This window comes from Bacillus smithii, assembly GCF_001050115.1.
Taxonomy (GTDB): Bacteria; Bacillota; Bacilli; order Bacillales; family DSM-4216; genus Bacillus_O; species Bacillus_O smithii.
In genome coordinates this window covers 3,175,343-3,233,013 of sequence record NZ_CP012024.1, presented here as the reverse complement: position 1 = coordinate 3,233,013, position 57,671 = coordinate 3,175,343, and the positions used below count along the sequence as shown (strand labels likewise).

Genomic DNA, 57,671 nt, shown 5'->3' with positions numbered 1-57,671 from the left:
AAGTGCAAGTTCTAAGACTTATCAAAAAGCATTTTCCACAAGTGAAAAGAAAACTTTGGAAAGAGTATTTTTGGTCAAGAAGCTTTTGCTTACTTACAACAGGTGGTGCGCCCATTGAAGTGATAAAGCAGTATATAGAAAATCAAGGGAGGAAGTGAGGTGATTTGATATGGCAAACAAAGCATATAAATTTCGTCTGTACCCAACACAAGAACAAGAGCAACTTCTTACAAAAACCTTCGGCTGCGTTCGTTTCGTCTACAACAAAATGTTGGCTGAACGAATGGAAACATATGAACCATTCAAGGACGACAAAGAAGCCTTGAAAAAGCAAAAAAAATTCCCGACTCCTGCAAAGTACAAAAAGGAATTTCCATGGCTCAAAGAAGTAGACAGCCTTGCGTTGGCAAACGCTCAACTGAATTTGCAGAAGGCATACCAAAACTTCTTCTCTGGTCGTGCTGAATTTCCAAAGTTCAAAAGCCGAAAGGCGAGACAGTCCTACACAACCAACGTGGTCAACGGAAACATTATGCTTTTGGATGGTTATATCAAATTACCGAAACTGAAACTTGTAAAAATCAAACAACATCGAGAAATTCCGTCACATCATATCATCAAGTCTTGTACGGTTTCTCGAACAAAAACAGGAAAATACTATGTTTCTATTCTCACTGAATACGAACATCAACCTGTACAAAAAGAAGTACAAGCTGTTGTTGGCTTAGATTTTTCCATGAACGGTTTATTTGTCGATAGTGAAGAAGGTAAGACAGCCAATTACCCTCGTTTCTATCGCCAAGCCTTGGGAAAATTAGCGAAAGAACAGCGTGTTCTATCACGCAGAAAGAAAGGTTCTAATCGTTGGCACAAGCAACGACTAAAAGTGGCGAAGCTACATGAAAGAATTGCGAACCAACGAAAAGACTTTCTACATAAGGAATCGTACAAATTAGCGAAACTATATGATTGCGTGGTTATCGAAGACCTCAACATGAAGGGAATGTCCCAAGCACTAAATTTCGGCAAAAGCGTTGCTGATCATGCATGGGGCATGTTCACGAAATTTCTCCAATACAAGTTAGAGGAGCAGGGGAAAAAGCTTCTCAAAATAGATAAGTGGTTTCCATCATCCAAAACTTGTTCATGTTGCGGTCAAGTAAAGGAGTCTCTATCTCTTTCTGAGCGCATATTCCATTGTGATTGTGGTTTTGTAGCAGATAGAGATTGGAATGCTTCTATCAATATCAAGCGTGAAGGATTGCGACTGTTGGCATTAACATCATCATAAATAGAGCATGGAACAGGCTCGATAGCTAAGTAAATTTCGTACCGTTAGGTGCGATTACCTTAGAAGCCCCCAACTCTAAGCGAAGCGAAGGTGGCGGGTAGTTCACAGTACATAAAATGGATTTTAAAAACGTTGGAACAAGGAAAGAGCTAAAAGATTTGGCAGGTTTCTGTGTATTCTTTCCGATAAAAAACTGCGTATTGTAAAAAACCAAATCAATTTCGTCTGTCCAAGACATAAACATAAATTGTGAATATCTGTCTTTTTTACAAACCACCCTTTCATTTGGAACGAAAGGGTGTTAAAAGAAGAAGAGGAAAGGATGAAATCAATTTTGTCGTACGGATGGAAAGGCCGGTCGGTTTCTGATCATTCATAAGACATTTCAATATTTTGCTCATCTCTTCGAAAGACGGGACCAAGCACGTCAAGTGATGATCAAAAGAGGGGTCCCTCTCTTTTGCTGAAGCTGCAGTAGGGAGTAGTATATGAAGAATATTCGCGCTATAATAATACAGCGAAAGATAACTTGGGGCGTGGAGCGATGAAAATTTTGCGAAGATGGGTCGCAATCGGTTCCTTTGTAGCTGTCTCCTCCTTTCTTTATGAAAAACAATTGGGAGCTGTTCCTTTTTTGTTTTTATCTATTTTTTTCCTGACGGCTGCTTATCGAGTGAAGACAAAAGATCGGAAGAAAATGAATGTGAGCATCTGGGGAACTTCTTATAAGAGTGAAAAAATGAGTGAATAAGCGGATTATATATGGCATAAACAAAGCATTATTGTTTATAATGGAAAATATGTATTCTAGTGTTCAATAATGTACAGAGCGTAATTTCAGCATAAGAAAAGGCCGGGTTTTAATCCGTGTTCTTTATGTGCTCTTGAGCAGGAAGCACCCGAATGGATCAACACTTTGTTTTTTTCGCTCCTTAAAGAGTGTGGAAATAGAGAAAGGAAGTGCGAACAGTGAATCTTGAACAGTTGTCGAAAGATGAGTTAAATGAAATGTCTTTTATTGAGCTGGCCTTTGCCATTCTAGAAAACAAAAAACAAGCCATTCCATTCCAACAATTACTGAACGAAATTCAAAAAATATTAGAGTTGTCCGATGAAGAAATTCAGGATAAAATGGTTCAGTTTTATACGGATTTAAATATTGACGGTCGTTTTCTTGCCTTAGGTGAAAACCAATGGGGGTTAAGAGCGTGGTATCCAATTGATCAAATTGAAGAAGAAACCGCTCCGACGGTTAAAGTACGAAAGAAAAAGGCGAAAAAAGCGGTGGAAGATGAACTCGAAGATTACGATGATACGGTGGAGGATGGTGATTTCGAAGATCTGGATGATTTTGATGACAGCCTCGACGAAGTAGAAGATCTGGATGACGAAGAGGATTTTGACGATTTGGATGAAGAAGAAGATTTTGATGACGATCTTCTGGATGAAGACTATGATTTGGACGAAGACGAATTGGACGAGGATTTAGACACTATTGACAAAGAAAAGGAATTATAATTCTGCGCTTGACTTCTTTTAATGAGAATTGTAGTATGTTATCTGGGCTCTATAAAAACTTTTTTGTATATAAAGAAGAAAGAACGCTCCCTTACTGTTCATAGGTAAGAGGGGCGTTTTTGTATTTTACCCAAAAAACTAAGGAACATTATATACAACAGTTGTTTCAGATATCAGCGAACATTATGAAGGGGGAACTAAATTGACAAAATATATATTTGTAACTGGCGGTGTGGTTTCTTCTTTGGGAAAAGGAATTACGGCTGCATCTTTAGGCAGGCTTTTAAAAAACCGAGGATTAAATGTGACGATTCAAAAATTTGATCCGTATATCAATGTGGACCCAGGTACAATGAGTCCATATCAGCATGGAGAAGTGTTTGTTACGGATGATGGAGCGGAAACGGATCTTGACCTTGGGCATTATGAACGTTTTATTGATATTAATTTAAATAAATACAGCAACGTTACAACCGGGAAAGTGTATTCGGCTGTATTAAGAAAAGAAAGACGCGGTGAATACTTAGGCGGAACGGTGCAAGTTATCCCCCATGTAACGAATGAAATTAAAGATCGGGTATTTCGGGCAGGAAAAACGACGAACGCGGATGTGGTGATCACAGAAATCGGCGGAACAGTCGGCGATATCGAGTCGCTGCCATTTTTAGAGGCAATCCGTCAAATTAAAAATGATGTTGGGCGTGACAATGTGATGTACATCCATTGTACGTTGATTCCTTATATAAAAGCAGCTGGTGAAATGAAAACGAAGCCGACCCAACATAGCGTAAAAGAATTGCGCAGCCTCGGCATTCAGCCAAATGTGATTGTCGTGCGTACAGAAATGCCGATATCGCAAGAAATGAAAGATAAAATTGCTTTGTTTTGCGATATAGATCCAAAAGCTGTCATTGAGTCAAGAGATGCCGATACATTGTATGCCGTTCCGCTCGCTCTTCAAGAACAAAAACTAGATGAAATTGTTTGCCAACATTTGAAATTGCAATGTCATGAAGCGGATATGACGGAATGGAAAGAACTTGTCGACCGCGTGAGAAACTTATCGCGAAAAACAAAGATAGCTTTGGTCGGAAAATATGTGGAACTTCAAGACGCTTATATTTCCGTTGTTGAGGCCTTAAGACATGCCGGGTACGCTTTTGATTCAGAAATTGAAATTCAATGGGTCAATTCGGAACATGTGAACTCGGAAAATGTATCCGATTTGCTCAAAGAGGCAGATGGAATTTTAGTTCCGGGCGGATTTGGCGATCGGGGAATTGAAGGAAAGATCGTTGCCATCCAATATGCCCGAGAGAATCGGGTTCCATTCTTGGGCATCTGCCTTGGCATGCAGCTGGCGTCGGTGGAATTTGCTAGAAATGTACTGGGATTGGAAGGAGCTCATTCTTCTGAAATTCGTCCTGATACAAAATATCCGATTATTGATTTGCTTCCGGAACAAAAGGATGTAGTGGATCTTGGCGGAACTTTGCGGCTTGGATTGTATCCTTGCAAGCTTTCGGAAGGGACAAAAGCGTATGAAGCTTATAAAGAAGAAGTCATTTATGAGCGTCATCGCCATCGATATGAATTTAATAACGAATATCGGGAACAAATGGAAAAACATGGTTTTGTTTTTTCCGGTACAAGTCCGGATGGGCGTTTGGTTGAAATCATCGAATTAAAAGATCATCCTTGGTTTGTCGCCAGCCAATTCCATCCTGAATTTACTTCAAGACCTACTCGTCCGCAGCCGTTGTTCCGTGACTTTGTAAAAGCCGCTATAGAAAATCAAGCATAAGAAAGTATCTTATTCAGATATAGATCAAATGAATGTGTGGAAAAACACATCTATCATTTGACATGAAATCGTTGAAAGAGGACAAGGCTTTTTAAAAAGATCAATAGAATGATGGTCAATCGAACTTCTGTGCAGAAATTGGTTAGCCGCTTCTGCACAGAAGTTTTGTTTTTTTGGATCGCTTTCAAACAGTCAATCAGCACGATTATGGATTATTTTTCCTTTTTGAGTGAATGGGCCATTCATCCTTTCAGAAAGGTCGCAGACAAACGGATGGAATGAATGGAAAATGAAACGTGAAAAAGGGCCTTAATTTTGTGGAGGATATTTTTTGTTTAAAATCTACTTTTATAATACAATATGGCAAAATTATGGTTTTAAACATCTCCAGAAAGAAGGAATTTAATCGTAAAAAAGAGAAGTATAGTTTTGATTTAGAGAGATAGATGTGGTTCAGGATAGGAGGAGGTACCTCTTTCGCTGTTCATGTTTCATTGTTTATTTAGTTGGGATGGGGCATCAATATACATACCGGTACGAATTCAAACCATTGTAAGGGGTGGGATCCATATGGCAGAGAAAATATTAATCGTCGACGATCAATTTGGGATTAGAATTTTGTTGAACGAAGTCTTGCAAAAAGAAGGGTATGAAACGTACCAAGCCTCCAATGGCGCACAAGCTCTTGAAATTGTCGACCGGTATTCTCCTGATTTAGTGTTGTTGGATATGAAAATTCCCGGAATGGATGGCATTGAAATACTCAAAAGAATGAAACAAAAAGACCCGGATATCAGGGTGATTATTATGACCGCTTATGGAGAACTGGATATGATTCAAGAGGCAAAAGAATTGGGAGTTCTCACACATTTCGCAAAGCCGTTTGACATTGATGATATACGCAATGCCGTTAAGCAATATATTTCTTAATTTCGGGTATATTTGAACAAGTGAAGAATTTTTTTTGTGAAAACGTACCCATGTTGGTAAAAAAGATATGAATTTGGTATCATAAACAATGTAAATTCCATCCGTTGGTTTAGGTAAGGGAGGGTCCTTTGCCGATTAAACTTCCAGGGAATGAGTTAAGGAGGAAAAATTATGCCTTTAGTTTCCATGACTGAAATGCTTAACAAAGCTAAAGATGAAGGATATGCTGTGGGTCAATTCAATATTAACAACTTAGAATTCACCCAAGCGATTCTACAAGCAGCTGAAGAAGAAAAATCTCCTGTTATTCTTGGAGTTTCTGAAGGCGCAGCTCGCTACATGGGCGGATTTAAATTGGTTGTAAACATGGTTAAAGCATTGATGGAAGAATATCAAATTACGGTGCCAGTGGCTATCCATCTTGACCATGGTTCCAGCTTTGAAACATGCGCAAAAGCGATTCATGCTGGTTTCACTTCCGTTATGTTTGACGGTTCCCACTACCCTCTTGAAGAAAACATTGCGCTGACGAAAAAAGTAGTGGAACTTGCCCATCTTTTTGGCGTCTCCGTTGAAGCGGAACTTGGCCGCATTGGTGGACAAGAAGATGACCTTGTTGTTGAAGAGGCAGAAGCAATGTACGCTATTCCTTCTGAATGCGATCGTCTTGTGAAAGAAACGGGTGTAGACTGCTTTGCTCCTGCACTGGGATCTGTTCATGGTCCGTACAAAGGAGAGCCGAAACTTGGTTTTGACCGTATGAAAGAAATAAGAGATTTAACAGGAGTTCCGCTCGTGCTTCATGGTGGTACAGGAATTCCAACAAAAGATATTCAAAAAGCCATTTCTCTTGGCACTGCCAAAATTAACGTAAATACAGAAAACCAAATAGCTTCTGCAAAAACTGTTCGCCAAGTTCTTGCAGAAAAACCGGATTTGTACGATCCACGTAAATACTTGGGACCGGCCCGCGATACCATTAAAGAAACGGTTATCGGCAAAATCCGCGAATTTGGTTCTTCAGGAAAAGCATTTTAAAATCATGAATAGTCAGTTTGAAACCGCCTTATCTTAATAGGGCGGTTTCCGTACATTACTCAATTGAAAATAATGGAAGAGGTGTGGTGGCGTCATGAAATTTTTTATTGATACAGCTAATATAGAAGAGATTAGAGAAGCCCATTCGTGGGGGATTCTATCAGGTGTGACAACCAATCCTTCTTTAGTAGCAAAAGAAAATGTTTCTTTTCAAGATCGCCTTCGTGAGATTACATCCCTTGTGGATGGATCTGTCAGTGCAGAAGTGATTGCGACGGATGCGGAAGGAATGATTCGGGAAGGACGGGAATTGGCTCAAATTTCTCCTAATATTACGATTAAAGTACCTATGACTCCCGATGGATTAAAAGCCGTTTCCACTTTTAAAAAAGAAGGCATTAAAACAAACGTAACCCTTATTTTTAACGCCAATCAAGCCCTTTTAGCCGCTCGTGCCGGAGCTTCCTATGTTTCTCCGTTTTTGGGACGACTGGACGATATTGGGCATGATGGTTTGGAATTGGTCGAAAAAATTGCTAATATTTTTGCGATCCATGATATTGAAACCGAAATCATTGCTGCTTCTATTCGCCATCCTCAGCATGTCACCGAAGCTGCCTTAAAAGGCGCTCATATCGCCACTGTTCCGTTTAAAGTATTGAAGCAAATGTTCCATCATCCGCTTACTGACAAAGGTATTGCTGCTTTTCTTGCCGATTGGGGCGGAAGATCGCTGAAATAAAATAAATTTTTCATCAGCGGGGCGCTTCCCCTGCTGATGTATAAGTTTTTGGAAAGTCTGACTTTCCTTGATTTGCTTAGCCGGAGCACCTTCTAGCGGAATAGCGGTAATCCCAAAGAATGCATCAAAAGACAAAAATCTATGATTTGAAAAAAATTCCAATATTTATACATGAAAAATGATATTTTGTTTAAACTAAAAAAGAATCCATGAAATCCTCTGTTTGAATGGATAAATATAAGTTCTTAAAAGTAGTGAAATCGTTATCTTTTGTTTTAGCAGGAAGGCAGCAAACTGCGGCACCAGAACAGTTGTGTTGCAAGATGATAGAGCCATCCTATGAAATAAAAATCCCGATCAATCACACTTGTCATCAATGAATGATGAACAATAATGTGATGGAGTTTCGTTTAATTTTTTCAACAAGGTAATCGGAAGGGAGTCTACCATGGAAAAGCTAAAAATCGCAGGAGGATATCCACTAAAGGGAACGGTAAAAATTGACGGAGCAAAAAACAGCGCTGTGGCTCTTATACCGGCAACGATTTTAGCAGAGTCTCCGGTAACCATTGAAGGATTGCCTGATATTTCTGATGTCCAAATTTTAAAACATTTATTGATGGAAATTGGCGGTAAGGTTACCTTTGAAAAAAATGAGATGACAGTTGATCCAACAGAAATGGTTTCCATGCCGCTCCCCAACGGCAGGGTGAAAAAGCTGCGCGCTTCCTACTATTTAATGGGTGCGATGTTGGGCAGGTTTAAAAAAGCCGTTGTTGGACTCCCTGGAGGCTGTCATCTTGGACCACGCCCTATCGACCAACACATTAAAGGTTTTGAAGCGCTCGGTGCTGAGGTAACAAACGAGCAAGGAGCCATTTACTTACGTGCGAAAGAGTTGCGGGGGGCGAGGGTGTATTTGGATGTGGTCAGTGTAGGCGCCACGATCAATATCATGCTGGCAGCAGTGAAAGCGAAAGGGCGGACAGTGATCGAAAATGCGGCGAAAGAGCCGGAAATTATTGATGTAGCCACCTTGCTGAATAATATGGGAGCCAAAATCAAAGGAGCCGGGACAGACGTGATTCGAATTGATGGAGTGGAACATTTGCACGGGTGTCGGCATACCATTATTCCTGATCGAATTGAAGCAGGCACATACATGATTTTGGCTGCGGCGATTGGAGAAGGAATTCTCATCGACAATGTCATTCCCCCTCATTTAGAGTCCGTCACAGCCAAACTTCGGGAAATGAATGTACCCATTGATATCGGAGATGACCAAATATTTGTCGGGAAAAGCGGCGAAATCAAAGCAGTTGATATTAAAACTCTTGTTTATCCAGGATTCCCAACAGATCTGCAGCAGCCATTTACCACTCTTCTTACTCAAGCTAAGGGCACATCAATTGTGACAGATACCATCTATTCCGCACGCCTCAAACATATAGATGAACTGAGAAGAATGAACGCCAAAATTAAAGTTGAGGGCAGTTCCGCCATCATTGACGGTCCGGTTAAGCTTCAAGGGGCGAAAGTAAAAGCGAGCGATTTACGCGCCGGTGCTGCACTTGTGATCGCAGGCTTGCTCGCGGAAGGCATTACGGAAGTGACAGGTGTCGAACATATTGATAGAGGATACAGCCATATAGTGGAAAAATTAAACGGCCTCGGTGCGACAGTTTGGCGTGAAAAATTATCAGAAGAAGAATTAGAACAAATAAAAAGTTCCTGATTCACTCTATTTTCCTCCTAAATGTGTTACAATAAATCTGTAATTATGTTATACAAATTCTAGTTATGTGTAATACAGGAGGAACCCATTATGGAGAGAAGCTTATCGATGGAACTTGTCCGCGTGACGGAAGCGGCTGCTCTTGCTTCAGCGCGGTGGATGGGACGAGGAAAAAAGGACGAAGCGGATGACGCTGCTACAACGGCAATGAGAGATGTGTTTGACACGGTTCCAATGAAAGGCACCGTGGTTATTGGCGAAGGCGAAATGGACGAAGCACCGATGCTTTATATAGGAGAAAAATTAGGGACAGGCTATGGCCCTCGAGTGGATGTAGCAGTAGATCCGCTGGAAGGAACGAATATTGTCGCATCCGGCGGCTGGAACGCTTTAGCGGTCATTGCCGTTGCGGATCATGGCAACCTTTTGCACGCTCCCGATATGTATATGGATAAAATTGCGGTCGGTCCGGAAGCTGTTGGACAAATTGACATCAACGCTCCGATCATCGACAATTTAAAAGCAGTAGCAAAAGCAAAAAACAAAGACATTGAAGATATCGTGGCAACGGTTTTGAACCGCCCGCGTCACGAGCATATCATCGCCGAGCTTCGTGAAGCAGGAGCTCGCATTAAATTAATCAACGATGGAGATGTAGCAGCTGCCATCAATACAGCTTTTGACCATACAGGCGTTGATATTCTTTTCGGAATTGGAGGGGCGCCTGAGGGAGTAATTGCAGCCGTAGCCTTAAAGTGTTTAGGCGGAGAAATTCAAGGAAAACTTATGCCGCAAAATGATCAAGAATTGAATCGGTGCAAAAGCATGGGAGTCGATGTCAATCAAGTTCTCCGCATGGAAGATTTGGTGCGGGGCGATGACGCCATCTTTGCTGCTACCGGCGTCACGGATGGAGAATTATTACGAGGAGTTCAATTTAAAGGCACTTATGGTTCAACACACTCTGTGGTCATGAGAGCAAAATCAGGCACGGTTCGTTTTATTGAAGGACGCCATAGTTTAAACAAAAAGCCGAACCTCGTCATAAAACCTTAAGGAACCGCCCAGAGAATTGAACAGTTCTTCCTTTTGATCGTACAGGCTCCCGGCTTGTACGATTTATTCCTTTCTTTTTTGTTCTCTTATTGATACATCCCTATGAACCAGTTAAAATAGATATGGCTTTCGCGAATTTTCCGTTCTATCTCTTCCTCATATATTTGATTAAAACTATTGCCATTTGATGAAGAATAAAATGTTGTGAAAAACTGAATAATAAAAAGTGTGGTGTCAAAATGGAAGAACTAACAATCTCATGCTTAGAAAACATGAAACTGAAAGAATTATATGAGTTAGCCAAAACGTATAAAATTTCCTACTACAGCAAATTAACCAAAAAAGAATTAATTTTTGCCATACTGAAAGCAAGGGCAGAACAAGAGGGCTTTTTCTTCATGGAAGGCGTTCTTGAAATCATCCAGTCAGAAGGGTTTGGTTTTCTCCGTCCCATTAATTATTCGCCAAGCTCTGAAGATATTTATATATCGGCATCCCAAATTCGACGATTTGATCTCCGAAATGGTGATAAAGTTTCCGGAAAGGTTCGTCCTCCAAAGGAAAATGAACGTTATTACGGCTTGCTTCATGTAGAGGCCGTCAACGGGGATGATCCTGAATCAGCAAAAGAAAGGGTGCACTTTCCGGCTTTAACACCGCTCTATCCTGACCGACAAATAGAACTTGAAACTTCACCATCCAATCTATCCACCAGAATCATGGACATCATCACTCCAGTGGGATTTGGCCAACGCGGACTCATTGTGGCTCCGCCAAAGGCAGGTAAAACCATGCTTCTAAAAGAAATTGCCAACGCTATCACAACCAACCACCCTGAGGCAGAATTAATCGTTCTGTTGATAGATGAAAGACCTGAAGAAGTGACTGATATTGAACGGTCCGTTCAAGCAGAAGTCGTCAGTTCTACATTTGATGAAGTTCCGGAAAATCACATAAAAGTAGCTGAACTTGTTTTGGAAAGAGCCATGCGTCTTGTAGAGCATAAAAGAGACGTTGTGATTTTAATGGACAGCATCACCCGGCTTGCCAGAGCTTATAACTTAGTCATTCCGCCAAGCGGAAGAACGTTGTCCGGAGGAATTGATCCGGCTGCTTTCCATCGTCCGAAGAGATTTTTTGGAGCTGCCCGCAATATTGAAGAAGGCGGGAGCTTGACGATTTTGGCAACTGCTCTTGTGGATACGGGTTCACGCATGGACGACGTGATTTATGAAGAATTCAAAGGAACCGGCAACATGGAACTTCATCTCGATCGGAATCTTGCTGAGAGAAGAATTTTTCCGGCGATTGATATTCGTCGTTCCGGAACGCGTAAAGAAGAATTGTTGATTGATAAAGAACGGCTGGATGTTTTATGGGCGATTCGAAAAACGATGTCAGATTCTCCGGATTTGGCAGAGAAATTTTTGCGCAAGCTTAAACAAACCAAAACCAATAGTGAATTTTTTGAGCAAATTGCTGAGGAAATGAAAACGAATGGGATGTCTAAACGGATTTTGATGTAAAAGCATTGAAAATGAACACGTGATCTGGGGAAAGATTTGGTGGCTTTTTTCACCAGAAGAGGCAAACACTTTTGTTGCAATGAAATACATTTTCTGCTATAATCCTACTAGTGTTTTTTGAAAAAAGAAGTATGCGGTTGTTTCCGCACTTTCATAGAACTCTGTTTCAGATGACTCAGGGCATAAAAGGAGATGAAAAGAATGAAACCAGGTATTCATCCTGAATACAAAAAAGTAAAAGTAAAATGCGCTTGCGGAAATGAATTCGAAAGTGGTTCCGTGAAGGATGAGCTTCGCGTTGAAATTTGTTCTGAATGCCATCCTTTCTACACAGGACGTCAAAAATTCGCTTCTGCAGCCGGTCGTGTTGATAAATTTAATAAAAAATACGGTCTTAAATAAGAATCGAAAGAGTGACAGGCGAGTTTTATCAACTGCTTGCCTGTTTTTTGTTCCCGGCGGAAGCAGCTATAATAGTCTCTTGTTCGTGGAAACAATGGTATAGGGGCAATGAACGATATTGCCTCTATTTTTTTGCAGCTGCTTTGCCCGGAGAAGGATCTGCTTTCCGGGGCCGGGAAAATGGATGGGGCTGCATCCTGGACATGCATGACGGCAGTACGGGGTATAAAAGGATCATTGCCGTTTGCAATCGTTTTTTACTTATTTAGATCGGACTTCGTGTCTAAAACACAAAATCGTTTTTTACGGGAAATGATCCGTAAAAGCTTATGGAAATCTTGAGAAGGCAGTGCGGGATGCAGGCCCCGGCTGCTCATTGGTTTCTTAAATTCTTGAACGGAATTTCTTGGAAAGTGGGGCTCTTTCTATGTATGTCATGGAACATTCCGGTTGGGTGGAAGTCATATGCGGCAGCATGTTTTCCGGGAAATCGGAAGAGTTGATTCGTCGTGTTCGCAGAGCAGAATTTGCAAAACAAAACATCCTTGTATTTAAACCAAAATTGGACAATCGTTACAGCGAAGAAGCGGTTGTCTCTCATAACGGAATATCCTTTGAGGCAATCCCGGTAGAATCTTCTCAAGAGATTGTGGAATTGGTCACGGAAGACATTGATGTTGTAGCGATCGACGAGACCCAGTTTTTTGATGAAGGCATTGTTGAAGCCGTAAAACATTTAGCGGATCGAGGACACCGTGTGATCGTGGCGGGATTAGATCTCGATTTTCGCGGAGAGCCTTTTGGACCCATGCCTGCTTTAATGGCGACGGCAGAAATGGTCACAAAACTACAAGCTGTTTGCACGGTTTGCGGCTCGCCTGCAAGCCGGACACAACGGCTTATAAACGGTTCGCCGGCTAGTTATGATGATCCGATCATCTTGGTAGGAGCGTCCGAAAGTTACGAGCCGAGGTGCCGCCATCATCACATCGTTCCTGGATCAGAGAAAGAACTACAAAAGAAAAGCTTAGCTTCCTCTCAGGAAATATAAAGCAATAGTACCCTCCTTTTTATTGGTTATCCTAAGAAAAGGAGGTGTTTTTTTATGCGTTTTTTCCTAATGGCCGCTGTGGTGTTTTTGCTGTTGAACGGCTGTGGAATGATTGAAAGGGATTCGACCTATGGAGAACGGGAAGACCGTCATGGAGTTCAATTTGTAAGCCATCGAGATCGTCTCGGCAGCCAAGAGCGCAGGGAGCGTGACGACCCGACAAACACAAACCAAAATCCTAATTTTATTGATCGAGCGCCCGATCAGCCGAATTTAGGCACTGATATTGAGAAAGCAAAGCAAGTGATTCGCAATGATACAAATCGTTATGAGATTGATTCCGTTTGGATCAACGGACGGACGATGTGGGTAAAAGTCAATACCCACAGAAAACTGTCCGATGAAGACAAAGCGGAAGCAAGATTGCATAGAAAGCTCATCCAAGCCCTTCCGCGTTACCGGATCGAGGTGGATATCAAGCAGCGATAAGCTCCCTTGCGTTAGGGAGTCCTTTTTATATGTATAAGAAAAAGGTCCAACTGCCCTTAACTGCTCGATAAGTTCAACTAACAAAATCCCCGCTTATGAAAGTTTCACTTAATTTTTTGGTGTTGTGGCTGGCCATCCTGTATACTATAATAAGAACGTTTAAGACTGAACGTAGAGGTGACATGAATGTTTGATCGTTTGCAGGCAGTGGAAGACAGGTACGAGAAATTAAATGAACTGCTGAGTGATCCCGAAATTGTGAACGACCCGAAAAAGCTTCGGGATTATTCAAAAGAGCAGTCGGATATAGCCGAAACCGTGCAAACGTACCGTGAATATAAAAAGAAAAAGCAGCAATACCAAGAAGCGAAAGAAATGCTGGAGGAAAAGCTTGATCCGGAAATGCGCGAAATGGTAAAAGAAGAACTGCATGATCTCGAGGGTCAACTGGAGGATTTGGAAGAGCAATTAAAAATCCTGCTGCTTCCGAAAGATCCGAATGATGATAAAAACGTTATCATGGAAATCCGCGGAGCGGCAGGGGGAGAAGAGGCAGCCCTTTTTGCGGGAGATCTGTACCGCATGTACAGCCGCTATGCTGAGTCAAAAGGTTGGAAAACAGAAGTAATCGAAGCGAATCCAACAGGACTTGGAGGATATAAAGAAATCATTTTTATGATTCAAGGTAAAGGAGCTTTTTCACGGTTAAAATATGAAAACGGCGCGCACAGGGTTCAGCGTGTTCCGGAAACAGAATCGGGTGGCCGGATTCATACATCCACTGCGACGGTTGCTTGTCTGCCGGAAGCGGAAGAAGTAGAAGTGGAAATCAATGAAAAGGATATTCGCGTCGATACGTTTGCTTCCAGCGGTCCGGGCGGGCAAAGTGTAAACACAACCATGTCGGCAGTCCGTTTAACTCATATTCCAACCGGAATTGTTGTGTCTTGCCAAGATGAAAAGTCGCAAATCAAAAATAAAGAAAAAGCCATGAAAGTATTGCGCGCCCGCATTTATGACAAATATCAGCAGGAAGCGCAGGCAGAGTACGATGAAAAACGCAAATCCGCTGTCGGCACAGGAGATCGTTCTGAACGCATTCGCACGTATAACTTTCCGCAAAATCGCGTTACCGATCACCGAATCGGTTTGACGATCCAGAAGCTTGATCAAGTGCTGGAAGGAAAACTGGATGAGGTGATTGATGCTCTCATCTTGGAAGAGCAATCGAAAAAACTGGAAAATTTAGAGGACTAGACATGGCGGGATGGAAATTATACGAAGCCCTTAATTGGGCTTCTTCTTTTTTAAAAGAGCATAAACGCGATCAAAATGCGGGAGAAATTTTGCTTATGCATGTCATGAAAATGGATCGAGCCAAACTGTTGGCTAATTTGCGAACAGATTTAAGCCGAAAAGAACAAGAACAGTTTGTTGACTGGGTGCATCGTCATAGCGAGGGCGTCCCCGTCCAATATTTAGTAGGTTCTGAAGAATTTTTCGGCCGAACTTTTGCAGTGAATAAAAACGTGTTGATTCCGAGGCCGGAGACGGAAGAGTTGGTTTATTACGCTTTAAAAAGAATGTCTGTTTTATTTGACGGCAAAAAGGGATTGACGATTGCGGATATCGGTACCGGGAGCGGAGCCATCGCTGTTACCGTCAAATTGGAACGGCCGGACTGTATCGTTTATGGTGTGGATATTTCCCGGCCGTCGCTCGATGTGGCTATCCAAAACGGAAACCGTTTAGGAGCTGATGTTCAATGGGTGGAAGGAGATTTGTTAACGCCATTCATTGATAAAGGAATAAAATTGGACGTCATTCTTTCGAATCCTCCTTATATTCCGCTGGCCGAAAAGGATTTATTAGCCGATGTCGTGAAAGATCATGAGCCGGAATTGGCTTTATTTGGAGGGCAAGACGGATTGGATCTATATCGCCGGTTTTGCACCCAGCTTCCGCTTGTATTAAAAGAACAGGCTCTTGTCGGTTTCGAAGTCGGTGCCGGCCAAGGGCAAGTTGTAGCGGATATGCTGAAAAAAGTGTTTCCTAAAGGGGACATACAGGTTGTGTTTGATATAAACGGCAAAGACCGCATGGTATTTATGGAGATGAAGAATCATCAGTGAATGCAGCTGGCGAAAGGGTTCCTTGAATGGAAACAAACAGAGGCTCTGAAGTTGATAGAATAAAGAGATCCTATTTGAATTTCTCATCAAAAAAGAAACCCCCTTATGCGCCATGCTTTCTGATTTTTGTTAGTCCATTTAAGTGAATAAGCCTGTAGGAAGCCACTTGGGGAGGAAGATTGACGACCCGGGTGGCTTTTTCGTTTTGTCTGATAAGGCTTGTACTGAAAATAGGTTTCTATGAAATTTTATTTTCCGTGTTTAATTGCCGGTGATTATGTCCACACTGCTTTTTAGAGGGGAGAGGTGGATGAAATGAAAAAGTATACGGCAGTATTCTATTTATTGATTCTTTCAATGGGAACCATTTTCAGTTTATATATACCGAAGCAGGAAACAGCCGCGGAGGAAACAGTGGTTATCCCGGATCAGGCGATTCGATTAAGGATTTTGGCCAACAGCGATAAGCCGGAGGACCAAGCAGTGAAAAGAAAAATACGCGATGAAGTGAATGCCCATATTCAGTTATGGGTGAAAGATCTTACTTCTATCAGCCAAGCAAGGAAAGTGATCAAAAGCAAACTTCCGGAAATACAACGTATTGCTTCCCGCGTCATGGACGAGGAAGGAATTCATCAATCGGTGAAAGTTGAATATGGGAAGCACATCCAGTTTCCAACCAAACTGTACGGTCAATATTTATATCCGGCGGGAGACTATGAAGCGGTTTTAATTACATTAGGAGAAGGGAAAGGAGCCAACTGGTGGTGTGTTCTCTATCCTCCGCTTTGTTTTCTTGACTTTTCTAACAGTGTGGCCGTTCGCAATGAAGCGGAGGCAAATCCGGGTGTGAACGAGAAAAAAGAAAAGACCGAAAAAAGAGAAACGAATAAGAAAGAAGAGGTCGAGTCGGCACCATCGACAGTGGACAAAGAGGACGATTCAACGGTGACTGAAAAGAATCCAATCGAGGCCCCGAGAAAAAAAGATGAAACAGAAACAAGTTCAACGGGAGAAGGTATCGAACAGCCTTCTTTATCTGCCGCGGGCGCAGACGGCCAAATGGAAAATAAAAGCGAGTTGTCGAGAGACCATTCGGCAAACGTAAAGGAAACAAAAAAGAAAAAGGAAGAAGATCCCATCAAGAAAAACAGCGTCTCTAAGAAAAAAAGCAGCAAACCCCCTGTTTATGTCGGCGACGAAGAGAAAGTAAAGGTTCATTTTTTAATCGTGGATGTCATGAAAAAGCTCTTTTAATCGGAAGCACCTCGAATGGGTTGTCGAGGTGTTTTTTCATGTGCCATTTTGGGAGCATCGGCAGGGAAAAGAGAAAAAATTGGGAATTATAAAAAAACAAGAAACTTATTTTCAGCTTAAACGTAAATGTAATTTGGAGCAAGATTTTTTCGAGTCTGGGTCCTTTTCCCGAAGAAAGAGGTGCTGAAACCAGCTTCCGGCCTTTACTCAGTTAAGAGATTTTCACTCTTCTTCACTGGAGGAAGGATCTAAATAGACGGTTTGTTTTCAAAAGGAGTGATTTCATGTCTTTGAAACTGGAAAATGTGACAAAACGATTTGGTTCTTTGACAGCAGTAAATCAATTATCGTTAGAAATTCCGTCCAACGAAATTTTCGGATTTCTCGGAGCGAATGGTGCAGGAAAAACGACCACATTTCGAATGATTTTGGGGTTGTTGGATTTGTCGAATGGCTCCATTCTGTGGGACGGGAGGCCGATCAACTACGAAACCAGTCCTTACATTGGATATTTGCCCGAAGAGAGAGGGCTGTATCCGAAATTAAAGGTGAAAGACCAGGTGGTGTACTTGGCACGGTTAAGAGGCATGGACAAACAAAACGCCGAGAAGGAATTAAAAAAATGGCTGGACCGCTTTCAAGTGCCTCAATATGAAATGAAAAAAGTGGAAGAACTTTCGAAAGGAAATCAGCAAAAAATTCAATTTATCACAGCCGTTCTTCATAAACCGAAACTGTTAATTCTCGATGAACCGTTTAGCGGTCTTGATCCGGTCAATGTCGAACTATTAAAAGAGGCCGTTCTGGATTTAAAAAACAGCGGGACAACCATTGTGTTCTCCAGCCATCGTATGGAGCATGTGGAAGAACTATGCGAACATGTATGCATCATGCAAAAAGGCAGTCCGGTTTTATCAGGGTCTCTTCGTGAAATCAAGCGTTCATTCGGGAAAAAGAACATTTCCATTGCGGCCGATTTTTCGCTTGATTATTTAAAGGAGTTTCCGGGGGTATTGAAATGGAAAAAAACAAGTGAAGGAGCTCTTCTTCAAGTAGAAACGGAAGAAGTCGGACAGCCGATTTTGGAAAGTCTGATCGGAAAAGGATTTGTTCGCAAATTTTCAATAGACGAGCCTTCTTTGAATGATATTTTTATAGAGAAAGTGGGGCTTTCTTATGAATAAGTTTTGGATGATGCTCGTACATACTTATGGAACTAAATTAAAAACAAAATCGTTTATAGTGACAACGATCATTTTGGTGGCGGCCATTTTTTTGATGGCCAACATTAATAAAATCATTTCTTATTTTGACGGCCATGAAGTCAAACACATTGCTGTACTTGATGAAAGCAATGGCGTTATCTTTGCGCCTTTAAAAACGAGCTTGGCAGCCGTAGACAAAGACATAAAACTTGAAAAATCCGGCGATGACGAAACCGCTTTGAAAAAACAAGTAAGTGAAGGAAAATTAGATGGTTATTTGGTCTTGTCGCTTGATGAGCGACAATTGCCGAAAGCCGTTTACCGATCGGAATCCTCTGACTCCAATACGGCCGATCGGTTGAAAAATGCTTTGCAAACGGTGAAGGGGCAAATGGTCGCCGGAAAACTTCAGCTTACCTCTGATAAGCTGGCTCTTTTAAACTCCCCTGTTTCATTTGAAAAGGTGCCTCTTGATCGAAAGGCCCAATCAAAAGAACAGCAGGGAGCGGCGAGTGCGCTCGTATACGTTCTGTTAATAGCCATTTATATGTCTGTGCTTATGTATGCCAACATGATTGCCACAGAAGTGGCCGTTGAGAAATCCTCTCGAGTGATGGAAATTTTGATTTCCAGTGTGTCGCCGATCAAGCAGATGTTTGCCAAAATTTTGGGTGTAGGGCTGTTGGGGTTGACGCAAATCATAATCGCAATCGCAGCCGGTGTTCTGGCACTTCAAACAAATTCGGAAGTATTGTCATTTATTAAACATTTTCATATTTCCAGCATGGCTGCTTCCACGATTGGATACGCGATCGTGTTTTTCCTTCTTGGATATTTTCTTTATGCTACATTGGCTGCTTTGTTGGGATCGCTTGTCAGCAGGGTGGAAGATATTCAACAAATGGTGCTTCCAATGACGTTTTTAGTAGTGATCGGCTTTATGGTGTCCATGTATGGGATGAATCAGCCGGACGCTGCCTTCGTTACCGTTGCATCTTATATTCCGTTTTTCACCCCGATGATTATGTTTATGAGGTATGGACTATTGGGGATTCCCACTTGGGAAGTTTTAGTCGGCATTGCGATTATGATCGTTTCCATCATTATTCTGGCCGTCATGGGCGCTCGAATTTATCGAGGGGGAGTGCTGATGTACGGGACTTCTTCTTCTCTGAAAAATATAAAAACCGCCTTCCTGTTGACAAAAAAAGAACCAACGTCCGAAAGAAAGAAAAACATTCCTTTTTAATGCGGCTATGGATTGAAAAAGCGGCGAAAAAGTTTGAATATCCACTTTTCTCGTGGCATGCTTTGAATTCAATTGGAAGCCCAAACATCAAAATTATATCGTCATAAAGAACCGGACCCGCTCAAGGGTTCGGTTTTTTAATAGGAATAGGACAAATATTAAACTTTTGATGAGGATGAAATAGCAAAAAAAGCGTAAATTCTGAAATTTATCCACTTTATCCACATAGTTATCCACTGATTAAACATCATATTATCCACATATGTGGATAATAATGGGGAATTTGTGAATATGCGTTTTTATGATAAAATAAAGGAACGCCATAATATAATTAGGATAAAGAGCGGTTGAAAACGAAAAAGAACTTTGTGAAATTGTAAGGTGAATAAGGATGGAAACAAAATGTTGGATTGTGGATAAAGAAGTGGACAACGAAACTCGTTATCCACAAATTGAAGAAGCAGCACAAGCTCTTCGGTTAAATGAAGTGGTGGCCTTTCCGACCGAAACGGTCTATGGATTAGGGGCCAATGCTTTGAGCGATGAGGCGATTGCCAAAATTTATGAAGCGAAAGGGCGGCCAAGCGATAATCCGCTTATTGTTCATATCGCCGATACATCCCAATTGGAACCACTTATTGTGGACATTCCTGAAAAAGCGAAACGGCTGATGGAAGCTTTTTGGCCTGGTCCGTTAACCATTATTTTTAAGAAAATGCCAGGGCGCCTATCCGAGAAGGCTACAGCCGGTATGGATACGGTGGGCATTCGCATGCCTGACCATCCGGTTGCGCTTAAATTGATTTCGGCGTGCGGCCTCCCCATTGCTGCGCCAAGCGCCAATCGGTCCGGAAAGCCGAGTCCGACTTCTGCTAAACATGTTTGGGACGATTTAGCAGGGAAAATTGCGGGGGTCGTGGATGGCGGCGAAACGGGGGTCGGGGTGGAATCCACTGTGCTTGATTGCACTGTAGAGCCGCCCGTCATTTTACGTCCCGGCGGCCTTTCAAAGGAAGAAATAGAAGATGTCATTGGCCATGTAGAATTCGACCCTGCTCTAAAAAATAAAGACAGCAAGCCGAAAGCTCCGGGCATGAAATATACTCATTATGCTCCGAACGCACCTTTGTATTTAGTGGAAGGACCGATCGAAAAAATTCAGCAGCTGGCGGATGCTCAAAGAAGTGCGGGAAAAAAGGTCGGAATCTTAACGACAGAGGAGAACTCTTCCAGCTACGATGCCGATATTGTTCTCTCCTGTGGAAAAAGATCCGAATTGTCCACGGTCGCTCATGAACTTTATGGCGTGTTGCGCCAATTTAACGAGACGGAAGTGGACATTATCTATTCAGAAGTTTTTCCAAACAAGGGTATTGGTGCAGCGGTGATGAACCGTCTGGAAAAAGCGGCGGGTCATAAATGGATTCGATGACGGATGAATGTTGTCAACGTTTTGACGATCCTCCTTTGGTAAACGATTGGGCAAACATTCGGAATCTCAAAAAAGAAGGACGTAATGACGACCTGGCCATTCAATTAAATAAGAGATAAGGGGATTGGTCTATTTTCAGCCTCTTTTCTTACCAGTGGCTTATCATTCTAAAACCTTTCGGACATGCATAATCATGAATAGGGGATGTCCGAAGGGGGATGCAGAATGACAAGCTATATGGGGGAAATCATAACATTAGTATTAATGGCGTTTGCGCTCAGTATGGATGCGTTTTCTGTTGGTTTGGGAATGGGAATGTTTGCGCTCCGCTCTAAACAAATTTTTTACATAGGAATGATGGTTGGGATCTTCCATGTTTGGATGCCGCTGATGGGAATGATAGCGGGCCATTTTTTATCGCACACATTCGGAACGGTTGCCGGATATGCCGGAGGGATTCTATTGATTCTGTTAGGAATCTCCATGTTCCTATCTTGCTTTAAAAAAGAGGAATCGTTTGTGACGCCTGTTGGTTTTGGGTTGATTTTATTTGCTTTAAGCGTCAGCCTCGACAGCTTTTCTGTCGGTTTGACGCTAGGGATATTAGGCGCAAAAACGGTCGTTTCTCTTGTTTGTTTTGGGGTTACAGCGGCATTATTAACTTGGTTTGGTCTTTTGATTGGTAGTAAAGCGAAGAGTGTAATCGGCGTTTACAGTGAAGCGATCGGCGGGAGCATACTATTGGCGATAGGGCTTAAACTGATTCTCCCTTTTTAGGCAGGGAGCAGATAGGGTAAGCTTACGTGGAGAGATGGCAGAAGATGATCGGGATAAAGGGAGTAGGACTTTTGTTTGGTTCCGCTTCCTTTTTCTTTTAAAATAGAGGAAAATTAGGAAAATTTATGAATTGGATCTGTATGAAAAAAGTAGGATTCGATATAATAAGAGTAAGAGAGGGTGGCATGAAAAATGAGAGTTCTCTTTGTTTGCACAGGTAATACTTGCAGAAGTCCGATGGCCGAGGCCATTTTAAAAAAGATCAACGAACAGATTGAGGTGAAATCTGCGGGTATCTTTGCAGCAGATGGCGCCGGCATGTCCGTGAATGCCCAAACGGTTTTAAAAGAAAAGAATATTCCTTGCAGCCACCAAAGCCGGACGCTGACAAAAGAGGATATTGAATGGGCTGACTATATTTTCACGATGACAACCAGCCATAAAAATTATATTATGCAAATGTTTCCAAAAGCAGCGGATAAAACGTTTTCTATTAAAGAGTTTGTATTGGGCCGACATGAAGATGTTATCGATCCTTATGGAGGTCCCGTTGAATTATATAGGAAGACGTACAACGAATTGGAAAGCTTAATTCGTCAATTGGCTGCTAAACTATAAGGGTAGGGAGAGAAAACAATGAAAAAACGGTTTAAATTCGGGCTGAGAAAAAAGTTGGTTTTGTTTACCTATTTAGTAGCACTTATCACATATTCCTGTTCCGCCTTTTTCATTTACATAATACGGCCCATATTTTTCTCAAGTGCCGACGACAGGGTCTTCACGATTGTCACGCTTCTGTTGGGAATTATTTGGTCAGGCATCCTGGCGTTTTTTGCCGCTCGGATCATTGTGAAGCCTTTGCAGCTGTTGGAACAAGCGGCTCTTGAGGCGGCTGAGGGGAATATTGTCCATGATGTAAAAGTGCCAAAGAGTGATGATGAAATACGTTCACTGGCTTTGGCGTTTAACGGTATGCTGCAAAATTTACGGGAAATGGTACGGCAAATCGAGACTACCTTTACTTTAACGAACACGAAAGTGCTTGAAATTTTAACAGAAGTCGAAAGAGCGTCCAAACATGCGGAAGACATTGCCCAAACGATTGACGAAATTTCTGCGGGTGCAGAAAGTTCCGCCGGAGCGATCCAAGCCACGGCCGAATCGATGGAGGATGTCACCAAAATTGCCCATGAAGTTCAAACTCAGGCAAAATCTTCGGAACAAAAAGCAGAGGAAATGGTCAAAGAACTGCAAAACAGCAAGGAAGCGATGCAATCTCTTATCGACGGAATTCAACAGCTTGCATTGGATAATAGGCAGTCTTTGCAAGCGGTAAAGCGCTTGGAAGAAAATGCGGTAAAAGTGGGTCAAATCATACAGTTGGTCGGGGACATCGCCGCACAGACCAATCTGTTGGCTCTCAATGCTTCTATTGAAGCTGCACGGGCAGGGGAACACGGAAAAGGATTTGCGGTCGTTGCCGAAGAGGTTCGGAAGCTCGCGGATGGAAGCGCTAAAGCTGTTCAAGGAATTTCTGAATTGATAAAAGACATTCAAAAAGAAGTGGAGCATGTGGTCGGCCAAATTACAAGACAGGTGGAATCGGCTAATGAAGAAGCGGAAAAGGGCAGCCTCACCAACTCCGCGATAGAAGAAATGACATTGGTCATTAACGAAGTGGCGAATGCTGTTCATACGATTTCAACATTAGTGGATGGACAAATGGAAGGAATTCAAAAAACTTCCCAACAATCTCAGGAAGTAGCAGCGATAGCGGAAGAGACGTCGGCAGGAGCTCAGCAAGTGACAGAGTCGACAAAAGAGCAGGCGGCAGATATGGAAAAGGTTGAACAAGTTGCCAGGGAGTTGAAAGAACAGGCAAAACAGCTTCAATCTACGATTACAAGATTCCGTATTGAAGAGGAGCAGGGCTGATTTCAACAAAGCCGGCTGCTTTTCTCTTCTTTTTATTTTGTTCAAACGGCGTCACCTGCCATCTAAAGTGCGACATTCGGCAGATTTTGTGGAAAGAAAGGACACATCCGCACGTATACTGCCACTGTCGGTTTTCTGTCGTTTGAAAACAGCCGGCATCTGGGACGGAAGAGATCTCAGAGCGAATATACTTTATATTTTTTGCAGGGTGTGCCAAAATAAAGTTACAAGAAGAAATTTCTGCGAAAGTGGCTTCGGCTTTGGCCGAGAAGGAGGAACAAACATGAAAGTAGCGATTGCGTCCGATCACGGCGGAATTCATATAAGAGCAGAAATAAAAAAATTACTGGAAGAACTAGGAATAGATTATGAGGATTTTGGTTGCAATTGTGAAACGGAAACTTCTGTCGATTATCCGGATTATGCTTTGCCTGTTGCTGAAAAAGTGGCGAACGGAGAGTTTGACCGCGCCATTCTCATTTGCGGAACTGGAGTTGGGATGAGTATTTCGGCCAATAAAGTAAAGGGAATCCGCTGTGCTCTTGTACATGATGTTTATACGGCAAAATTAACCCGCAAACACAACGACAGCAATATTCTCGCCATGGGCGAACGCGTCATCGGACCGGGTCTTGCCAGGGAAATTGCCGAAGTGTGGCTGACCACGGAGTTTGAAGGCGGCCGCCATGAACGTCGAATTGGAAAAATTAAAGAATATGAAGAAAAACATTTGACAGATAAAAATGACCGCTCATAACAGCTTAGGAACAGGTTTTGGAAAAACGAATAGAAGGACGGTGGAAGGCTACGGAAGAGGAAAGATTTGAATGGGAAAAACAACTTTCGCTCATTTTGCGGGAGTTTCAAGAACAAGCGCAGTTGAAAAAAGGCCAAATTTTTGTAGTAGGCTGTTCCACTTCCGAAGTAGCGGGAAAGAAAATTGGCACATCAGGTACAATCTCCATAGCGGAAGCCATTTTTAACAAGCTTCAATCCTTTGCGAAACAGAACGGAATCTTTTTGGCATTTCAGTGCTGCGAACATTTAAATCGTGCGCTCGTCGTTGAAAAAGAGCTGGCCATTCGGGAGCGTTTGGAGGAAGTATCTGTTGTTCCCGTGCCGCAAGCGGGTGGTGCTATGGCAGCTTTTGCATACCGACATTTACAAGACCCTACGGTTGTAGAATTTATAAAGGCGGATGCAGGGATAGATATCGGCGATACGTTCATTGGAATGCATTTGAAACATGTGGCTGTACCGGTTCGGGTATCCGTCAAAACGTTGGGCGAAGCACATGTTACGCTTGCCAAGACACGTCCGAAGCTGATCGGCGGTCCGCGGGCCGTGTATGATACCGTTGAAACAAGCGAAAACGGCGCCTGCCGTTGAAAATTTCGCCGTATCGTGCCGTATCGTATCGGTTCAGAAGGGCATTTCACTTTGTTTTATACACGATGGATGGCAGTCCATCCATTGTTAAGAAAAAATTTTATTGGAAAAGGCTGTTCCAAAGGGCTCTTATTGGACTTTTGGAACAGCCTTTTCTTTAAAGAATTCGTTCTCTTTAGAGTTTGATAAAATGAGTAGGGCAAATGCGGAAACGTATGAAGACATTGTGCGCTGGATGATAAAATAAAGCGGAACGGAGATTTGGATTTTCAGGCACGATGCTGCGATTGGGTCGTTTCCTTGATACAGGCTCGATTTTATCAAAAAGTCCATTTTGCTTAACGCTCTCAAACGGGGGATGAAAGGAATAGGATGTCCCGTTTCATTTAAAGGAAAAATAACATCCGGCAAACCAGGATTTGGATAAAGCAAAAAATCAAAAACCGCCTTTAATAACCAGAAAAAATCATGTTAAAATAAAAAAGAATTTGAAAAATGAGAAAAGGCTTTGTGTTGCTATAACTTAAAGGAGGAACAAGAATGGGTAAACTTGCTGAACAAGATCAAGCTGTATATGAAGCTATCCAGAAAGAATTGAACAGGCAAAGAGCGAAAATTGAATTAATCGCTTCCGAAAACTTTGTCAGCCAAGCTGTGATGGAGGCACAAGGATCCGTATTAACGAATAAATATGCAGAAGGTTATCCGGGGAAACGTTATTATGGCGGCTGCGAATATGTCGATATTGTAGAAAACATCGCACGCGAACGGGCAAAGGAAATCTTTGGAGCAGAGCACGTTAATGTTCAACCGCATTCCGGGGCTCAAGCAAATATGGCGGTTTATTTCAGTGTTTTGGAACATGGCGATACGGTTCTAGGGATGAATTTATCCCACGGCGGCCATTTAACACATGGAAGTCCGGTAAACTTTAGCGGTGTGCAATATCAATTCGTGGAATATGGCGTGGACAAAGAAACGCATCGAATTGACTACGAAGATGTTCGGAACAAAGCATTGAAACACAAACCAAAGCTTATTGTGGCCGGTGCCAGCGCCTACCCGCGTATCATTGATTTTGCAAAATTCCGGGAAATTGCTGATGAAGTTGGCGCATATTTAATGGTGGACATGGCTCATATCGCTGGTCTTGTAGCAGCTGGTTTACACCCAAATCCGGTTCCGTATGCTCATTTTGTGACCACCACTACGCATAAAACGTTGCGGGGGCCGCGTGGTGGAATGATTTTGTGCAAAGAAGAGTTTGCCAAGAAGATCGATAAAGCCATTTTCCCTGGCATTCAAGGCGGTCCGCTCATGCATGTGATTGCAGCGAAAGCGGTGGCTCTTGGGGAAGTCATGCAAGATTCTTTCAAAGTGTATGCACAAAATATCATTGATAATGCAAAACGGCTGGCGGAAGGGCTGCAAAAAGAAGGATTGAAATTAGTTTCAGACGGTACGGATAATCATTTGCTTCTTGTTGATGTCCGTTCATTAGGGCTGACAGGAAAAGAAGCAGAAAAAGTGTTAGATGATATCGGCATTACTGTCAATAAAAATACGATTCCGTATGATCCGGAAAGCCCGTTTGTGACAAGCGGCATTCGAATTGGAACGGCTGCGGTCACTACTCGTGGATTTGGTTTGGCGGAAATGGATGAAGTGGCGTCCATTATTGGCTTCGCTCTGAAAAATCGCGATAACGAAGCGAAATTGAACGAGGCAAAAGCAAGAGTGGCTGCGTTGACAGAAAAATTCCCGCTTTACGAAGGGGCTTCTGTACGCTAAAAAGTTTGGGCATTTTCTAATGCCCATAACGGACGATGACCTCCGCCTCAATCGAAGAACAGCATCCGGTAGCGGTATGGCGGCTAAAAGCCAGATAGGTCAACTTGCCATCAGTGGGGGATAAGATGAACTCCCACTGATGATTTTTACTCTATTCGGCTATCGCCGAGATCCATAAGGGGCTGCGAAAGGAGAGCTGGTTGGTGTTAAAGGATGAGTTGCTTGGCATCATTCCTGATGAAGCGCGGGTAAGCGCAAATGAAACCGTTTTAGATCACCATAGCAAAGGGTTTTCTTACCATACACCCGTTTTGCCGGATGCGGTGGTATTTCCGAAAACGGAAGAAGAAGTCGTCAAAATCGTCCATTTTGCTAAAGAACGCAGCATACCGATTGTACCGTTTGGAGTGGGCACTAGTTTGGAAGGGCACGTCATTCCGGTGAAGGGCGGAATCAGCATCGATTTTTCCTTGATGAACCGGATTGTGGAGCTGCGCCCGGAAGATTTTATCGTCAAAGTGGAACCGGGTGTCACGAGAATCCAATTAAACAAGCACTTAAAAAAATACGGCCTTTTTTTTCCAGTGGATCCAGGGGCAGACGCAACGATCGGCGGGATGACGGCAACGAATGCGAGCGGAACAAACGCAGTCCGCTACGGAGCAATGAAGCAAAATGTGCTTGGACTGCGTTGTGTCCTTGCTGACGGACGAGTGATTCCTATGGGAGGAGAAACGGTCAAATCATCAGCAGGTCTGCATTTGGCGGACTTGATGATTGGTTCGGAAGGGACGCTCGGAATTTTTACCGAAATTACACTAAAACTTTATGGTATTCCTGAAGCAATTGTGGCTGCCAAAGTCGTGTTTCCAAATTTGAAAGCGGCAGGGGGAGCTGCTACCGCTGTTTTGCAAGGAGGCATACCGATCGGAAGAATAGAGCTTGTGGATTCTCGGACGATAGAAGCGATTAATCTTTATAAAGGAACCGATTTTATGGTGCATCCGACATTATTTTTAGAGTTTGCCGGAAGCCGGGAAATGGTTCAGCATGATATCCAAATGACGAGAGAGATCATGGAAGACAACGGATGCCTTTCCTTCGAATTTGAAGAAGATTCCATCAAACGAGCTCAATTGTGGGAAGCAAGGCATCAAGCGGCTGTTGCGATTACAAGCAAATACCCCGGGAAGCTTCACGTTTCTACGGATGTTTGCGTTCCTATTTCCAAGCTGACAGGTGCATTGGAAAAGGCTAGGCAATTGGCGGAAGCCTATCATTTGGACGCCGCCATCCTTGGTCATGTAGGGGATGGCAATTTTCATACGTCGCTTGCGATCGATCCGAATGACCAAGATGAAGTGGGCCGTTTCCAAAAGATGAATGAGGCGCTTGTGGATTATGCCCTTCAACAAGGGGGCACATGTACAGGAGAACATGGAATTGGGATCGGGAAAAAGAAATATTTGCTGAAAGAGCATCCGGAAGGACTCGATGTGATGCGCACCATTAAAAAAGCGCTTGATCCAGAAGGAATTTTGAATCCAGGAAAAATCTATTAAAAGAGTTTAAAATAAATGGAAAAGGAGGGGGCTTAAGTCTCCTCCTTTTCCGATTCGGCCGGCCTTTGTATATTAAAAGGGAAAAAGTGTGTTTTCCTCATTTAGAAAGAAAATGGTTTTCTCTCCCGTCAGTGATCACGTTTTCGTGAGTGTGAGTAAAATGTTTGTGGGAGAAATTCTTAGAATTCCCCGATGAGGGGGTTGGGAACGTAGGTTCGCAATCCCCCTCATCGGGGCCACCAAGCAAAGTGCGGTAGGATCCCAAGCAGGAAACATGAAAAAAGGACTCTCTCCCTGGTAAGATGATCATTGTTCACACCATCAAACAGGAGGAGAGAGTCCCATGAATATTCAACAACATCTTACCACAAATTCGTTGACATGGAAAGAGATCGAACTTGATTTGTTTCGAGCCTTGCAAAACGCCTTCACCGAGCTGTTTACGGCTCTGTTGGAGGACATCGACCGACAATTGGCGGAAACCCGGGACAAGCGCCGGTACCACTTGAAAGACAAACGACGCACCACGATTCAAACCTTGTTTGGCGAAGTTACCTTTGAGCGAAACTACTATTTAGACCGAGAACAAAACCGTTACACGTTTTTGCTTGATTCCTTTTTAGCGTTTGATGGATCGCAGTCAATCAGCCCTTGTCTAGAAGAAACGGCGATGGGATTGGCTGTGGAGTGCTCTTCCTATCGCAAAGCGGCTCATACGCTTGCCCAGATGGTCGGGTATCCGGTGATGAGCCATGAGACGATCCGCCAGTTGGTGCTCGAGGCTGAAGTTCCGCTGCACTGCCCGGTTGACCAGCGATATGGACGGGTGCTGTTTGTGGAGGCCGATGGACTGTTTGTCTCTCTCCAAGGGAAGGGAAAACGGGCCAAGGAAGACAAAATCCTGACCGTTCACGAAGGATGGAAGCGCAACGGCTCACGGATCGAATTCGTGAATCAGCGCCATTACGTCCATGAAGGCAAGGGGGAGGTGTGGGAAGGCTTCGAGGAATTTTTGATGAACGAATATGCCTATGATCCGTGTCGGGATCTTCTTGTCATCAACGGGGACGGCGCTCCATGGATTACCGCGTGCCGGGAGTATTTCAAAGGACGGGTCTGCTTCCAATTGGATCGATTCCACGTGGCGCGTGAGTTGCGCCAATGCCTCTCGGGCCATCCACGGTGGCAGGCGATTCGGCAAAAGCTGGCGAAGCAGGATGAAGAGAAGCTGCTTGTGGAACTGAACAGCGCCCTCGGCACGCTGGGGGACGAAGCGAAAGAACAACAGCTGGCTGCCTTGATCCACCGGATCGAATCGATGCCGGGATGCATCCGTGATTACCGGGAATGGCTGAAGGAGCAAGGAGTGGACACAACGGGCATGTATCCGATGGGGAGGGCTGAAAGCGTGATGAGCCAGCTGGCGTATCGGGTGAAATACCGCCGCAGTTGGACAGACAAGGGACTCAGGGCGTTTTTCAAGGCAATGATTGCCCGGATGGATGGGATTCGTCTTTTCGGACATCGTTTAGGAGAAGAATCGTCGCATCCGGCGGAGGAAACGGCATCTACCAAACAGACGATCGTGAACAAGGCGAAACAACGCATCCGCCGTCTTCTTCCAGAGGTAACGCGGAATAACGTGCCATATTTACAGCAATCGTCCGGGACTCCGATCTATCATGCCCTGTCTGAATTCAAGGGATGGTAAAAAAAGGTATACATATTCGTCTGTCATGGCAAGGGATGAGAGTCCGAAAGCGCTTACGGATGAAATTCAAAAAAATGGTTCGCTAACCTATGACTTACATCTATTTTCAGCGAACCAAAAAAATTCCCACAAAGTCTTGACTGACTCTTTTCGTGATCCTTTCTTGATGATCCATATGTTTTTTTGTAAAATAAGTTGAAGTATGTAGAACTTTGTCAAGGTTATATTACAGTTACATAGTGAAAATCATCAAAGGAGCGAGATTCGTGGCGAAAGTATATGTATTTGATCACCCGCTGATCCAGCATAAGCTAACTTTTATACGAGATAAAAATACCGGAACAAAGGAGTTTCGGGAACTAGTGGATGAAGTGGCTACTTTAATGGCGTTTGAAATTACCCGTGACATGCCTTTGGAAGAAATTGAAGTCGAAACGCCTGTTGGAAAAGCAAATGCAAAGATTTTATCAGGAAAGAAAATAGGTGTTGTTCCGATATTGCGTGCCGGTATTGGAATGATTGACGGCATTTTAAAGCTCATTCCTGCCGCTAAAGTAGGTCATATCGGACTATACAGGGATCCCGAAACGTTAAAGCCAGTTGAGTATTATGTGAAGCTTCCATCCGATGTGGAGGAAAGAGATTTTATTTTGGTGGACCCAATGCTGGCAACGGGCGGATCTGCCGTTGAAGCGGTGAATTCCCTGAAGAAACGCGGCGCCAAAAACATTAAATTTATGTGCCTGATTGCTGCTCCAGAAGGGGTTGAAGCACTAAAAAAAGCCCATCCAGATGTTGACATTTATATCGCTGCTTTAGATGAAAAACTAAACGAAAAAGGATATATTGTTCCAGGTCTCGGAGATGCAGGAGACCGATTATTCGGTACAAAATAAGGTAGAGTAGGTGCGAATATGAGTGCTCCAATTAAAGTAATGACCATTTTCGGAACCCGGCCGGAAGCCATCAAAATGGCTCCGCTTGTGCTTGAATTAAAAAAGTATCCGGAAGATTTTGAAACGATTGTGGCAGTGACGGCCCAGCATCGCCAAATGTTGGATCAAGTGCTGGATATTTTCGGGATTCAACCTGATTATGATCTCAATATCATGAAAGATCGACAAACGTTGACAGATGTGACGACAAAAGGCTTGGAAGGCCTGGATAAAGTGATGAAAGAAGTCAAGCCTGACATCGTTTTAGTTCATGGAGATACGACAACGACGTTTATTGCAAGCCTGGCGGCGTTTTACAACCAAATTGCGGTTGGTCATGTCGAAGCGGGGCTTAGGACGTGGAATAAGTACTCGCCGTTTCCAGAAGAAATGAACCGGCAGCTAACTGGTATTCTTGCTGATATTCATTTTGCGCCGACAGCCAAAGCGGAAGCCAATTTGATTCAGGAGAACAAAAAGAAAGACACCATCTTTGTAACGGGAAACACAGCCATTGATGCATTAAAAACAACTGTCAAAAGCGATTATCAGCATGAGATCTTAACGAAGGTTGGCACGGACCGCCTGATCTTATTAACAGCCCACAGGAGAGAAAACTTGGGCGAACCAATGCGCAATATGTTTCGGGCCATTAAGCGGATTGTAGAGGAAATGAAAGATGTTCAAGTGGTTTATCCGGTTCATTTGAATCCAGCAGTACGGGAAATCGCAATGGAAATTCTCGGAGATAACGAAAGAATTCATTTAATTGAACCGCTAGATGTGATTGATTTTCATAATTTCGCAGCCAGGGCCCATCTAATCTTAACGGATTCAGGAGGGGTGCAGGAAGAAGCGCCTTCCCTTGGCGTGCCGGTCTTGGTGCTTCGTGATACAACAGAACGGCCCGAGGGGATTGAAGCAGGGACGTTGAAACTTGCAGGAGTGGAAGAAGAGCCCATTTATCAGCTGACAAAAGAACTTTTAACGAACCGACAAGAATACGAGAAAATGGCAAAAGCCGTCAATCCTTATGGGGATGGAGAAGCTTCCCGCCGCATTGCAGAAGCGGTGCGTTATTATTTCAAAAGAACGAGCCAAAAACCGGATCGTTTTTCATAGAGTCTCCAAGCAGGAGACTCTTTATGAATGCCGCTTTCATCGCAGTCGGAAGGAACAAAAAGCGGACGAGACTTCTTAATGTCGAAAGTTAAGGGATTTTTTGCAAATCGGCCATTTGTAACCTAACTCTTTAGTTGAATAAAATGAAAAAAATTCACAGAATTTGCGAAAACTTTGTGAAAACTTTGTGAAAATTTGTGAATGCTTTGTGATCTTTTTCACTGTAAACACATTGACATTGCAAGGTCTCTATTGTATGCTTACAAAGGAAATAATAGAAGTTATTTGAATAAACTGAGCGTGGTGAAAACGCTTGTATTTTTTTGAAGTTCGGGTCAGCTCCCGCTTGAATGTGAGGGTGATGAATGGCTCAAAAACATAAAAGTCCATTTCGGGCAATGGCTCTCTACAGCACCATCTTATCTCAGCTGGCAGGATCTGTTTTGATCGGGATATTTCTCGGTAGATGGATCGATGGCAAATGCCAAACAGAACCTCTGTTTTTAGTGATTGGGCTTTTATCGGGATTAGCGGCCGGAATACTGGCGATGCTGCGTACAATACGCCGTTTCAATTCAGGGGATTAGTGCGTTAAAATATTTGAAAGCTATGAATGGCATTATTACTGTGAATTCTGCCAGTTCTCCATTTATCTGCTCCGCAAGGCATTTTCTATAGCTTGTATACAAGCATAGCCTGCCAATGGACAAGCCTGGAATTTATCGGGGGTTCGGTGAGCCTGTCCGATATTGTCAAAAAGCTGAGGTCTTGACGTTTTACCTAACAGGCAAAACAGCCTCATTGCTGCCCTTCGCTTTCCGGGTTGAATTCTTCTCCTTATATTTCAATATAGAAATAATGGCAGTAAATGTCATTATGATAGATTTAATGAATCCATTCTAATTTAAGTAACGTGGAAGAGAGGTGATAAGAATTGGAACATGAAGCTCCAATAGTGGAATTTATGGGTCTTACTTTTAACCTGTCCAATGTTTTAATGATCACAGTGGCAAGTGTAATTGTATTCTTAATTGCGGTCATCTCCACACGGAAGCTTGCTTTGAAACCGACAGGAATGCAAAATTTCATGGAATGGATCATGGATTTTGTAAAGAATATCATTCAAAGCAACATGGATTGGAAAACGGGCGGGCGTTTTCATATTCTCGGCCTTACTTTGATTATGTATATTTTTGTATCCAATATGCTAGGTCTTCCATTTTCCGTTGTGGTAGATCACAAGTTATGGTGGAAGTCGCCGACATCCGACCCTGCCATTACACTTACGCTTGCAGTTATGATTGTAGTATTAACTCATTATTACGGCGTAAAGATGAAAGGGTTTGGCGGATATGTACGGGGATACTTTGAACCGATGAAATTTTTATTCCCTTTAAAAATAATCGAAGAATTCGCCAATACATTGACTCTGGGGCTCCGGCTTTACGGAAACATCTACGCGGGGGAAATCTTGCTTTCGCTGTTGGCCGGTGGTTTGGCGTCAAGTGTCGGTGGCACTATTGCGGCCATTATTCCGACAATTGCATGGCAAGCTTTCAGTATTTTTGTCGGTTCAATCCAAGCATTTATTTTCACGATGTTAACAATGGTTTACATGGCTCATAAAATCAGCCAAGACCATTAAACATAAATTCATTATATCATTATTTGAAAGAAGAACTTTTTATATATTTTAAAGGAGGAACTTAATCATGAGTTTAGGTGTAATAGCAGCAGCAATTGCAATAGGGTTGGCAGCAATTGGGGCAGGTGTCGGTAACGGTTTAATCGTATCTCGTACGGTACAAGGTATTTCTCGTCAACCAGAACTACGCGGGATGCTTCAAACGGTTATGTTCATTGGGGTAGCGTTAGTTGAAGCGATTCCGATTATTGCCGTAGTTATCGCATTCATGGTTTTGAATCGATAATCACTGGAATTAAGTTGCAAATGGCGAAGATCATTCCATGCGAACCTTCGCCATTCCTTTATGTACCGTATTCCTGCTGGATTGTTATGGTTAGGGAGCTGACTCTTGAAGGGAGTGAATAATACGTGTTGACAAACGCGCTTGTATTGGGAGAAGCACACATCAACAGTGGAGATATCATCTTCCAATTATTGATGTTTATTATTTTATTGGCGTTGTTAAAGAAATATGCATGGGGCCCGCTCGTGGGAATCATGAAACAGCGCGAAGATCATATTGCGAATGAAATTGAAGCGGCGGAAAAGAGCCGTGTTGAAGCGAATAAATTTTTAGAAGAAACTCGTCAAGAACTGAAAAAAGCTAGAGAAGATGCCCAAGCTCTAATCGAAAATGCCAAAAAACAAGGTGAACGGCAAAAAGATGAGATTATTGCCGCAGCTAGACAAGAAGCAGAACGCTTGAAAGAGTCCGCAAAAGCTGAAATCAATCGTCAAAAAGAACAAGCAGTGGCAGAATTGCGTGATCAAGTGGCCTCTTTATCTGTATTGATTGCTTCGAAAGTCATTGAAAAAGAATTGAGCGAGCAAGATCAAGAAAAATTAATCCAAGATTTTATTAAAGAGGCAGGAGAAGGGCGATGAGTAATTCTATAGTAGCCAATCGCTATGCGGCAGCTCTTTTCCAAGTTGCAAAAGAGAACGATCAAGTAGCTCTGATTGGGGAACAGATGAGTGTAGTAAAAGAGGTTTTACAGCAAACTCCGGAATTGCTGTTCTTCTTGAAACTGCCGAAAGTGGACATGTCCAAAAAGAAAGAATTAGTTAAACAGGCGTTTTCAACTGCTTCTCCGTTTATTGTCAATACATTGCTTCTTATGATGGAAAACCACCGCGAAGATCACCTGTTGGAAATGGCTGAAGAATACATAGCCTTGGCCAATAACGAGCGTGGAATTGCAGAAGCGACGGTGACGAGTGTACGCCCATTAAATGAAGAAGAAAAATCTTCACTGTCAGCTGTATTGGCTGAAAAAGTCGGGAAGCAAACTTTGAAAATTGAAAATGTTGTGGATCCGAAGCTTTTAGGAGGCTTGAAAGTCAGAATCGGGAATCGCATTATTGACGGCAGCCTTCGCGGAAAGCTTGATCGGTTAAAACAATTGATTAGCTAGACTATACAACGTATACGTATAAATCATTAAACGGCGAGCAGCACTCGTTGCAGAGTCTCTCGCTTATTCGTTGAATGAATGGCGTGAAATAGCGGGACGACAACTATAACGCTATTTCCTTTCATTCTGCTCTATAAATAAGAAGGGGTGAAACGCATGAGCATCAAAGCTGAAGAAATCAGCGCGCTGATAAGAAAGCAAATCGAAAATTATCAGGCGGATATGGAAGTAAATGATGTAGGCACTGTCATCCAGGTCGGTGACGGTATTGCTCGTGCCCACGGCCTTGATCATGTCATGGCTGGCGAGCTTTTGGAGTTTTCAAATGGCGTTATGGGATTGGCGCAGAACTTGGAAGAAAATAACGTAGGGATCGTCATTTTAGGACCATATACGGATATTCGTGAAGGAGACGAAGTTCGTCGTACAGGACGTATTATGGAAGTTCCGGTTGGAGAAGAACTCATTGGTCGTGTTGTAAATCCTCTCGGACAACCGGTTGATGGTCTTGGACCGATTAATACGAAAAAAACTCGTCCAATTGAAAGTCCTGCTCCAGGGGTAATGGATCGTAAATCTGTTCATGAACCTCTTCAAACAGGTATTAAAGTCATTGACGCTCTTGTACCGATCGGAAGAGGACAACGGGAGTTAATTATCGGGGACCGTCAAACAGGTAAAACATCCATCGCGATTGACACGATTATCAACCAAAAAGACCAAAACATGATTTGTATTTATGTGGCAATCGGTCAAAAAGAATCGACGGTTCGGACAACGGTTGAAACGCTGCGCAAAAATGGCGCATTAGATTACACGATCGTGGTGACAGCTTCTGCATCACAACCAGCACCGTTATTGTATTTGGCACCTTATGCCGGCGTTGCGATGGGCGAAGAATTCATGTACAACGGCAAGCATGTGTTGGTCGTTTATGACGATTTATCCAAACAAGCTGCTGCGTACCGTGAACTTTCCTTGCTGCTCCGTCGTCCACCTGGTCGTGAAGCATATCCGGGGGATGTATTCTATCTTCACTCTCGTTTACTTGAACGTGCTGCAAAACTTAGCGATGCGAAAGGCTCTGGTTCGTTGACAGCATTGCCGTTTGTTGAAACACAAGCAGGGGATATTTCGGCCTATATCCCAACAAACGTTATTTCCATCACAGATGGACAAATTTTCTTGCAATCGGATTTATTCTTCTCCGGTGTACGCCCGGCTATTAACGCTGGTTTGTCTGTATCTCGTGTAGGGGGAGCCGCTCAAATTAAAGCCATGAAAAAAGTGGCCGGTACTTTGCGTTTGGACTTGGCATCCTATCGTGAATTGGAATCATTTGCTCAATTCGGTTCTGATCTTGATAAAGCGACTCAAGCAAAATTGGCTCGTGGTGCCCGTACCGTAGAAGTATTAAAGCAAGATTTAAATAAACCAATCAAAGTAGAAAAACAAGTCATGATTCTCTATGCGTTGACTCGCGGATTTTTAGATGACATCCCGGTAGAAGATATCCGCCGCTTTGAAAACGAGTTTTACGCCTGGCTGGATGAAAACGGACAAGCGGTGCTTGATCAAATCCGTTCCACAGGTAACTTGCCGAGCGACGAAGAGATGGCAGGAGCCATTAACGGCTTTAAGAAAACCTTTGCGAAATCCGAGTAACAAAATGGAATTCATTAAGTATAAGGGTGGTGAGAACGGATGGCATCGTTACGCGATATAAAAACTCGTATTAATACTACAAAGAAAACAAGCCATATCACCAAGGCAATGCAAATGGTTTCCGCTTCAAAATTCAACCGTGCGGAGAAAAATGCGAAATCATTTGTTCCGTACATGGAAAAAATGCAGGACGTCGTTGCCAGCATTGCGGCTGGAAGCAAAGATATTAAACATCCGATGCTGGTCTCCCGCCCCGTTAAAAAAACCGGGTATCTGGTGATTACTTCAGACAGGGGTTTGGCGGGCGCATATAACAGCAACGTTCTTCGCCGCGTTTACAATACAATTAAGAAACGCCATCAATCTGATGATGAGTACGCCATTATTGTACTTGGACGAGTGGGCAGAGACTTCTTTGTAAACAGAGGAATGAATGTTGTCTATGACATGGTGGGAGTGCCTGATCATCCGAGTTTCGCTGAAATTCGGAACATCGCAAATAAGACCGTGAACTTATTTATAGATGGAACGTTCGATGAACTGCATATGTACTACACCCATTATATTAGTGCCATTGCGAATGAAGTGACAGAGAAGCAGCTTTTGCCATTGACCGATATTACAGCATCCAATAAGCTTACTTCTTACGAATTTGAACCTTCGGCGGAAGATGTGTTGGATGTGCTGCTGCCGCAGTATGCGGAAAGTTTAATCTTTGGCGCCATTTTAGATGCCAAAGCAAGTGAACATTCATCGCGGATGACAGCTATGAAAAATGCAACGGATAATGCTTTGGAATTAATCGATACCTTAACGCTGTCATACAACCGTGCACGCCAAGCTTCTATTACCCAAGAAATTACGGAAATTGTCAGCGGTGCCGCTGCATTGGAGTAACTCTAGTTCGTTGCGGAAACAAGCGATAGAATTTTTGAATGAGGCAGTCTTTGATCTGCTAAAAGCTAGTTAGGAGGGAACATGATGAGCAAAGGACACGTTATTCAAGTAATGGGTCCAGTAGTTGACGTGAAGTTCGAGAGCGGCAAGCTTCCCGACATATACAATGCGTTAAAAGTGCAATATGAAGCAAAGACGGAATCGGAAGTAAGTATCGATCTCGTTTTGGAAGTAGCGCTTCACTTAGGCGATGATACGGTTCGTACGATTGCCATGGCTTCCACAGACGGTCTGCAACGCGGAATGGAAGTAATCGATACAGGAAAACCGATCTCCGTTCCTGTCGGAGACGTAACATTAGGACGGGTATTTAACGTATTAGGGGAAACCATCGATTTAGATGAACCAATTCCTGAAGATGCCCGCCGCGATCCTATTCATCGTCCAGCGCCAAAATTTGAACAACTTTCTACCGAAGTGGAAATATTGGAAACCGGAATTAAAGTAGTCGACTTGTTGGCGCCTTATATTAAAGGTGGTAAAATCGGTTTGTTCGGCGGTGCAGGAGTAGGAAAAACGGTTTTAATTCAAGAATTGATTAACAACATCGCACAAGAACACGGCGGTATTTCCGTATTTTCCGGTGTAGGAGAACGGACTCGTGAAGGTAATGACCTTTATCATGAAATGAAGGATTCCGGGGTTATCAGCAAAACGGCGATGGTGTTCGGGCAAATGAATGAGCCGCCTGGTGCCCGTATGCGTGTGGCCCTTACCGGTCTTACCATGGCTGAATATTTCCGTGATGAACAAGGACAAGACGTGCTTCTCTTCATTGACAATATTTTCCGGTTTACGCAAGCTGGTTCTGAGGTTTCCGCATTGTTGGGACGTATGCCTTCTGCGGTAGGTTATCAACCTACGTTGGCAACGGAAATGGGACAGCTTCAAGAACGGATTACGTCCACAAATGTTGGTTCGGTTACATCGATTCAAGCAATTTATGTGCCTGCCGATGACTACACTGACCCGGCTCCAGCGACTACTTTCGCTCACTTGGATGCAACCACCAACCTTGAACGGAAACTTTCTGAAATGGGGATCTATCCGGCAGTAGACCCGCTTGCTTCTACGTCTCGGGCGTTGACACCTGAAATCGTCGGCGAAGAGCATTATAAAGTGGCTCGCCAAGTTCAGCAAACGCTGCAACGATACAGAGAATTGCAAGATATCATCGCCATTTTAGGGATGGATGAATTAAGCGACGAAGATAAACTTGTTGTACATCGCGCTCGCCGCATTCAATTCTTCTTATCGCAAAACTTCCACGTGGCGGAACAATTTACGGGACAACCTGGTTCCTATGTGCCTGTAAAAGAAACGGTAAGAGGGTTCAAAGAAATTCTGGAAGGAAAATATGACCATCTTCCGGAAGATGCATTCCGTCTTGTAGGTCCGATCGAAGATGTAATCGAAAAAGCGAAAGAAATGGGAGTAGAAGTATAATAAAAGGGTTCAGGAGGTATTCATATGAAAACAATGAAAGTCACTGTCGTCACTCCTGATGGCCCGGTTCATGAATCAGAAGCGGAAATGGTAAGTACCAGAGCGACCAGTGGGGAGCTCGGTATCTTACCCGGACATATTCCGTTGGTTGCTCCTTTAGAAATCGGTGCTGTTCGTTTGAAAAATGGCAATAAAACACAATGGATTGCTGTCAGCGGAGGCTTTTTGGAAGTACGTCCTGATCGAGTGACGATTTTGGCGCAAGCTGCTGAAAGGGCGGAAGATATTGATATTGAACGTGCTCAAGCAGCAAAAGAACGAGCAGAGCGCCGTCTGCGGCAAGAAAACATGGATAATAAGAGGGCAGAATTAGCATTAAAGCGGGCTGTGAACCGCATCAATATATACAAACATAAATAATTGGAATGACCAACCTAGGCTGATCTGAACAGGAAATTTCCGCTTTCTTGTTTGGATCAGCTTTTTTATCGGACTAATGAAATGATCATTCTGCTTTTCGTTTATCTATTGCTCACCGTAAAAAAGAATGGTTGCTGACTTTTTTCGTTTATTTTAGGTAAGACGTTAAACGGAATAAAGGCTGATTTTATGGAAAAAATGGTCATATCAGCGGGAGTTTGGAACGAAAAATATGGAAGCAGGAAAGAGAAGGCATGGTCTTTAGAGTGAGAGGAAGGTTGACCTGTTGATTTTTGATTGAATCGAAAGAATAGGAATGATTCATGAGGAAATCAAATCTCTTTTTTCAAAAGAATGAAACCATCATTCTCAAGAAGAGACCATGTTGTTCGGCCAATCATCGGCAAGGATGGATCATCGATTAGAAAGTGGAATGACAGTCGTTCTCTATGCAAGATTTATGCTACAATAGCTGGCAGGTGGAAAACCTGGAAGGAGAGGTCAGGATGGTTGCACAATTTGGACAACAAGCGCTCCTCAGCATTCTTTCCCATTTGGTGTTTATAGCGATTACATTTTGGGCTTTGCAAGCGCTAAGGTTTGAGAAGCTGATTAAACCCAATAGAGTCTTTCAAGCCAGGCTGTTATACGTCTTGTTGACAATTGCTATTGGTTCAGTGGTCAGCCAATTTTTCTTGGATTATTTGCTATGGTCGCAGCGGCTGCCAATGATGTTTCAATAATTTCTGTTTTTTTGGATCGGAAAAGCGGCCGGAAAGATGACGATTCCTCTTGATCATAGGGAAAATGAATCGATTTTCAATTTTTATGGTCCTGAGAATTTAGTTCGTTCTTCACACTTGAATTTTTAAAAATTTTATTTATTATTTTCTTTGGATGCAGTTTTTTTAAACTGCTGTTTGCTTGATTAGCAAGTGAAAATGTACACAAGACTCATTGTTGAAAGATGACGATTATTCCCACGTATTTCTCCCAGGTAACCGGAAACACTGTTACCAAAGGGGAGAAGATGTATGAAAGGAAATTATATCATTTTCGTCATTATTATTGGCATAATGGGTTTTTCAATCGTACTTTTGGGGAAAAACACGATAGCGGTGAATCCGAAACCGGAAATCGAAACACTTGCTAATCTGGCGGAAAGTATGAATGGAACGATTTCTTCATGGTCTTTACACACGAGGGAACCGATTCAAAGTGAAAAAATTGGACAAACTGTACGGAAGCTTCAGGCGGAGTTTTCACACTGGGCTTGGTCCAAAAATACAAATAGTAATGAGAGTTCATACTCTGCTGTATCAACCAAAGAAAATATCCGCCAAACCATTCAAATTGTTTCCAATGAAAACGAACAATCGTATGTCCTTTATACAGTTGAAGGAAGTGACCTGAAAAAAGAAAATCTTTCTTTTATTCATGGAGGGTTTGAAGAAAATTACTCGAAAATTTTTATTCACCACCCTCTGGTTTTCTCTTGTATAAAGGGGAAGTTCAATGGTAAACTTAAGGAAGTTTTGTCAAATCAAGTTTCCTCTATGATGACGGCATTAAATGCAAAAGAAACGGAAGCACTGAAAGAAGACGATCTCTATTCCATTTCAGCTTATTCAAAACAATTCAGTCAGAGCTTACCTCTGAAAGAAAAACGGATGAATTTGCAAATTGGATTAAGAGAACAATTGGACGCCAATACATCCTTTGTCATTGGCACACCAATCATTACAGTTGAATATTAATATAGAGAATTAGGACGCGGAGGGGAATACTCTTGGAAAAAATCATCGTCCGCGGCGGAAAAAGGCTGAACGGCACAGTGAAAGTGGAAGGCGCAAAAAACGCCGTTCTCCCTGTTATCGCTGCAACAATATTAGCAAGTAAAGGAAAAAGTATCATTCGTGATGTACCTGCTCTCTCCGATGTGTATACCATTAACGAAGTGCTGCGTCATTTAAACTGTGACGTGAACTTTGAAGACAATACAATCATAGTAGACGCATCTAGAGAGGTTTTTGTAGAGGCCCCGTTTGAATATGTACGAAAAATGAGGGCGTCTGTATTAGTCATGGGCTCGTTGCTTGCCCGTACAGGTAAAGCGCGGGTAGCCCTTCCAGGTGGCTGTGCAATTGGATCCAGACCGATCGATCAGCATTTAAAAGGCTTTGAAGCAATGGGGGCTGTTGTCAAAGTTGGCAACGGTTTTATAGAAGCAGAAGTTCCCGGCCGATTAAAAGGTGCGAAAATTTACCTTGATTTTCCTAGTGTAGGAGCGACCGAAAATATATTGATGGCTGCTGTATTGGCAGAAGGAACAACGATCATTGAAAACTGCGCCAAAGAACCGGAAATTGTCGATCTAGCGAATTTTCTCAATAAAATGGGAGCAAATGTTAGAGGAGCAGGTACTGGTACGATTCGTGTAGAAGGCGTTGATTATTTAACCGGGGCGGAACATGCCATTATTCCAGACCGAATCGAAGCCGGCACTTTTATGACAGCTGCGGCTATTACGGGAGGAAATGTACTGGTTCAAGGAGCCGTTCCTGAGCATCTTACCTCTCTTATTGCCAAATTGGAAGAAATGGGCGTGACTGTCATTGAAGAAGCGAACGGCATCCGAGTCATCGGTCCGGAAAAGTTAAAAGCTGTGGACATTAAAACGATGCCGCATCCCGGTTTCCCGACAGACATGCAATCACAAATGATGGCTCTTTTGCTGAAAGCAGAAGGTACCAGTGTGATTACGGAAACTGTATTTGAAAACCGGTTTATGCATGTGGAAGAATTCCGACGCATGAATGCGAACATTAAAATTGAAGGACATTCCGTTATTATTAACGGTCCATGCAAACTTCAGGGAGCTGAAGTAACGGCTACCGATTTGCGTGCAGCAGCTGCGTTGATACTTGCAGGCTTAGTCGCTGACGGCTATACCCGTGTAACGGAATTAAAGCATTTGGACCGGGGATATGTGAATTTCCATGGTAAGCTGGCCTCACTGGGAGCCGATATTATCCGCGTTAACGAAGAAGACCAAGAAACCTTGACGGAAAAAGTTGCCATCACAGATGTGAAAGCGTGATGGCCGGCCCGCTTGTGATAGAAAGCGGGCTTTTTTCATGTTTTCCACCAACGGGCGGTCTCTTTTATTTCCCCGTTCGAAAAAGAATCCATCCACCATTATGCCCCGATGCTCCGGACTCTATTCAACAAATTTCTGACATAAAAGCTTGTCCTCCGCCATATGTTGGAGATGAGAAAAGCTATTGCCCTTTCTGTCTCAAAAAACGTTACTGGAGGACGTAATACATGATGAAGAACTGGAACCCACTGTTTATTTTATTAGCTATTCTGACTACATCAGCGATGATTATACCAGCCTTGCTTGTCATTCCGTTTTCCGATCAAGGGACGAGCGGAAAAATGACTGAAAAGATTTCAGCGGATAAGAGCCAGTCTCAGTTGGAAAAACAATCAAGCGTAGAAGTGGCGGTATATAGATCCCAACTTCATAAAACGGAAAAAGAGCCGTTGGAAAAATATGTGGCTGGTGTGGTGGCCTCGGAAATGCCTGCGGATTTTGAAATGGAAGCATTAAAAGCGCAAGCCTTAACGGCTAGAACATTTATTGTCAAAAAATTAATGAAAGGTTCTGATGCGCCGGACGGAGCGGATGTTACCGATACGGTGAAAGACCAAGTGTATAAAAGCCCTGAGGAATTAAAACAAATATGGGGAAAAGATTATCAGTGGAAGATGAAAAAAATAGAAGAAGCGGTGGGCCAAACGGCCGGAAAAATTTTAACTTATAATGGAGAACCTATCTTAGCTTCGTTTTTTTCGACAAGCAACGGTTATACGGAAAACTCGGAGGATTATTGGAAACAGCCGATACCGTATTTAAAAAGCGTCAAAAGCCCATGGGATAAAAAATCTCCGCAATATTACTCCAAGACGGTCATCCCCGTAAAAGAGTTTGAAAAAAAATTAGGGGTTCATTTAAAAAATAAAAAAGATGCCGGTACTGTCATCCAACGGACAGCTGGCAATCGAGTCGGGAAAGTCTTGATTGCTGGGAAAGAATTTACGGGAAGGGAGATAAGGGAAAAGCTTGGGCTGAAATCTGCAGATTTTTCCTGGGTGATAAAAGGCGATCATATGACGATTACGACAAAAGGATACGGGCACGGGGTTGGTATGAGCCAATACGGTGCTAATGGAATGGCAAAAGAAGGGAAAAATTACATACAGATTTTAAAATATTATTATCAACATGTGCAAATTGCCTCTTCAGACGATTATTTGAAAAACCGGATCACCGCGCAAAAATCAAGTGAAAACGGAAAGAAAACGGCGATTCCTTAAAAGGTGAGGGATCTTCGCCTTTTTCATAATGAGACTCACTTCTTTGGAAGACAAGACAGGCAGCATTTTCTGGATGGGACCATTATTCGGGAAATGCTGCCTTTTTTTAACCTTATAATATAAAACCCCAGAATATGGTGTCGCGATTACGTGAATAATTTTAAATGGATTATCGAAAAATAAAAAGTAAAAAAATTTTTTGAAAAAAGGTATAGAATTCACCCGGCCTGTTCAAAATGGTAGCTGAGGTGATGAAAAGTGAGAGAGGAAGAAAAGAAACGAATTTCTCTAAGGATGAAAACTTTCTTTAAAAAACGTTGGGTATTTCCGAGCTTATATCTTGTCATTGCTGCCCTTTTAATAGCCGGTATTGTATGGTATCAAACAACTGAAGATAACAATGCGACGAAAGATCAGGGCCAACAACAATCCGCTGACAACAGCAGCCGTGAGCCTTCGGTGGAAGTCAATACGGCGATGGAAACCGTGAAGCTTCCATTGGAAAATCCGGATGAAGCCGTTATTAAGCAAAAATTTTATGACAAAAACGCTTCCCAAAAGGAACAAGAAGCCGCACTAGTAGTTTATAACAATACGTATTATCCCAATACAGGAATTGATATTGGTGTGAAAGATGGAAAAAGCTTCGATGTAACGGCGGCGTTGAGCGGAAAAGTAACGAACATTCAAGAAGATGCTTTGCTTGGCAATGTCATTGAAATTGAACATGAAAAAGGAATTGTCACACAATATCAATCTGTGAAAGACATACAAGTCAAAGAAGGCGAAAATGTAAAACAGGGGCAAGTGATCGGAAAAGCAGGAAACAGTGTGTTTAACGAAAAAGCGGGTGTTCATGTCCATTTTGAAATTCGCAAAAACAACACTCCTTTAAATCCTGAACAATATCTCAACAAAACCATCCAGTAATTTATAGATGTACAGAGAGTGAACGGAATAACTCTCTGTTTTTTTATTTTCATTTGAACCTAGAAGAAGGAATCCATCCGTTTTTTGAACTGCCACGCTGATTTTCACGACTGATTCTGTATCCGCCCGTAAAAAAGTCCCTTCATGCCTTGTCCTTAATACTGATTTCGTGCATATATTTTTAACCAAGCTAATAAAATGATTACAAACCTGCACAAAAATTAGAGAGAGTGTTTGAGGTGAGGAATCGTTAAAAAAGCAAATATCCAAAGGCAAAAAGACTTGATCAGTCGTGGTAAAGATAGAAAGCGATCTCGCTTTCTGCCGCATGCGCGGGGGAGGACCACCAATTTATTTTCATGCGGGAATACAGTACTTAAATGAAGTGAAAGCGAGTCTCATTTCACACTTCTCACATCCAATTTAGGGAGGGCGAGTGGTGTGCACGATTACATCAAAGAGAGAACGATCAAGATTGGAAAGTATATCGTGGAGACGAGAAAAACGGTTCGCGTGATCGCGAAGGAGTTTGGCGTATCCAAAAGTACTGTCCACAAAGATTTAACGGAACGATTGCCTGAAATAAATCCTGAACTAGCTAATGAAGTGAAAGCCATATTAGATTACCATAAATCGATCCGCCACCTGCGGGGTGGAGAAGCGACAAAGAAAAAGTACCGCGGGCATAATCCTGCCGCTTTGAAGCGGTAAGGGGAAAGAGGTGACCTGTTGCTGCAAAGGTCACCTCTTTTTCAGTTTCATGTCTTTTTCGCTCTCCTTTTGGAAAAACATTTATGATAAAATAGATAATTGGGGATATAGAACTTCATTTCAAAAAATTGTACATAAATGGAAGAAAAGAGGAAAGGAGCCCTTATACAACATGTTTTCAAAGGATATCGGGATTGACCTGGGGACGGCCAATGTGCTTATTCATGTAAAAGGACAAGGAATTGTGTTAAATGAACCATCAGTCGTTGCGATTGACCGAAATTCAGGAAAAGTGCTGGCAGTCGGAGAAGAAGCGAGGCGTATGGTCGGAAGAACTCCGGGCAATATTGTCGCTATTCGGCCGTTAAAAGACGGAGTGATTGCTGATTTTGACATTACAGAATCCATGTTGAAACATTTCTTAAATAAGTTAAACGTAAGCGGACTTATATCCAAACCGCGAATTTTAATCTGCTGCCCGACGAATATCACGAGCGTGGAACAGAAAGCGATCCGGGAAGCAGCTGAAAAGAGCGGCGGGAAAAAAGTCTATTTAGAAGAAGAACCGAAAGTAGCCGCAATCGGGGCGGGAATGGATATCTTTCAGCCGAGCGGCAACATGGTGGTGGATATCGGCGGAGGAACGACCGACATTGCGGTGCTTTCGATGGGGGACATTGTTACTTCCGAGTCCATTAAAATAGCAGGCGACAACTTTGATATGGAAATTTTAAATTACATAAAAAAAGAGTATAAGCTGCTGATTGGAGAGCGTACGGCAGAACAAATTAAAATGACCATCGGAACGGTATATCCGGATGGTCATAATGAAGAAATGGATATCCGCGGCCGCGATATGGTCACTGGCCTTCCACGAACTTTAACGATTAACTCGAAAGAAATTGAAGGGGTTTTAAGAGAGTCCGTTGTATCCATTGTCCAAGCAGCCAAAAACGTGTTAGAAAAAACGCCGCCGGAGCTTTCTGCTGATATCATTGACCGCGGAGTGATGCTGACAGGAGGAGGAGCGCTGCTTCACGGCATTGACCAGCTGCTTTCGGATGAATTAAAAGTGCCGGTGCTCATTGCTGAAAATCCGATGAGTTGTGTAGCGGTAGGTACGGGAGTCATTTTGGATCATATTGATAAAATATCCAATCGGAAATTCATTTAAGGATGCAAGCCATATGGCGGGCATGGACTTCTACTACAGTTGGCAGGGATGAATTTTTTTCTAAAAAAGAGAAAGCATTGCCAAATGGTTTCCTGTATAATAAAACCAGCAATCCATTGCAGAGGTGAATCAATATGTTCAGAGGGTTTTATACAGCGGCTTCGGGCATGATCGCTCAACAAAGAAGAACAGAGCTGCTGACGAATAATATGGCTAATGCTAATACGCCAGGATATAAAACGGATAAATCCTCGCTTCGGGCTTTTCCGGAAATGCTGTTAAGCCGCTTGGACGAATATGGCAAGCTGGCGAAAATCCCTTCTTATACAACGGTTGGGAGCTTAAATACGGGTGTCTATATGCAAGAAACCATTCCCAACTTTGTTCAAGGAGACTTGCAGGAAACAGGAAACAAAACCGATTTGGCGCTGTTGGATATATTCGTGCCGGGAAATCAAGGGGCTAATTCAAAGGGAACGGTCTTTTTTGCTGTCCAGGGGCCAAATGGCATACGGTATACACGCAATGGAAATTTTACTGTCAATGGACTTGGCTATTTGACAACGGCTGACGGTTTGAATGTTCTCGATACGAACGGAAATCCAATCAGGGTTCAAACAGATAATTTGAAAATTGACGAACAAGGGCGAATTTTTGATAATGGGGAGTATGTGGCGCAATTAGGCGTGTCTTATGCGGCCAATCCCGACTCTTTAGTCAAAGAAGGGGATGGGCTTTATCGTTTGGATAACGGGACGCTTCCAAACGCTTTTCAAGTGAATAATATCCGCTTTCGAATTCAGCAAGGATTTACGGAACGATCCAACGTGGATGCCGCTCAAACCATGACCGATATGTTAGCCGCTTATCGTGCGTATGAGTCGAATCAGAAGGTGTTGCAGGCTTATGACCGCAGCATGGACAAAGCCGTCAATGAAGTGGGGAGAATCAATTAGTCGCCTGAAGAGGAGGAGCAGCAGTGAACCGCATAATGATCAATGCTACTAATACATTGGGCCAATTGCAAAAACAGCTGGACGTCATTAGCAACAATTTAGCGAACGCTGACACGAATGGCTTTAAAAGCCGTGAAGCCACTTTTTCCGACCTGCTAGTCCAACAGTTTCAGAATCAGCTTTACCCAAACAGAGAGATAGGAAGAATGACACCGGAAGGGATTCGATTGGGAACGGGAGCCAAATTGGCCCAAACCAAAATGAATACGAAATTGGGACCTATTCAAACAACGGGACGTTCCTTGGACTTGGCATTGACAAATGAAAATCAATACTTTAAAGTTTTGGTTCAGGAAAATGGGCGGGAAGAGATTCGTTTTACGCGAAATGGTGCTTTTTGTCTTTCCCCTGTGAACGGCAATCAAGTCATGCTTGTCACAGCCGAAGGATATCCTGTGTTAGATGAACAAAATCGGCCTGTTCAATTGAACCGGCAAGCGGGTCAAAACATAACAGTGGATAAAACGGGAAGGCTTTCGGTCGGAGGAGGACAAGCAGTGAATTTGGGAATCGTGTCCATTGAAAGGCCTCAATATTTAGAACAAAAAGGAAATAACTTGCTTGGTCTTCCTGCTGACAGCACAGTAGCCATTGGGGAAGTCGCACGCGATTTAACGGGGGCTCTTCGCAGTGAAATCAGCGTTCAACAAGGAGCGCTTGAGAAGTCCAATGTCGATATTTCCAAAGAAATGACGGATATGATCAACGTCCAGCGTTCTTATCAATTTCAATCCCGGTCGGTTACTCTTGGCGATCAAATGATGGGGCTTGTGAATAGTCTTCGCTAAAGGTGATCTTATGACAGAACAGCAGAGAAAAGTTAGAAAGAAAAAGAAATTAACGCCCCTGGGACGATTTATAGTGAATCTTTTCTTAGTTGCATTCACAGCGTTTGTTGGGGCGGTCATCGGCTATAGCGTCATTGGGCATGGGAAGCCGATGGATGTTTTAAAGCCATCGATGTGGATGAATTTATTTTCGACGATAAAGGACTTGTTATTGTCTAAGGAGGCATAAGGTGCATGTTGGATTTGCAACAGATCAAAGACATTATCCCGCACCGCTATCCGTTTTTGCTGATTGATCGGATCGAAGAATTGGAAGACGGCAAAAGAGCGGTGGGAATTAAAAACGTAACGGGCAATGAAGAATTTTTTAACGGCCATTTTCCCGATTACCCTGTCATGCCGGGAGTACTTATTGTAGAGGCGCTGGCTCAAGTAGGAGCAGTGGCGGTTTTGAATAAGGAAGAAAACCGGGGAAAGCTCGCTTTTTTTGCCGGAATCGACAAATGCCGTTTTAAAAAGCAAGTAAAACCTGGAGATCAGCTTCGCCTTGAAGTGGAACTTGTGCGGGTTAGAGGAAGCATCGGCAAAGGCCAAGCGACGGCTACAGTGAACGGGGAAATCGTTTGTGAAGCGGAAATTACGTTTGCACTAGGGGATCGTTCGCAATCGAAATAAAGCCATCCCGATCATGCTTAGCCGCTTGGATCAAGTTTTGGCTGAAACGGTTTAACAGGCTTCGTTTTTGGGAGTCTTTCATATAGTCGACTGAATGGGTCGCCATATGAAAGATTTTCAAATAACGGAGTCTTTTTTTATGAAATTTTTTCGGGCGAAAGGAAAAAATAAGCGGAAGCATTGTAAAAAAGATGGTTTTCGCGCTTGGTTTACACATTTTCTGATGCCGACAGGTCGGCTTTTGCAATCTTTTTTTCAAATCGGAATAGATTTCATGAAACTGGCGCATGATAACAACCGACCAGTAATATCCGGTCTACCAATGGATGGAATAATGAAAGGAGAAGGATAGAAATGAGTAAGTTTTTGCAATTAATGGGAGGCTCGCTGTTAGCTATTTTGCTTTTAGCCGGCTGTAACACCAATCAAAATCCTCCGCCGCCTGCCAACGACAACGACAACGGTGTAATAGACGATAACCGCCGCGATCTTAATGACAACAATCGCCGCAATAACAATAATGACCGTAATGATTTAAACAGAAATAACAACAATGATGGGCCTGATCTCAACCCTAATGACAATAACAACAACGGTATTTTAAACAACAATAACCGAAGAACCAATGATAAGAACACCAATAATGATTGGGATATGACGAAAGACAGAAATACTCCGGGAGAAGAGCCAATCGAAGATAAACGTGATGTAAGAGATAAAGACAATAAAGATGAATGATGGCGAAAAAGGGAACATCAACGGTTGAATTCTTTCGTTGAGCCCCTCTTTTACAGGAGGCGCTTGGTGCATCCGACGAAAAGATGGAGGAGTGCCGGCTGCTGAAAAGAGGCGCTAGGAATGAATCGGAAGCCTCCATTCCAATGGAGGTTGCCAACCGCAAGGATTCACAAACTCACCGTTCTAAACGGTGGGTTTGTTGCATTTTAATGAAAAAAAGAAAAACTTTGTCAACAACTTCCTAATTATGATAAAGTAGATACGATATATGTATTATGTAGGAGGTACTTATTCCATGTTGCAAAGTTTACCGCACGGCGTAAAAATAAGTATCACTCGCTCAATTGCGACTGCGTTTGAACAATATATGGCTAAGATTCAATGGGAGGATCATCGTTTTTCTTTTGAAGAGTTTATGCAAGAATGGAAAGAATATATTCAATCCAATTCGTCTTGGTATCATAAAGTGAGCAATGAAATTAAAAGCAGCCCTGAATTTCACGAAGAAATAGCGTCCAAAATGAATGAAATCATCGAAAAAATCATCTCGGAAGAACCGACTCCTGAGCAAATTGAAACGGTGGATGCCCTGCAAAAACAATTGGGAACCGACTACGATTATTCCTGTAAAATGGAGGCAAAGTTTTACATAGATTTTCTTTCGAAACAGTTGAAAGAAAACGCCGCCTATAAATAAAGCAGGAGAAAGAACCGGTTTTCAGCTGGTTCACTCCCGCTTTTGACAGTCAAGAAAAATCAAAAGTCAAAAAACGGAAAAAGCGAGCCGAAAAGCCATAAAAACGAAAACCCGATCATTTGAAGTCGTGACCGGGTTTTTTTATTTACGGATTGAAATATTTCAGACGGACAGCGATGGGGGGATATTAACGAATCTTGGCAACGGGATGGCCGGGTCTTTTTTTTAAGTTGACGGAAAATTCTCGAACAAGCTGTTCACCGCTCAATCCCATTTGGACCAAATCCGTAAGAAGACGTTCGGCAAATTCGTTTTGTCTGTTGGTTAAACGTCCTTGCAACAAGACGCTTACGTTGGATTCCATTTTTTTGATGCAATGGATATGGCCGAAAAAATAAGCCGGGCTGTTTTCAGGGCGGGATATGATGACTTGAATTTCCAAGTCTTTATCTCTTTGTTGAACGTCACGGAAATAATCGTAATAGGATAGATCCGTAAAAAGCTCAATCAGCCACGTCCGCTTTTCATCTTCTTTATTAATAATTAATCCATCAATGAAATCAATGTCTTTAGCGTCTTGATCCTCGATAAATTGAAGACTGACTAATTTAAAGGTTTTCATTTAGAAGACGGCCTCCATTGATTCGCTTTTCTTCCATTATAACATAGCCGAATTGACAGCACCTAGAAAGCGTGGGGAGATAAAAATGGAAAGAAAAGCAAAAAAGGTTGATTGCCTCCGAAGTTGTCGAAAATATTCGCTTTTTTCCTTGACAATAACAGCGAAAACAAAAGATCGTGTCGAAAAAGCGGAAAGTAGCGATTTTACGAATGCGTCTTTTCCCGATAAGATGAAAATGCCTCCCGAAAAAAGAAGAAGGAGTTGATAAATCATTGATCAATCAAGTGACGTTAGTCGGGAGACTGACAAAAGATCCGGAGCTGCGTTACACGACGGAAGGGAAAATGTTTCTTCCCGTCATATTGGCGGTTCAGCGTCCTTATCGCGGCCAAGAAGGAGGGGGAAAAGCAGATTTTGTTCTGTGTACATTTTGGAACAAGATTGCGGAAAATACGGCCAAATATTGTAGCAAAGGATCTTTGATCGGGGTGCTGGGCAGTATTCAGACAAGAAATTATGAAAATAAAGAAGGAAAGAAGGTGCATATCACGGAAGTCGTGGCCAAATCGGTGCAGTTTTTAAGTTCAAAGCCCCAAGAAGAAACGTTTCCATTAATGGAGCTTGAATGAAAAGAGGTGAATGTTTTCTGGATCCAAACGTTTATGCCAAAATGGAAAAAATGGAACGGTTGATGGAAAAAGTGGTTTACTTGCTTGGAAATTGTCATTCCTCCATACACCTTCTCGAACAGCGCATCCGCCGGCTGGAATCCAGTCAATCGCTTTCCGATCCAATCGTTTTTCTGTCTCGTAAGAATGAAAGCAAAATGGAAAGAAGTTTAAAAAAATAAACTACTTTCCGTTCTTCCTTTTTTAAAAACGGGTTTCATGCCCGCATTGCCCTCTTATTATCCTCAAAATGGCCTTTCTGACTTTCCTCTAGAGATAAAAGATATTGAAACCTTCCATACTTTCCCTCAAATAAAAAGGGCCGGCGGGAATACCGGCTCTGATTTTGTTTGGTTCAAATAAAATACAAGACATAGTGAAAAAAGGGTTTATCCTTGCGGTTCCAATTTGAGCAGTTGTTCCAGCTCTTGGTTGGAGAGCTCCGTGATCCATTGGTCGCTTTGGATGATTTTCTCGTTCAGTTCTTGTTTTTCTTCAATCATTTTATCAATTTTTTCTTCCAACGTACCAGTGGCAATCAATTTATGAACATGGACAAAGCGGTGTTGGCCAATGCGATACGCACGATCGGTTGCCTGGTTTTCAACAGCCGGGTTCCACCAGCGGTCATAGTGGATGACGTGGTTGGCGGCCGTTAAATTCAATCCGGTTCCGCCGGCTTTCAAGGATAAGATAAATACCGGAAATTCTCCGTCCTGAAACTGGCTGACAAGGCGATCACGCTGCAGCTTCGGCATGCTCCCGTTCAGAAACGGTGCTTTGATTTGAAATCGGCTCTCGATTTCCTGCTGAATCATCTCTCCCATCGTGATATATTGGGTGAAAATCAAACAAGCTTCCTTTTGTTCCAAAATTTCTTGAACCAACTCCAGCAGTTTGGCCAACTTGTGCGAACGTTCAGCAGCGTGACTCGGACGGGTTTCTTTTAAATATAAGGCCGGATGGTCGCAAAGTTGTTTCAGCTTATTTAACATTTGCAAGACAACCCCTCGGCGTTCAAAAGCGGACAATTGTTCAATCCGGTTTAACGTTTCTTGCACGTATTCTTCATATAAAGCGGCTTGTTCCGCTGTCAAAGGACAATATTGCTTCTGTTCCAGCTTATCCGGCAAATTCAATTCCACTTCCGGGTCTTTCTTGGTCCGCCGCAGCAAAAACGGGCGAATTCTTGCCTGCAGGAGGCGGATTTTTTTCTCTGAACGCTCTTTTTCAATCGGGATGATATAATTCTTTTGAAATTTTTGGTAGCTTCCTAAGTAGCCATGGTTCGTAAAATCAAAAATCGACCATAGTTCCGATAAGCGGTTTTCCATCGGTGTACCGGTTAAGGCGATATGATGATTTCCCGTTAATTTCCGGATGGCCCGAGACTGCTTTGTATGGGCGTTTTTAATGTTTTGGGCTTCATCGAGCGCGATGGTGCTCCAATGAACGGCTGAAAGGGTCTCAAAGTCCAAATGGGACAGACCGTAAGAAGTGAGTACGACATCTTTATTTTGAATACATTCGGCAAAGTCTTCGCCTTGTAGCCGGTTCTGGCCGTAATGAAGAAGAACCCGCAAGTCGGGAGAGAAGTGCTCAAGCTCTTTTTGCCAGTTTCCAAGTACAGATGTCGGACAAATGATCAAAGCCGGCATGTCCGGCTTTTCTTTTTCTTTCACATGCAATAAATAAGCGATCAGCTGAATCGTTTTTCCAAGCCCCATATCGTCGGCAAGAATGGCGCCAAAACGAAACGACCGCAAAAACAAGAGCCAGCTCATTCCTATTTGCTGGTAGGGACGCAGAGTTCCTTTCAAGGAAGCCGGAGCCTGCTGCAAAGGAATTTGTTCGATATGCTGAAGCTTGTCGATCATTTGCTGCAATGAACGGTTTAATTGAATTTGGACCGAAGCGAGTTCGTACAAGTTTGACGGTTCTTCTTGATTTTCTTCTGAATCACCGGTGAACTCTTGGGTCAAAACGTCCTGCATTCTGATCCCTTTTTTCTTCGCTTCTTCCATTAACTGTTGGATTTTTTGAATCATTTTCGGATCAAGCGGCACCCACTGGCCGTTCACCTTGACAAGCCGGCGTTTTTCCGACACTAATTTTTGAAATTCTTCTTCTGCCAGTTCTTCTCCATTCAGAGAAATCCGCCAGTCGAAATCAAGGATCGTATTTAATCCGACAAATGTCCGCTGATAATGTGATTGAGAGCGGACTCGGGCAGAAAGGGAAAAGGACGCTTGGCGTATCGATTCCCACCATGAAGGAAGAAGAATGGCAATACCCAGGGCAATCAGTTTTTCGCTCGTTTCGGTCAGAAAAGTCCAAGCTTCTTCTTCGGTCAACGCTGTTTTCATTTTTCCGTTTTCCTGCAGTTCAGGCAATAAACGCAGCCAGCGCGTTTGTTCTGCAAGCACAGCAGGAAGATGCACTTTCCAAGTAGGAGGAATTCTGCCATTTAAGCTGTAAATTTTTTCTGGATTTTTTTTGTTTTGCAGAACCGTTTCTAATAGCCATGAATCTTGATCGTTTTCAGGTTCTGACAGACGCAAGCCTATAGAGAACGGAACAGGATCTTCCACGAAACCGGCCCATTGGCGAAAGTGGCCGTCTGCCCAATAAGATTGGAGATCGATGGCTGACAATTTCCCGTTTTGAAGATAATCGGCGATCTCATGAAGCTTTTGAAAAACAGGAGAATGGGACAAAAAATCGTGTACGCATCTTTGAAACAGGTCGATGGTCATTTTTCTGGCTGATATTCCTTTCCATACGTCCTGCTCCCAAAAATCAGGATTGAACTCCTCCCAGACGGCGGCCGGAGGTTCCCAGTAAATGTCTGTTTCATGAAAAACGGGCGAAAATTCGCCATTCACCACCGCTTCATAAAGAACGGGCGCCACGGACAATCCATATTGAGTGAGCGGGTCAAAATGCCATTGGATAAACGAATGAAAACGGTCGTTTTTTAACAGACTAATCCATTGCCAAGCGGAAAGCATAAACCCTTTCATACCATCCGCTTCCTTTACTTCCAGTTCCGTGCCGAAAAAGCTTTCTTGATGCCAAAGGAACAGCTGTTTTCCTAAGGAATAGTCAACTGCTTTTCCGCTGTCAGAAGTAAGAAAAACAAAGAAACGATCATCTTCAAATGGCATCGTATGAACAGTCAACGTTTTTAATTTAAGCATCGATCAGTTTACCCTTTCTGCATTCTTCGTGAAAAGCGCGAAGACGTTTCGTTTTTTCTTGCAAACCGGCCCAGTATCGTTCCCAGTCTTGCTCACGTTTCAATTTTTTATAGAGGCGTCGAAGCTTCTTTAAATATTTAACCGCTCGTTGGTAGCTGGAACGATTTTTGCGCTCGATCAGCTCGGAAATGCCCCAATGGTAAAGGGGGAGAGCACATTCGGGAGAAGCTTTTTCGAGTTTCTTTAATCCCATTTGCTCAAGCTCTTCCAATTCCGCTCCCATCAATAGCTGCAATTCCGTCCATTTTTGATAATGTTCGGTGATGATATAAAATTCATGAAGCACGGAATAACTGTAGGGAAAAAGCTGAAAAAGCACATCTTCCAATAGATGCGGCCGATTTTCCGCCAGCCAAGGGGCATCAATGAATCGCAAAAAATCTTCGACAAATGTGCGTTTATGATAAGGACTTGTGAGGCTGTCTAAATAGGCGGGCAGCTTCTCTTTCACAAGTTCGAGCAAAAAGCAAGCTTTTTGATAAGGCGGTTCGGAAAAAAAGTAATCCAACCATACTAACGAAGCATCGACAATCGATTCGTCAAGACGTTGAAAAAGAGCGGAAAACTCCTCCTTTTTATTCAAAAAGAGAAGTTGATGCAATAAGGCGGTGGCTTTCCCGTATGAAATGGGACTCTCGCTTTCCAGACGATTCCATTCTTGTTTTCGCCAGTCTTCTTTTTTCAAAAGAACGGTCCAAAGACGCATGTACAGAAACATACAAGTATTTGAAAACAACCGGCTATCGCGGTCGATGAGTCTTAAGAGATCGTCTTTTAAATAAAGAAGATAGCGGTCAAAAGCAAAGGGAATGGCATGAACAGAAAGCTCTCTGGCCGCATGTTCGCATTCCTTGGCAAAAAAGTAGACAGTGGAGGAACAGGCCCGGTCAATCAAATTCCAATCTTCCCCCAATGTTCTGCATAATTCCACCACTTTTTGAAAGAGAAAGTAGCTGCAAAATAATTGGTAGAGCGGTTTCCATTCTCTTTCAAACGGACCTTGTGTCATCAATTGTCGATAGAGACTTTGGGCTTTCATATCCAATAAGTAGGGATTCTTTTTTACCGGAGACCAATCCGTTTGTAAAAAGGCGCGATCGACCATTTTTCCCCACTCTTCAGGGCCGTCATTGGCCGCCCGTTTTTTTAGCAGATCGCTGGCATAATATACTCCCGGAATATCAAGAGGCGGTTGTTTCTTTGACGGAACGCTTGTGAGCGTGCGCCATTGTTCCATCCAATCTTGGAGATTTCCCGTTTGGCTGTATAATGCAAAAAAAACGGCCATTTGATGAGAACAGGTTTTTTGGCGGCAAGAACAAAAGCTGAGTGACGGAAAGGTTAAATCGAGGTTGACCTCCCATCGGCCGTTATCATGGACAAAAGCATGAATGATCTGGTTTTCTATATGAAAGCTATCCACGTTTTCGTGGCGGAATAGCCGCAATCCTTCCTCGATAGCGGAAGAGTTCAGATCAGCGGGGTGCTGCAATAATTCTTCGGAATAATACAATATGGCGTCTCGCCATTCCAAAGCGTTTTGTGGCATTTTTTCATCTCCCCCATAAGATGTCTGGGAAATATCTTATCCTTTAATTATAACAGGGATCGATGAGAAAAAAAACGCTCCATCCAAGGAGCGTTAACGATTCGGAAGTCCAATATAAAAATGTGTTCCGTTAAAGAGGTTGACGGCGGAAAGCGTTTCTTCTTTGCCGTCGACAAAACGGATATTTTTATTGACAGGGTAGCGGATCGTTTGCCCGCCCTTTTGCACCACTAATTCCGGATTTCCCTCTTTTTTTCGATAAATGGTTGTCTTAAATCCCCGCTTTTTATAAAACTGAATCCCATCTTGATAGGACGATTGGAGTTTCAGACCGAGTGTTTGGCAAACAGATTTCGGCAAATCTGTATTTTCGACAAGTCCGGTCGGTTTGCCGGGGCCGTAAGCGAATAAAAAGACATCTTCGCCGGTATGACCGGTGGTTGTAAAACCAATTTTTGCGCGTTTAGAAAGCAAAGCGGCCATTTCTTTTTCCGGATGTTTCGATTTTTTGACGAGATTGTATTCTTTATGGCTTAAAGAATCTAATCCATACGATTTCAGCACTTCTTTCAAGTTGGAGCGGTCTTTTCGCAATCGGGAAACGGCTCCGGTTACCGTTAAATGGGCTTTTTTAAGCGGCTCAATAAAATGTTCTTTCGGTTCACTCGCATAGGAAAGATTGGTGGAGCGGTTTCCCATCGTTAACCCGCTGTTGCCGTGGTCCGCAACCGCAATGACCAATGTTTGCTGATCTTTTTTGGCGAATTGGAGCGCCTTTTGAACGGCTTCGT

Annotated in this window: 57 protein-coding genes and 1 pseudogene (2 of these 58 running past the window's edge); 54 read left to right on the top strand and 4 right to left on the bottom strand. The window is 42.9% G+C overall.

The features are described 5' to 3' along the window. The 52 genes and pseudogenes from tnpA to BSM4216_RS14885 form a co-directional block, all read left to right on the top strand. Positions 1-158: pseudogene (gene tnpA / locus BSM4216_RS15155) on the top strand (IS200/IS605 family transposase); it begins 248 nt to the left of the window's first position. A gap of 11 nt (positions 159-169) precedes the next feature. Further along, positions 170-1,291, top strand: a complete 1,122-nt coding sequence (locus BSM4216_RS15150) for an RNA-guided endonuclease TnpB family protein (protein ID WP_048622484.1) — start codon at positions 170-172, stop codon at positions 1,289-1,291. 544 nt (positions 1,292-1,835) lie between these two features. Continuing rightward, positions 1,836-2,042 (top strand): hypothetical protein, encoded by a 207-nt coding sequence (locus tag BSM4216_RS15145; protein WP_040341037.1) that lies wholly within the window; start codon positions 1,836-1,838, stop codon positions 2,040-2,042. A gap of 218 nt (positions 2,043-2,260) precedes the next feature. Further along, positions 2,261-2,809 (top strand): DNA-directed RNA polymerase subunit delta, encoded by a 549-nt coding sequence (rpoE, locus tag BSM4216_RS15140; protein ID WP_048624252.1) that lies wholly within the window; start codon positions 2,261-2,263, stop codon positions 2,807-2,809. Between the two features lie 202 nt (positions 2,810-3,011). Continuing rightward, positions 3,012-4,613 (top strand): CTP synthase, encoded by a 1,602-nt coding sequence (locus BSM4216_RS15135; RefSeq protein ID WP_003353371.1) that lies wholly within the window; start codon positions 3,012-3,014, stop codon positions 4,611-4,613. Between the two features lie 570 nt (positions 4,614-5,183). After that, complete coding sequence (locus BSM4216_RS15130) at positions 5,184-5,543, top strand: response regulator (protein WP_003353370.1); 360 nt, start codon at positions 5,184-5,186, stop codon at positions 5,541-5,543. Between the two features lie 171 nt (positions 5,544-5,714). Continuing rightward, complete coding sequence (locus BSM4216_RS15125) at positions 5,715-6,581, top strand: class II fructose-bisphosphate aldolase (RefSeq protein WP_003353369.1); 867 nt, start codon at positions 5,715-5,717, stop codon at positions 6,579-6,581. A 94-nt stretch (positions 6,582-6,675) separates the two neighbouring features. Continuing rightward, on the top strand, positions 6,676-7,323 hold the full coding sequence (gene fsa / locus BSM4216_RS15120; protein WP_048624251.1) for a fructose-6-phosphate aldolase: 648 nt from the start codon (positions 6,676-6,678) through the stop codon (positions 7,321-7,323). 448 nt (positions 7,324-7,771) lie between these two features. Next, positions 7,772-9,058 carry a UDP-N-acetylglucosamine 1-carboxyvinyltransferase gene (locus BSM4216_RS15115; protein ID WP_003353367.1) on the top strand — a complete coding sequence of 429 codons (1,287 nt, stop codon included), beginning with the start codon at positions 7,772-7,774 and terminating at the stop codon, positions 9,056-9,058. 90 nt (positions 9,059-9,148) lie between these two features. Next, positions 9,149-10,114, top strand: a complete 966-nt coding sequence (gene glpX, locus BSM4216_RS15110; RefSeq protein ID WP_003353366.1) for a class II fructose-bisphosphatase — start codon at positions 9,149-9,151, stop codon at positions 10,112-10,114. Positions 10,115-10,353: 239 nt separating this feature from the next. Next, positions 10,354-11,640: a transcription termination factor Rho gene (gene rho, locus BSM4216_RS15105; protein WP_003353365.1), complete on the top strand. Its 1,287-nt coding sequence runs from the start codon at positions 10,354-10,356 to the stop codon at positions 11,638-11,640. A 201-nt stretch (positions 11,641-11,841) separates the two neighbouring features. Beyond that, a complete protein-coding gene (gene rpmE / locus BSM4216_RS15100; RefSeq protein ID WP_003353364.1) occupies positions 11,842-12,042 on the top strand; it encodes a 50S ribosomal protein L31 in 201 nt (66 codons plus the stop codon). Positions 12,043-12,469: 427 nt separating this feature from the next. Then, positions 12,470-13,093 (top strand): thymidine kinase, encoded by a 624-nt coding sequence (locus BSM4216_RS15090; RefSeq protein WP_048624249.1) that lies wholly within the window; start codon positions 12,470-12,472, stop codon positions 13,091-13,093. Between the two features lie 54 nt (positions 13,094-13,147). Further along, the gene (locus BSM4216_RS15085; protein WP_003353362.1) at positions 13,148-13,582 is read left to right on the top strand and encodes a hypothetical protein; all 435 of its coding nucleotides are present in this window, start codon (positions 13,148-13,150) and stop codon (positions 13,580-13,582) included. Positions 13,583-13,768: 186 nt separating this feature from the next. Beyond that, a complete protein-coding gene (prfA, locus tag BSM4216_RS15080) occupies positions 13,769-14,839 on the top strand; it encodes a peptide chain release factor 1 (RefSeq protein WP_048624248.1) in 1,071 nt (356 codons plus the stop codon). Positions 14,840-14,841: 2 nt separating this feature from the next. Then, positions 14,842-15,714, top strand: coding sequence for a peptide chain release factor N(5)-glutamine methyltransferase (prmC, locus tag BSM4216_RS15075; RefSeq protein ID WP_048624247.1), 873 nt, complete (start codon positions 14,842-14,844; stop codon positions 15,712-15,714). A 315-nt stretch (positions 15,715-16,029) separates the two neighbouring features. Further along, a complete protein-coding gene (gene spoIIR, locus BSM4216_RS15070) occupies positions 16,030-16,971 on the top strand; it encodes a stage II sporulation protein R (RefSeq protein WP_048624246.1) in 942 nt (313 codons plus the stop codon). A gap of 284 nt (positions 16,972-17,255) precedes the next feature. Beyond that, positions 17,256-18,155 carry an ABC transporter ATP-binding protein gene (locus BSM4216_RS15065; RefSeq protein WP_048624245.1) on the top strand — a complete coding sequence of 300 codons (900 nt, stop codon included), beginning with the start codon at positions 17,256-17,258 and terminating at the stop codon, positions 18,153-18,155. Continuing rightward, positions 18,148-19,425 (top strand): ABC transporter permease, encoded by a 1,278-nt coding sequence (locus tag BSM4216_RS15060; protein WP_048624244.1) that lies wholly within the window; start codon positions 18,148-18,150, stop codon positions 19,423-19,425. The genes BSM4216_RS15065 and BSM4216_RS15060 overlap by 8 nt, the downstream gene beginning before the upstream one ends. A gap of 391 nt (positions 19,426-19,816) precedes the next feature. Continuing rightward, positions 19,817-20,857, top strand: a complete 1,041-nt coding sequence (locus BSM4216_RS15055; protein ID WP_048624243.1) for an L-threonylcarbamoyladenylate synthase — start codon at positions 19,817-19,819, stop codon at positions 20,855-20,857. 225 nt (positions 20,858-21,082) lie between these two features. Beyond that, entirely contained in the window at positions 21,083-21,634 is a 552-nt protein-coding gene (locus tag BSM4216_RS15050; protein ID WP_048624242.1) for a manganese efflux pump MntP, read from the top strand. Between the two features lie 192 nt (positions 21,635-21,826). Then, entirely contained in the window at positions 21,827-22,252 is a 426-nt protein-coding gene (locus BSM4216_RS15045) for a low molecular weight protein arginine phosphatase (RefSeq protein WP_048624241.1), read from the top strand. A gap of 18 nt (positions 22,253-22,270) precedes the next feature. Then, positions 22,271-23,569, top strand: a complete 1,299-nt coding sequence (locus BSM4216_RS15040) for a methyl-accepting chemotaxis protein (protein WP_003353349.1) — start codon at positions 22,271-22,273, stop codon at positions 23,567-23,569. 283 nt (positions 23,570-23,852) lie between these two features. Continuing rightward, positions 23,853-24,326, top strand: a complete 474-nt coding sequence (gene rpiB / locus BSM4216_RS15035; RefSeq protein ID WP_003353348.1) for a ribose 5-phosphate isomerase B — start codon at positions 23,853-23,855, stop codon at positions 24,324-24,326. 29 nt (positions 24,327-24,355) lie between these two features. Next, complete coding sequence (locus BSM4216_RS15030) at positions 24,356-24,958, top strand: TIGR01440 family protein (protein ID WP_048624559.1); 603 nt, start codon at positions 24,356-24,358, stop codon at positions 24,956-24,958. Between the two features lie 540 nt (positions 24,959-25,498). Then, a complete protein-coding gene (locus BSM4216_RS15020; protein ID WP_003353345.1) occupies positions 25,499-26,749 on the top strand; it encodes a serine hydroxymethyltransferase in 1,251 nt (416 codons plus the stop codon). A gap of 200 nt (positions 26,750-26,949) precedes the next feature. After that, positions 26,950-28,311 (top strand): FAD-binding oxidoreductase, encoded by a 1,362-nt coding sequence (locus BSM4216_RS15015; RefSeq protein WP_048624239.1) that lies wholly within the window; start codon positions 26,950-26,952, stop codon positions 28,309-28,311. A gap of 343 nt (positions 28,312-28,654) precedes the next feature. Next, entirely contained in the window at positions 28,655-30,022 is a 1,368-nt protein-coding gene (locus BSM4216_RS15010) for an ISLre2 family transposase (RefSeq protein WP_003355652.1), read from the top strand. Positions 30,023-30,288: 266 nt separating this feature from the next. After that, positions 30,289-30,918 (top strand): uracil phosphoribosyltransferase, encoded by a 630-nt coding sequence (upp, locus tag BSM4216_RS15005; RefSeq protein ID WP_048624238.1) that lies wholly within the window; start codon positions 30,289-30,291, stop codon positions 30,916-30,918. Between the two features lie 18 nt (positions 30,919-30,936). Then, positions 30,937-32,079 carry a non-hydrolyzing UDP-N-acetylglucosamine 2-epimerase gene (gene wecB / locus BSM4216_RS15000; protein WP_048624237.1) on the top strand — a complete coding sequence of 381 codons (1,143 nt, stop codon included), beginning with the start codon at positions 30,937-30,939 and terminating at the stop codon, positions 32,077-32,079. A 365-nt stretch (positions 32,080-32,444) separates the two neighbouring features. Then, the gene (locus tag BSM4216_RS14995) at positions 32,445-32,666 is read left to right on the top strand and encodes an AtpZ/AtpI family protein (RefSeq protein ID WP_048624236.1); all 222 of its coding nucleotides are present in this window, start codon (positions 32,445-32,447) and stop codon (positions 32,664-32,666) included. A gap of 347 nt (positions 32,667-33,013) precedes the next feature. Further along, positions 33,014-33,724 carry a F0F1 ATP synthase subunit A gene (gene atpB, locus BSM4216_RS14990; protein WP_003353339.1) on the top strand — a complete coding sequence of 237 codons (711 nt, stop codon included), beginning with the start codon at positions 33,014-33,016 and terminating at the stop codon, positions 33,722-33,724. Between the two features lie 67 nt (positions 33,725-33,791). Beyond that, positions 33,792-34,010 carry a F0F1 ATP synthase subunit C gene (gene atpE, locus BSM4216_RS14985; RefSeq protein ID WP_003353338.1) on the top strand — a complete coding sequence of 73 codons (219 nt, stop codon included), beginning with the start codon at positions 33,792-33,794 and terminating at the stop codon, positions 34,008-34,010. A 125-nt stretch (positions 34,011-34,135) separates the two neighbouring features. Further along, positions 34,136-34,651, top strand: a complete 516-nt coding sequence (locus BSM4216_RS14980) for a F0F1 ATP synthase subunit B (RefSeq protein WP_048624235.1) — start codon at positions 34,136-34,138, stop codon at positions 34,649-34,651. Continuing rightward, positions 34,648-35,181: a F0F1 ATP synthase subunit delta gene (locus tag BSM4216_RS14975; RefSeq protein ID WP_003353336.1), complete on the top strand. Its 534-nt coding sequence runs from the start codon at positions 34,648-34,650 to the stop codon at positions 35,179-35,181. The genes BSM4216_RS14980 and BSM4216_RS14975 overlap by 4 nt, the downstream gene beginning before the upstream one ends. 156 nt (positions 35,182-35,337) lie before the next feature. Continuing rightward, positions 35,338-36,846, top strand: a complete 1,509-nt coding sequence (gene atpA / locus BSM4216_RS14970) for a F0F1 ATP synthase subunit alpha (protein WP_048624234.1) — start codon at positions 35,338-35,340, stop codon at positions 36,844-36,846. 39 nt (positions 36,847-36,885) lie between these two features. Beyond that, the gene (gene atpG / locus BSM4216_RS14965; RefSeq protein WP_048624233.1) at positions 36,886-37,743 is read left to right on the top strand and encodes an ATP synthase F1 subunit gamma; all 858 of its coding nucleotides are present in this window, start codon (positions 36,886-36,888) and stop codon (positions 37,741-37,743) included. Between the two features lie 84 nt (positions 37,744-37,827). After that, on the top strand, positions 37,828-39,249 hold the full coding sequence (gene atpD, locus BSM4216_RS14960) for a F0F1 ATP synthase subunit beta (protein WP_048624232.1): 1,422 nt from the start codon (positions 37,828-37,830) through the stop codon (positions 39,247-39,249). Between the two features lie 24 nt (positions 39,250-39,273). Next, the gene (locus BSM4216_RS14955) at positions 39,274-39,669 is read left to right on the top strand and encodes a F0F1 ATP synthase subunit epsilon (protein ID WP_003353332.1); all 396 of its coding nucleotides are present in this window, start codon (positions 39,274-39,276) and stop codon (positions 39,667-39,669) included. A 506-nt stretch (positions 39,670-40,175) separates the two neighbouring features. Beyond that, positions 40,176-40,412, top strand: a complete 237-nt coding sequence (locus BSM4216_RS14950; protein WP_048624231.1) for a DUF1146 family protein — start codon at positions 40,176-40,178, stop codon at positions 40,410-40,412. 291 nt (positions 40,413-40,703) lie between these two features. Further along, a complete protein-coding gene (locus BSM4216_RS14945; protein ID WP_048624230.1) occupies positions 40,704-41,426 on the top strand; it encodes a YwmB family TATA-box binding protein in 723 nt (240 codons plus the stop codon). A gap of 32 nt (positions 41,427-41,458) precedes the next feature. After that, positions 41,459-42,769, top strand: coding sequence for a UDP-N-acetylglucosamine 1-carboxyvinyltransferase (murA, locus tag BSM4216_RS14940; protein ID WP_048624229.1), 1,311 nt, complete (start codon positions 41,459-41,461; stop codon positions 42,767-42,769). Positions 42,770-42,996: 227 nt separating this feature from the next. Beyond that, positions 42,997-44,052 (top strand): stage II sporulation protein D, encoded by a 1,056-nt coding sequence (spoIID, locus tag BSM4216_RS14935; RefSeq protein WP_048624228.1) that lies wholly within the window; start codon positions 42,997-42,999, stop codon positions 44,050-44,052. Between the two features lie 258 nt (positions 44,053-44,310). Further along, positions 44,311-44,982, top strand: coding sequence for a stage II sporulation protein SpoIIQ (gene spoIIQ / locus BSM4216_RS14930; RefSeq protein WP_048624227.1), 672 nt, complete (start codon positions 44,311-44,313; stop codon positions 44,980-44,982). 441 nt (positions 44,983-45,423) lie between these two features. Continuing rightward, positions 45,424-45,693, top strand: coding sequence for a sporulation transcriptional regulator SpoIIID (gene spoIIID, locus BSM4216_RS14925; RefSeq protein ID WP_003353321.1), 270 nt, complete (start codon positions 45,424-45,426; stop codon positions 45,691-45,693). Between the two features lie 172 nt (positions 45,694-45,865). Continuing rightward, positions 45,866-46,867, top strand: coding sequence for a rod shape-determining protein (gene mreB, locus BSM4216_RS14920; RefSeq protein ID WP_048624226.1), 1,002 nt, complete (start codon positions 45,866-45,868; stop codon positions 46,865-46,867). Between the two features lie 134 nt (positions 46,868-47,001). Next, positions 47,002-47,823 carry a flagellar hook-basal body protein gene (locus tag BSM4216_RS14915; protein WP_048624225.1) on the top strand — a complete coding sequence of 274 codons (822 nt, stop codon included), beginning with the start codon at positions 47,002-47,004 and terminating at the stop codon, positions 47,821-47,823. Positions 47,824-47,846: 23 nt separating this feature from the next. Next, positions 47,847-48,671 (top strand): flagellar hook-basal body protein, encoded by an 825-nt coding sequence (locus BSM4216_RS14910; RefSeq protein ID WP_048624224.1) that lies wholly within the window; start codon positions 47,847-47,849, stop codon positions 48,669-48,671. 10 nt (positions 48,672-48,681) lie between these two features. Further along, positions 48,682-48,900, top strand: a complete 219-nt coding sequence (locus tag BSM4216_RS14905) for a DNA-directed RNA polymerase subunit beta (RefSeq protein ID WP_003353317.1) — start codon at positions 48,682-48,684, stop codon at positions 48,898-48,900. A 5-nt stretch (positions 48,901-48,905) separates the two neighbouring features. Continuing rightward, positions 48,906-49,346, top strand: a complete 441-nt coding sequence (gene fabZ / locus BSM4216_RS14900) for a 3-hydroxyacyl-ACP dehydratase FabZ (protein ID WP_003353316.1) — start codon at positions 48,906-48,908, stop codon at positions 49,344-49,346. Positions 49,347-49,700: 354 nt separating this feature from the next. Continuing rightward, entirely contained in the window at positions 49,701-50,084 is a 384-nt protein-coding gene (locus BSM4216_RS14890; protein ID WP_048624222.1) for a hypothetical protein, read from the top strand. Between the two features lie 295 nt (positions 50,085-50,379). Further along, entirely contained in the window at positions 50,380-50,781 is a 402-nt protein-coding gene (locus BSM4216_RS14885) for a hypothetical protein (protein WP_048624221.1), read from the top strand. Positions 50,782-50,968: 187 nt separating this feature from the next. On the opposite strand, the gene BSM4216_RS14880 is transcribed toward BSM4216_RS14885, so the two are convergent. Next, the gene (locus BSM4216_RS14880) at positions 50,969-51,403 is read right to left on the bottom strand and encodes a YwpF family protein (RefSeq protein WP_048624220.1); all 435 of its coding nucleotides are present in this window, start codon (positions 51,401-51,403) and stop codon (positions 50,969-50,971) included. Between the two features lie 272 nt (positions 51,404-51,675). Between BSM4216_RS14880 and BSM4216_RS14870 the strand changes: the two genes are divergently transcribed. Further along, the gene (locus BSM4216_RS14870; protein ID WP_048624218.1) at positions 51,676-52,032 is read left to right on the top strand and encodes a single-stranded DNA-binding protein; all 357 of its coding nucleotides are present in this window, start codon (positions 51,676-51,678) and stop codon (positions 52,030-52,032) included. Then, positions 52,029-52,253, top strand: a complete 225-nt coding sequence (locus BSM4216_RS14865; RefSeq protein ID WP_048624217.1) for a hypothetical protein — start codon at positions 52,029-52,031, stop codon at positions 52,251-52,253. Before BSM4216_RS14870 ends, BSM4216_RS14865 begins: the two co-directional genes overlap by 4 nt. A gap of 207 nt (positions 52,254-52,460) precedes the next feature. Here BSM4216_RS14865 and BSM4216_RS14860 read toward each other — a convergent pair whose 3' ends face one another. From BSM4216_RS14860 to BSM4216_RS14850, 3 genes are all read right to left on the bottom strand, one after another. Next, on the bottom strand, positions 52,461-55,271 hold the full coding sequence (locus tag BSM4216_RS14860; protein WP_048624216.1) for a DEAD/DEAH box helicase: 2,811 nt from the start codon (positions 55,269-55,271) through the stop codon (positions 52,461-52,463). Further along, the gene (locus BSM4216_RS14855; protein ID WP_048624215.1) at positions 55,264-56,880 is read right to left on the bottom strand and encodes a hypothetical protein; all 1,617 of its coding nucleotides are present in this window, start codon (positions 56,878-56,880) and stop codon (positions 55,264-55,266) included. The genes BSM4216_RS14860 and BSM4216_RS14855 overlap by 8 nt, the downstream gene beginning before the upstream one ends. Positions 56,881-56,973: 93 nt before the next feature. Next, positions 56,974-57,671, bottom strand: partial view of an alkaline phosphatase gene (locus BSM4216_RS14850; protein WP_053083264.1) — the final stretch only. Its footprint extends 883 nt past the window's final position; only the last 698 of its 1,581 coding nucleotides appear in the window; the start codon falls outside the window, past its right edge — the gene reads right to left on this strand; the stop codon is at positions 56,974-56,976.

Bases quoted from the DNA above. Each gene is read 5' to 3' on its own strand.
- BSM4216_RS15150 (WP_048622484.1), top strand. From the start codon at position 170: ATGGCAAACAAAGCATATAAATTTCGTCTGTACCCAACACAAGAACAA.
- BSM4216_RS15145 (WP_040341037.1), top strand. From the start codon at position 1,836: ATGAAAATTTTGCGAAGATGGGTCGCAATCGGTTCCTTTGTAGCTGTC.
- BSM4216_RS15130 (WP_003353370.1), top strand. From the start codon at position 5,184: ATGGCAGAGAAAATATTAATCGTCGACGATCAATTTGGGATTAGAATT.
- BSM4216_RS15125 (WP_003353369.1), top strand. From the start codon at position 5,715: ATGCCTTTAGTTTCCATGACTGAAATGCTTAACAAAGCTAAAGATGAA.
- fsa (WP_048624251.1), top strand. From the start codon at position 6,676: ATGAAATTTTTTATTGATACAGCTAATATAGAAGAGATTAGAGAAGCC.
- BSM4216_RS15115 (WP_003353367.1), top strand. From the start codon at position 7,772: ATGGAAAAGCTAAAAATCGCAGGAGGATATCCACTAAAGGGAACGGTA.
- glpX (WP_003353366.1), top strand. From the start codon at position 9,149: ATGGAGAGAAGCTTATCGATGGAACTTGTCCGCGTGACGGAAGCGGCT.
- rho (WP_003353365.1), top strand. From the start codon at position 10,354: ATGGAAGAACTAACAATCTCATGCTTAGAAAACATGAAACTGAAAGAA.
- rpmE (WP_003353364.1), top strand. From the start codon at position 11,842: ATGAAACCAGGTATTCATCCTGAATACAAAAAAGTAAAAGTAAAATGC.
- BSM4216_RS15090 (WP_048624249.1), top strand. From the start codon at position 12,470: ATGTATGTCATGGAACATTCCGGTTGGGTGGAAGTCATATGCGGCAGC.
- BSM4216_RS15085 (WP_003353362.1), top strand. From the start codon at position 13,148: ATGCGTTTTTTCCTAATGGCCGCTGTGGTGTTTTTGCTGTTGAACGGC.
- prfA (WP_048624248.1), top strand. From the start codon at position 13,769: ATGTTTGATCGTTTGCAGGCAGTGGAAGACAGGTACGAGAAATTAAAT.
- prmC (WP_048624247.1), top strand. From the start codon at position 14,842: ATGGCGGGATGGAAATTATACGAAGCCCTTAATTGGGCTTCTTCTTTT.
- spoIIR (WP_048624246.1), top strand. From the start codon at position 16,030: ATGAAAAAGTATACGGCAGTATTCTATTTATTGATTCTTTCAATGGGA.
- BSM4216_RS15065 (WP_048624245.1), top strand. From the start codon at position 17,256: ATGTCTTTGAAACTGGAAAATGTGACAAAACGATTTGGTTCTTTGACA.
- BSM4216_RS15060 (WP_048624244.1), top strand. From the start codon at position 18,148: ATGAATAAGTTTTGGATGATGCTCGTACATACTTATGGAACTAAATTA.
- BSM4216_RS15055 (WP_048624243.1), top strand. From the start codon at position 19,817: ATGGAAACAAAATGTTGGATTGTGGATAAAGAAGTGGACAACGAAACT.
- BSM4216_RS15050 (WP_048624242.1), top strand. From the start codon at position 21,083: ATGACAAGCTATATGGGGGAAATCATAACATTAGTATTAATGGCGTTT.
- BSM4216_RS15045 (WP_048624241.1), top strand. From the start codon at position 21,827: ATGAGAGTTCTCTTTGTTTGCACAGGTAATACTTGCAGAAGTCCGATG.
- BSM4216_RS15040 (WP_003353349.1), top strand. From the start codon at position 22,271: ATGAAAAAACGGTTTAAATTCGGGCTGAGAAAAAAGTTGGTTTTGTTT.
- rpiB (WP_003353348.1), top strand. From the start codon at position 23,853: ATGAAAGTAGCGATTGCGTCCGATCACGGCGGAATTCATATAAGAGCA.
- BSM4216_RS15020 (WP_003353345.1), top strand. From the start codon at position 25,499: ATGGGTAAACTTGCTGAACAAGATCAAGCTGTATATGAAGCTATCCAG.
- BSM4216_RS15010 (WP_003355652.1), top strand. From the start codon at position 28,655: ATGAATATTCAACAACATCTTACCACAAATTCGTTGACATGGAAAGAG.
- wecB (WP_048624237.1), top strand. From the start codon at position 30,937: ATGAGTGCTCCAATTAAAGTAATGACCATTTTCGGAACCCGGCCGGAA.
- BSM4216_RS14995 (WP_048624236.1), top strand. From the start codon at position 32,445: ATGGCTCAAAAACATAAAAGTCCATTTCGGGCAATGGCTCTCTACAGC.
- atpE (WP_003353338.1), top strand. From the start codon at position 33,792: ATGAGTTTAGGTGTAATAGCAGCAGCAATTGCAATAGGGTTGGCAGCA.
- BSM4216_RS14975 (WP_003353336.1), top strand. From the start codon at position 34,648: ATGAGTAATTCTATAGTAGCCAATCGCTATGCGGCAGCTCTTTTCCAA.
- atpA (WP_048624234.1), top strand. From the start codon at position 35,338: ATGAGCATCAAAGCTGAAGAAATCAGCGCGCTGATAAGAAAGCAAATC.
- atpG (WP_048624233.1), top strand. From the start codon at position 36,886: ATGGCATCGTTACGCGATATAAAAACTCGTATTAATACTACAAAGAAA.
- atpD (WP_048624232.1), top strand. From the start codon at position 37,828: ATGAGCAAAGGACACGTTATTCAAGTAATGGGTCCAGTAGTTGACGTG.
- BSM4216_RS14955 (WP_003353332.1), top strand. From the start codon at position 39,274: ATGAAAACAATGAAAGTCACTGTCGTCACTCCTGATGGCCCGGTTCAT.
- BSM4216_RS14950 (WP_048624231.1), top strand. From the start codon at position 40,176: ATGGTTGCACAATTTGGACAACAAGCGCTCCTCAGCATTCTTTCCCAT.
- BSM4216_RS14945 (WP_048624230.1), top strand. From the start codon at position 40,704: ATGAAAGGAAATTATATCATTTTCGTCATTATTATTGGCATAATGGGT.
- spoIID (WP_048624228.1), top strand. From the start codon at position 42,997: ATGATGAAGAACTGGAACCCACTGTTTATTTTATTAGCTATTCTGACT.
- mreB (WP_048624226.1), top strand. From the start codon at position 45,866: ATGTTTTCAAAGGATATCGGGATTGACCTGGGGACGGCCAATGTGCTT.
- BSM4216_RS14915 (WP_048624225.1), top strand. From the start codon at position 47,002: ATGTTCAGAGGGTTTTATACAGCGGCTTCGGGCATGATCGCTCAACAA.
- BSM4216_RS14905 (WP_003353317.1), top strand. From the start codon at position 48,682: ATGACAGAACAGCAGAGAAAAGTTAGAAAGAAAAAGAAATTAACGCCC.
- fabZ (WP_003353316.1), top strand. From the start codon at position 48,906: ATGTTGGATTTGCAACAGATCAAAGACATTATCCCGCACCGCTATCCG.
- BSM4216_RS14890 (WP_048624222.1), top strand. From the start codon at position 49,701: ATGAGTAAGTTTTTGCAATTAATGGGAGGCTCGCTGTTAGCTATTTTG.
- BSM4216_RS14885 (WP_048624221.1), top strand. From the start codon at position 50,380: ATGTTGCAAAGTTTACCGCACGGCGTAAAAATAAGTATCACTCGCTCA.
- BSM4216_RS14880 (WP_048624220.1), bottom strand. From the start codon at position 51,403: ATGAAAACCTTTAAATTAGTCAGTCTTCAATTTATCGAGGATCAAGAC.
- BSM4216_RS14865 (WP_048624217.1), top strand. From the start codon at position 52,029: ATGAAAAGAGGTGAATGTTTTCTGGATCCAAACGTTTATGCCAAAATG.
- BSM4216_RS14860 (WP_048624216.1), bottom strand. From the start codon at position 55,271: ATGCTTAAATTAAAAACGTTGACTGTTCATACGATGCCATTTGAAGAT.
- BSM4216_RS14855 (WP_048624215.1), bottom strand. From the start codon at position 56,880: ATGCCACAAAACGCTTTGGAATGGCGAGACGCCATATTGTATTATTCC.